Genomic DNA, 57,671 nt, shown 5'->3' on the forward strand with positions numbered 1-57,671 from the left:
TCTACTTCTCATCTGCTTTGGCAAATTTTGAACAAGAAATACCGATGGATGAAGTAAAATGGGTTTATAGTGGAAGTAGCTTAAAGTGTAGTTTAATTTTCAATAGCCTTTCCTATGGGAAGTTTTCTTTCCGGTCGGAGGAAATAGGTAAGACCAATTTAAAGGTTAATTTGGAAAGAAATAATCACCATTTTAGGTATGGTGAATTATATAGTGCTCCTGAACCTTGGGGTGAAAATAATAGTTTTAAGGGGATTGGCCATCATGTTCCTATTATGGATGGTAAGTTGATATTCAATCAAGATATAAACCTTCTTTTAGATAAGATAAAGCAAGGTAATTGGATCAAACTCAGCTTCAGCGGAAAACAAGTTTCCGAACCTCAATCTCTACTACTGCCAACTACCTATATTCAAAAGCCACTTGCACAGTTTCAGCGCTGCTTATCTCGCCTCCCTCATATGTCTTATGTGACCGCAAGAGATCTTACTTTCTCTTTTCCTGCAGGAGAGCACCACCTTGATAATACGCAGCAAAAGACCCTATATGCCTTTACTACCTATCTTGATGCAGACGATAGTATTTCCCGTATTCTTATCGATGGGTACAGCGACAATATTGGTTCCGACTTAAACAACTTAGCTCTATCTGAGCGAAGAGCAAATGCAATCGCTGATGTTCTTTTAAGCTACGGCATTTCGAAAAAAAAGATACAAATACGCTCACATGGTTCTCGTTATCCAGTGTCGAATAATGATACAGGCGAAGGACAGGCGAAGAATCGGCGTGTGACCGTCAGGTTGGTTCGAAGTGATGAAAAAATAGTACCTCAAAATACTCAAACAATTAACGACATGGAAGAGGCTTAAAAATGACAAGCACAAGTATTTTGTTAGTTGAGCCCAAGGATGAACTTGCCCAATCGATCATAAAAGTACTCGAGCCGTCTGGATACAGAGTGACTCATGTTCGTACAGGGCGCAGTGCATTACTTGAACCCAGCACTGCCATTACCTTGGTGAGTACCAATTTACCTGATATGTGTGTACGGGAGTTTGTTCACTGTCACAATAAAAAGGCCGGGGTTGGTGTCGCCATTGCAATTGTCGAGCAAAACCAAGGGTTACTTGCGGCAGAAACCATGAAAGCTGGTGCGACTGATTATTTATTACGACCGTTTGAAAGTTGCCAGCTACTCAGTTTACTTCGCCGTATTGAAGTGGTCGGTAAACCGATAGCAAACCTTGTTGCTGAATCTTGGCGCAGTAAGCAAGTTCTTCAACTAGCCCACAGAGCCGCATGCACGAAAGCTAGTGTTCTCATCACCGGAGAGTCTGGCACGGGAAAAGAAGTTCTGGCGAGATATGTTCACCAGCACTCACCTCGGGCAGATGGTCCTTTTGTCGCGGTCAATTGTGCCGCTATTCCAGAGTCTATGCTTGAGGCGGTACTTTTTGGACACGTTAAAGGTGCCTTCACTGGGGCTACTCAGTCGCAAAGCGGCAAGTTTGAAGAGGCTGAACAGGGCACTATTTTCCTTGATGAGATAGGTGAGATGTCACCATCCGTACAAGCTAAATTACTGCGTGTACTTCAAGAGCGCGAAGTAGAGCGGGTTGGTAGCCACAAAGCGGTTAAGCTTGATATTAGAGTTATTGCTGCAACCAACAAAGATTTGCGCGAGGAGGTAAAAAATGGTCAGTTTCGTGAAGATCTCTTCTATCGTTTAGATGTATTGCCTCTCCATTGGCCTCCGCTTAGAGAACGAAGCGAAGACATCTTGCCCATCAGCCAATTCTTTATCAATAAATATCAAGATGGTAGTCGATGCCACCTCTCTCATGATGCCAGAACTGCTTTATGCCAATACAACTGGCCAGGCAATATTCGTGAACTAGAAAACGTTATTCAACGTGCACTTGTAATGCGCCATGGTGATTACATTACTGCTCAGGACCTTATGTTACCGATGGAGTTACTTTCCTCTACACAGGAAACGGCACCTTCACAAAGCATGGGGCATGTCGAAATCAAAAAGCAGGCAGAGTTCCAGTACATCCTTGAACAACTGCGTCATTTTGGCGGAAACCGCACCAAGACAGCTAATGCGCTTGGTGTTACCACGCGCGCATTACGATATAAATTAGCCGCAATGCGTGAACAAGGCATTGATTTACAGTCGGCCATAGGCTCGGCTGCATAAAGGAGAAAAATTAATGGCAAGTCACCCTATCCATAATGCGATAAGCGCAGAGCAGTTAATGTTGTCTAAAATGGAAGCGATGCAATCCATTATACAACCTGAACCTGCTATCGAAGCGAATCCTCTCGATACGCATAATATTACATCGTCTCTGTCATTTTCCGATGCCATGGCCAATGTTCTTGATTCAGTGAATCAATATCAATCAGTTGCTAGTCAGAAAATGACCGCGGTTGAAACAGGCCAGAGTGACGACCTCGTTGGTGCCATGATAGCCAGTCAAAAAGCGAGTTTGTCCTTCGATTCCTTGATGCAAGTTCGTAACAAGGTTGTGACCTCATTTGAAGACATCATGAAGATGCCGGTGTAGCCCATGTCAGAATTAACCACACAAGTCGCCAGTGGCGCAGCACTTGATGTGCCGAGTGCTGATTCCTCCTCGCAAAGAGGGATTCAAGATTTCACCGACAAACTCAAGCAGCTTTGGTCTAACAGCCAACGAAATTTAGTCTTGTCTGCGGTATTAGCAGCAATTGTTGCCGCGATCATTGTGGTGGCGCTTTGGAGTTCAACACAAAGTTACCGCCCTCTATACAGCCAACAAGAGAGGTTTGATACAGGAGAGATCGTTTCTGTTCTTGAATCTGAAGGGATCAATTACCGATTGCAAGAACAAAATGGTCAAGTATTAGTGCCGGAAGGTGAGGTTGCTAGAATAAGGATGCTGTTAGCCGCTAAGGGTGTTAAAGCTAAGCTGCCAACAGGCCTAGACTCACTTAAAGAAGACAGTTCACTCGGAACTAGCCAGTTCATGGAAACCGCGCGCTACCGGCATGGTCTTGAAGGGGAGTTGATTCGCACTATTATTTCGCTCAATGCGGTATCCAATGCTAGGGTTCATCTGGCCATACCTCGCCAAACCTTATTTGTCAGACAAAATAGCGAAGCGCCTTCTGCCTCAGTGATGTTGGAACTTAAACCCGGAGAGGACTTAAAACCAGAACAAGTTGAAGCCATTATTAACTTGGTTGTGGGCAGTGTCACTGCAATGAAACCAGAGCAAGTATCCGTAATTGACCAGTATGGTCGGTTACTTAGTGCGGATGTTGGTTCTGCCGAAGCGGGAAAAGTGAACGCCAAGTATCTAGAGTATCAACGTAACGTTGAGAAGCAGATTATCCAACGCGCATCGGATATGCTGACTCCTATTGTTGGGCCGAGTAATTTCCGTGTTCAAGTTGCTGCTGATATGGACTTTAGTCAGATCGAAGAAACACAGGAAATTCTTGATGATAGTCCAATCGTGCGCAATGAGCACACCATCACAAACAACTCGATTGACCAGATCGCTTTAGGTGTTCCGGGAACTCTGAGTAACCAGCCCCCTGTAACCGGTGAAGCTCCAACCCATGATAGCCAAAACACCAACGCGCGATCAGAAATAAACCGCCAGTACGCAGTGGGCAGCAGTGTACGCCGTACCCAGTATCAACAAGGCAAGATAAATAAGTTGAGTGTTTCAGTGTTGCTCAATCAAGCCGTTGCTCCCAATGGGCAAGCTTGGACTGACGAAGAGAAAGCACAAATATCCACTATGGTGACTGATGCAATCGGTATCAGTGCGGATAGAGGTGACACGCTAAGTTTAATGAGCTTTGGTTTTACTCCTTTAGCCATTGAAGCTCCGCCAAATATTCCTTGGTGGCAAGATCCCACAGTACAGCAACCGATGCGATATGTGATTGGCGGTATGCTGGGTATGGCAATGATTTTCTTTGTCTTACGTCCTTTGATTCTTCATTTAACTGGTTCAGATCTTAGCTCACGAGAGCTTGAGTTTGCAGATCCGCAGCAAGACACCGTATTTGACGATATACAAACCCGAGAAGAAAGGGAAAGAGAAGAAGTGCTCAATCGAAAACTGTCTGAAAAAGGGATTTCCGTGTCATCTGGACTGGATATGGGACATGACATGTTACCGCCGGCGGGCTCACCGTTAGAAATTCAGCTCAAACATCTACAACTGATCGCGAATGAAGAACCTGAACGAGTCGCTGAAGTATTAAAACAATGGGTGAATGTAAATGAACACAGCAGAATTAAAGCAAAAGCCAATGCTTAGCTACGTTGAACAAACCGCTCTTGTCCTACTGGGAATGGGGGAAGATGCTGCCGCTAAGGTGTTGCGCCACTTCACTCGAGATGAAACTCAGCGCGTTACCAAAGCGATGGCCAAGTTAAGTGGCATCAAAAGTGATAGTGCTAATGGTGCTATCCAAAGCTTCTTCGATGACTTTCGTCAACACAGTGGCATTAGGGGAGCGTCGAAAGAGTATTTATCTAAAACCTTGCGCAAAGCCTTGGGCAACGATTTAGCGAAAGGACTACTCAATACGCTCTACGGTGATGAAATCAGTAACAATATGCAAAGATTGCAGTGGGTTGAGTCTGATGTGTTAGCAAGGTTTATCGCCAAAGAACACCCTCAAATGCAAGCCATCTTTCTTGCTTACTTGCCAGCAGAAAGCTCATCAGCTGTTTTGAAGTGCATGCCGCAAGATGAACATGATGAGTTGTTGTTTCGCATTGCCCAAATGCAAGACATTGACCACCAAGTGGCAAGTGACCTCAATGACTTGATTGAACGTTGTATTGAGCAAGTCTCAGTCAGTCAAAGCGCTCCATTGTCTGGGGTCAAACAAGTGGCCGATATTATAAATAGATTTGAGGGTGACAGAGGCTCACTGATGGAAATGCTCAAACTGCATGATGAAGACGTGGTCAGTGAAATTGAGCAGAACATGTTTGACTTTATGGTATTGGGCCGCCAACCGGAAGAAACAATGGATCGCCTCGTGCAGCAGGTGCCTATGGAGCTTTGGTCACTAGCGCTAAAAGGTGCCGAGATCCAGCTTCAGTTAGCCATTAAGAGTGTCATGCCACAGCGTATGGTCAAAGCGCTGGAAGACGATATGGAAGTCCGAGGAGCCGTACCACTAAGCCGCGTAGAGCGTGCAAGGTATGAGATTATGCAAATGGTGCGTGAATTGGATGAAGCCGATGAGATAGAACTGGTTCTGTATGATGAACCCAGAGTGGAGTAAGCCATGTCACTAACCAAATCTGAATTTTTTGATGTGCCGACGACCGACTACCGCATTCACCGTTTCCCACCGTTGGCTAAACCAGTAGAGGTCGATGATAGCTTTGTTCTTGACGACCAATGGCAAGATCCGCAAGCTGAGCTGCAGCAAAAGCTGCAAGAGGGTTTTCAAACGGGTTTAGAGCAAGGGCACGAAGAAGGACTTCGTCAGGGGTTAAGTCAAGGGCAACAGCAGGGCTTGCTTGAAGGGCAAAAGGAAGGGTTTCAGCAAGGTTTTATCTCTGGTGAACAATCAGGAAAGCAAGCATTTGTTGAGGCCACTAAACCTGTAAATGCCATCTACCAGTCACTTTCGCACTGGCAAGCGGAGCGAGAACAGCAGCAAAGGCATGTGATTTGTGAGTTGGTGCAAAAAGTTGCTCAGCAGGTGATTCGAGCCGAGCTAACCCTTATGCCACAGCAGATTTTGTCCTTAGTGGATGAAACGCTAGAGGCAATGCCAGGCAAAACAGAAAAGGTGACGGTTCATCTTAATCCACAAGATTTAGAGCGACTTGAAGATATCAATTCAGAACTTGCTAAAGAGTGGAAATTGGTGGCAAATCCCGATTTGCAACCAGGGGGATGTCATTTAGTGACTGAAGAGGCAGAAGCAGATGCAAGTTGTGATTCAAGGCTGCAAGCTTGTATGGATAATGTAAAGCAGCATTTGCTTGATGAAGTGACTCAAGTAAGCGATGAGGATGATGACTAACACACAAGCATTTGACTTACTCTTTGAACGCACGAATGAAGCGATTGCGTCACTTGACTCGATTCCTGTAGCGAGAGTGACGGGCAGACTGGTAAAGGTAACGGGCAACATGCTGCAAGCAGTAGGTTGCCGCTTCAAGCTTGAGCAGCGCTGCCTAGTGGAAACATCCGATGGCGATATGATAGAAGCTCAGGTAGTTGGTTTTGATCACACAATTGCTTTTTTAATGCCGATACGCCGTCTTGGTGGCTTATTTGCCGGAGCAAAAGTCATCCCTTTGGATGGCGACAGCACTGTCGAGTTAGGAGACCACTGGCTCGGTCGTGTGGTTAATGGCCTAGGCGAGGCACTGGATGATGGCCCGGAGCTTCGCGGTGGCGATCGGGTTTCGTTAGAGCCTAAGGTGATTAATCCGCTCAAACGCCGGCCTGTTGATTCTCCTTTAGATATAGGTGTTCAAGCGATCAATGGATTACTCACGGTAGGTAAAGGTCAAAGGATTGGCCTAATGGCGGGTAGTGGTGTTGGCAAAAGTATGCTGCTCGGGATGATGGCCAAAAATACCGAAGCCGATGTTGTCGTGGTTGGTTTAATTGGTGAGCGTGGGCGTGAAGTGCGAGAGTTTATTGAGACAAACTTAAGTATGGATGCTCGCCGTAAAGCTATTGTTGTTGCGGCTCCAGCAGATGACTCACCGCTAATGCGACTAAGAGCGACGTTACTGTGCCACCGAGTTGCCGAATATTATCGGGACAAGGGTAAGGATGTGCTGTTAATGATGGATTCTCTCACCCGCTATGCGATGGCGCAGCGAGAGATTGCTTTGTCATTGGGTGAGCCTCCGGCGACTCGAGGCTACCCACCCTCTGTTTTTAACGCTTTACCTCAGTTGCTTGAACGCTCTGGGAATGGAGAAAACCCAACGGGCAGTTTGACGGCTATTTATACCATTCTAGCTGCGGGGGATGATCAACAAGATCCTGTAGTTGATTCAGCGCGAGCGATCTTAGATGGCCATGTCGTCTTATCACGAAAACTGGCAGAGCAAGGACATTACCCTGCAATTGATATCGGGGCTTCCATCAGCCGATGCATGGCGTCGTGTGTTGCCAAGGAGCATTCAGCGTTAGCGAGTGAGTTTAGACAAGCTTATTCAGGCTATCTTGAAGTAAAAGACCTGATTCCACTGGGCGGCTATCAGCCAGGTCAGGACCTTAAGTTAGACAGCTATGTGGCTTTGCAGCCAAGACTCACTGCCTACCTTAAGCAAAACTATGACGCTTCGGCTGGTTTTACAGATAGCTTGGCAGAGTTGGCGCAGATTTTTCAATCATCTTAGGGCAAGGGAATGCAATCTAAACAAAGGGCAATAAGTAAATTTTGCGTATTAACGCAGCAGCAGCGCGATGTTATGTCAGTGCAACTTGAGACACTTCGCCAGCAAACCGACCAAGCATTTTTGCAGATAGAGCAGCTGCAAGATTTGAAGAAGCAAACTCGTTCCCAAGGGGGAACTCATGCCGTTTTTCATCGGGAAATGTTACTCAATCAATGTCGAGTGGAGGGGATGTTAAGCAAGATGATTGACCATCAGCAACACGAACTTCAACTCATGCATGCTCAATACCACTCATTAAAAGGTTTACTAGAGGCAAAACACTATAAAGTTAAAGGTCTTGAGGCCAAGTTAGAAGACTGGCAACGTGAGCAAAGAGTCGTTGAGCAGAAAAAAGAAGAGTTGATCCTTGAAGAAATGGTAAACAATCTTGCTGCCCGAAAAGTTCATAAGTTTTAGACTATACAAAGGCGGCACTTCCTCATTCGAGATTAAATAGTGTTGGAGTCTCTGGAATACACATTCAGATTTCTAAACAATCCACTTTTTCTATTGAGCAGTATTGATAGAGTGGCAAATCATTCGAAGATGATAAAACCCAGTGGCGGTATGTTGCGATAGAGGATGTTATGCAGCCTACTCATTTTACAGTCATGGTTCCAAGTCCCAAAGGAACGCGCTTTTTCTATTTTCCTCGGCAGATAGTGGTTGCTGTTAAGTATGGCCTTGTAATTTTTGGGATGCTTATTGCGGGCTTGATTGGTGCAATTTCGCTACTTGTAGACGATGTGTCTGAGTCAAACCAAGAGAAAACACGCTTGATTCATAAGACGCAATCTTTGGAAAATGCACTCAGTCGCTCTTATGCATCTCAAGATGAGCTTGAGATTAATTTGCAATTAAAGCAGCAAGACCTGAGCTATGTCGCCGACAAACTGAGCGAGATTGAATCTGCTTTAGCTCTATCAGATGACTCTTTCAACCTTAGAGACAGAGTAGACAGTGCCGCGCTGACCACCGCAGTTCGTCACCAAATGATGCAATTGGTTCCGAATGGGCGTCCAGTCAAAACAGGTTATCTTTCATCGCATTATGGATATCGTCTTCATCCCGTGTCCAAGAAAAAAGCCATGCATCACGGCATTGACTACGCGGTCAATATCGGTACGCCAATTTATGCGCCTGCGGATGGCGTAATCGAAGTGGTCAGAAAAAGTAATAAAGGGTCGGGTAACTTTCTGCGTGTCGCTCACTCTTTCGGTTTTACCTCTTCGTATTCGCATCTAAGTGCCTTTAAGGTCAAGCGTGGCGATTATGTAAAAAAGGGTCAATTGCTTGGTCTAACGGGAAATTCTGGTTTATCAACGGGCTATCACCTTCACTATGAGATTCGATTGGTTGGACGCTCTTTGGACCCTTTACCTTTCACCAAGTGGGAAATGAATAACTTTGATGCAATATTTGAATCAAATGAGGATGTACAATGGGATTACTTAGTAAACAGAATAGAGAATCAAATGGCAACGGCTCTCAGACTGTCATCGCAGAAGGCTCCTTTATCGAAGGACAACTCAAACTTACTTGTCACATCCAGATAGATGGTCAAGTCAAAGGCAATATTGAAACTGACCGGTGTGTCACTATCAGTGCAGCAGGTTCAGTAGAAGGCTCGATTCGTTGCGATTGCCTAATTGTTAACGGCCGCTTTGTGGGTAAAGTGTATTCTAAAAGTTTGCAAATACTCGAAAACGGGCACTTAGAAGGCGAAGTCTCTACAACTGAATTTACCATAGAAAAAGGAGGAGTATTTCTTGGCAGTTCAAGAAATATCAATGCCGAGGAGGTCGTGCCTTTAACCAGTGTGAAAAAACGTGATAAAACCTTGCCCGAGCAAAGCCAAAAAGGTGCTGAGCAGTACGCTTAGCCACGGTTGTTGCTCAAATCATAAAAAACCGTGTATTGCCTGCACGGTTTTTCTTTTTTGATAAGTTTATTTATATTAACCTGCGCTAAGCTTTAAGCAGTGTTATTTTATTGTCATAAACCAAGGTCTTGAGTTTAGAAAGCCTATTTGTCTCTTTGTGATAGGCGGCCTAGAGCCAAAATCTCAACGAGTTTTGGGTTGTGTTGTTTACTCAACGATAGTTTGAGACCATTTTGCACTTAGACAAGGATAGACGTGACTAGTCAGTACACATGTGATGATTTGATATTTGATGTAGAGAAGATGACGGTGAGTACCACGCACCATAGTCGCGCGCTTAACTACAACGAATGTCTGCTCCTGAAAACATTATTAGACAATGCCAATCAGGTATTGGGAAAAGAAGCGCTTAAGTCGGCAGGTTGGCCTGACACCATAGTGACGGACTCTTCCTTGCAAAAATCGATTCAGAAGATTCGCTTAGTGATTGCGATTTCCAACTCCGTTGAACTCAAAACTGTGGTCGGCGTTGGTTATATGCTCTCATGTGAATGTGTTGGTGAGTTTTATGATGCCAAGAGTACGCCCATTAGCCTAAGCAAAAACAAAGCCTTATCACCAAAGGGCTGGGCGCGAATAGTGCTTGGTATTAGCAGTGCCCTGTTGCTGACCGCAGCTTCGCTTGAATTTGCCCGCGTGACCAATACGCGCTCTATACCTTATTTAAACCCTGATTATGAGCAGCTTGATATCGGCGCGAAGCAAGTGTTGCGCCGCCAAGGGGCTGAGATTCCATCTGAGGTGTTAGAGGCGATTAAAGCGTCCAAATGCGATTGCCTATATTTCTTTAGCGTTAATAAGGATACTGGGCGCTACAATATTGCGGTGTATGATAAAGCGGCGCGTGACACTAAAACTTACCTAGTCGAGCCTGCAATGATGTCCAAGGTCGCTAAGGAGTGGACGAAATGAAAAGTCTTAAACTTTGGATTGGTATTTTTGTTGCCTCTTTGTTGGTTTATGTCAGCTCTTTGTACTTTAGCAGTCAACAATTGCTGATGGAAGGTCGTTATATTGCTCGTATTTTTGGCTATTCGGAAACCAATGGCTTTTGGCGAGAAAGGCTTGAGCTCAATCTCAAGCGAGAAAATATTGAATCGACTATCTCTGTGGAAGGGGATGGTTTAGAGGGGGTGGCCTTATTTGCCATCAATGGTGAAGTCACCCGATCTGATGAGGGGGTGTTTTCCATGTCTTATTCCACAAACCCAATTCAAACGTCAAAAGTGGTGGATGGTTATGAAGCGGTGAGCTACACATCACTCTTTTTGTCCGGTCACTCAACAAATGCGCTAGTGTATCAGGATAAAGACATTATGATGGTCGAAGGGCCAAGAAACGCGGTTATGTTAATTCGCAGCCAAGGCACCGTATTTAAATAAAAAACTCCCGGCTAAAGCCGGGAGCAATAAGGACAGTGATTAAGCTCAGATTTAGAAGTGGTACTGAACGTTAGCCATAAAGGTTACGTCGTCTTCGATTTTATCTTCATAGGACCATGTCTCATCACCACCTGTTGCTTCTCCATCGTGGGCTGTGTAGGCGATTTCAGCGCCTAGGCTCCATTTTTGGGTTAGTCTGTAGTCTAGACCAGTTTGCACACCATAGGTAAAGCCGTCAAATTCATCCCAACCATGTTTACTCTCGAAGAATTCGTAGCCCATATGCGCCCCCACAGTCCAGTTTAACTTGTTAGCGATAGGTAGCATATAATCATAGCTAACGGTTAGATCTGTACGGTCAACGGTACCGCTAGCATCATCAAACTCAAGACCGTCATAAGCAAGACTCATCTTTACTCTATGGTGGTCATTAATAATCGCACCACCACTTAACCCAGTAATTAAAGACGGATCGGTATCATAAGAATGTTCATACGGTTGTCCGTAGTCCGTTTCGGAATCCTTCATTTTACCACTAATATGAGTACCGGCATCAAAACCGACAAAGTAGTCATAGGTATTTTCTGCACTTGCACCAAATGTGGTTGCTGCTGCCAATGCACCTAAAGCGAAAAGTTTTACTGTTTTGTTTTGCATAATGGTTTTCCTAAGTATCTAAAGCTAACAAGTAGCTAACTCTGTTGTTATGCCGTTACCGATGCTGTTATCGATATCGATCTTGTTATCAATTTTCATTTCACGCTGCGGTGAAAGTGGTGACTAAGTTAGAGCCTTGAGCCTAAAAACAGAAAGGAATTACGCGGAATCGCGCAGAAAAAACATCAAGCACATTTATTTACCTTTTTTTGTTTTGTGCTATTTTATGTGTTTGATTTTGAGGGCTTTAATTTTTAGTGTGTATTTTGAAAGAGGTTGAATTTAGGTTTTTTGGTGTGCTGATGATTTGAATTTTGCGCAGAGCCAGTGGTCTTGTGGTGCTGAGCCATTAGATAGACGGTAAAGAAGTGCTTATCTAAGGTCATGCTGAATTACAAAATGAAGGGTACAGCTAAGATGTGTTCTAACCATCCGGTTTTCTCGCAAAGCCTTCCTTAAACTCACTTGCCGAAGCTTCAAGCGCATCGAGTAGATAAGAGTTGGATATGTGAAGGTAATGGTATAAATAATCTTTAGTCAGTGGCGGACTTACTACCTTGATTACCGGGAATTTGTCTTTTATGGCGTAGTACGACTGCATAGGGGCTAACCACACATCCACTCTCCCTGCCATTAGCATTAAGGCCGCTTGTTCATCACGGTAGACTAATTTTAGGTGATGATAATGTTTTATGTTTTCCACATAACGACTACCAAACATAGACACAACATTCTTATCTTTAAGTTCGTTTAAGCTTAAATAGGATTGTTCACCCACAGAGAACGCATAGACACCGAACTCTTCTAGAGGGACATCGACTTTAACAAGTACCTGACTATGATCTTCTCCAAGTTTGCTAATTCTTAAATCCAGTGCATCAAATTGCCCTGTTAAAACAGATTGTATTGCTCGTTCATCGGGCATATACGTGATTTGATATTTTATTCCAGCCCCTGAATAAATCGCATTAATCACCTCTTCTGCTGTCATACCATAGTGCGTTTTTTTATTTTGGTCTCGGTAACTTTCCCCAATGACAATGTGAACAATTTCTTCCTGAGCATAAGCTGGCCAAAGCCCCATGACTCCACAAAGTAAAGCCAATGAAAGTGGTATTCTCATCTCACCCTTCTACTAATCACTTCTTCGTTATTTACAGTGTGGCTTTTTGCCGGATTTTCGCAACACTCTCTTTTTAACATGGTGGTGAATCGTTACATGAGTGTTATCGCCAGCTTATTATTAAGCGTCAAAAGATTAGGCAAAGAGCTGAACATCATAATGGCTCTCTGAGGGGGCAAAAAATGCTGTGAGCTTTTTCAGGGTTTAAATTGTGCAGTGAAAAACAGTTGGGAGTGTGGCAATATTTGTTTGAAGTGGAATATTGATATCCAAACAAAAAACTCCCAGCACAAGCTGGGAGTGTAAAGACAGTGTTTAGGCTCAATTAATACAAATTAGAAGTGGTATTGAATGTTAGCCAATAGCTTGACGTCGTCTTTAAGCTGTGAAGAAGCTTCCAACTCACCATATTTGAATTCTTCCTCATGATGGGCTGTATACATGATTTCAGTACCTAGACTCCAGTTTTTAGTTAGTCTGTAATCTAGACCAGTTTGCACACCATAGATAAAGCCATCCATTACATCATGACCACTTTCGCTTTCAAAGAATTCGTAACCCATATGTGCGCCGAGAGTCCAGTTAAGCTTGTTAGCGATAGGTAACATATAGTCATAGCTGGCGGTTAGGTCCGTGCGGTTCACCACATGGTGGTAGCCATTAGAAAATTTTTTACCAAAGTCCAGTCCATCATAGGCAAGTCCTAGCTTTACTCTATGGTGATCATTAATAATGGCACCGCCACTTAGTCCCATAATTACGGAAGACTCTGTGTCAAAAGACTCATTATAACCGTCACTGTTTTTTTCTGTGTCTTTACCACTTAAATGCGTCCCCGCATCAAAACCGACAAAGTAGTCATAGGTATTTTCTGCGTGAGCACCAAATGTCGTTGCTGCTGCCAATGCACCCAAAGTGAAAAGTTTTACTGTTTTGTTTTGCATAATGGTTTTCCTAAGTATCTAAAGCTAACAAGTAGCGAATTTTGTTGTTATGTTGTTATCGATTTTTATTTCACGCTGTGGTGAGGTGGTAACCAGATTAGGGTTTATGCTCTAAAAACGGAAAGGAATTGCACGGAATCACGCAGAAAAAGTATCAAGAGTAAAATTCATTTTGTTTTTTGATTTTTTATCTGTAATCAATTGTTTTTTAAGGATTTATTTTGTTTCTTTATTTTTCGTAAAATTTAACTTTAGCTTTTTGGGGAGGGTTTTTGTTTGAATTCTGCGCAATGTTAGCTGGTTTTATAAGCTTAACGGCTGAGTTGGGAGGTAATAGATAAGTCGAATGAGCAGTTTGTTATGAGAGGAAAGGCACAAGAGCTATAGTTATTTGGAGGTAATGTTTTATGTTCTTACACACAGATAACCTATCTAGCATTATTAATTGCTTAAGTCATGAGACCTAACCGAAGGAGTATCTGATGACAGCTTTGTTTCGTCATTGATTAACTTGCCGTTATGGACATTAACCTCTTGGCGGTTTGAAAGTCAAAAAAACAACCTCTGTCGGGACCGATTGAGGCCGGATTCGCCCTCGCTATCCGCATTTTTTTCACACTTGTTGAGCGATTACCAGCAAAGCCTAATTTTTTGTCTATGCTTTAGTTAAGCGACTGAGTTTGCTATGAAGTCGTGATGGGCATCACCAAAATCTTAGGAAGAATGACAAGCGAGGGTGTATGGCAAAGAGCAGTTTTCAGGTTATCTACATCGATGATGATGAATTCATGCTGAAAGCCGCCAGTCGTTTGCTGAGGCGTTTGAAACCCGACTGGTCCATCACCTTGATCCAAGATCCGGCGACGTGGCGCGATCTGACTGACGCACAGGCCATATCCCCCGATTTGGTGTTGAGCGATCTCATCATGCCTGAGCTAAAGGGAGACGAGCTTCTCGCGCAAGTCAGCCAACATTTTCCCAACAGCATCCGAGCCTTGATCACCGGCGACACCACGGTCGAGATTGAAGCGTTAACCAATAACTGGACCCATTTTATATTACCTAAACCTTTCTCCGAAAAAGACTTTGAGCAAATTCTCACTTGTGCTGAGAGGCTCAGGACTTTACCGTTCTCCACCCGCTGTCGACAAAAGTTAGCCGGTATCGAGAACTTGCCAGTGCTGCCCAGCATCGTTCGACAACTGGAACGGTGTATGGACGACGAACAATGTGGCAGTGCTGAATTTGTCCATATCGTTGCCAATGAGCCTCCCTTGGTGGGCCAGGTGATCAAAGCCGCGAATTCCGTGTATTTGGGGTTCGAAAGTCGCACCAACTCGTTGAGCACCGCAGTGTGTCGTTTGGGCATGAAGGTGGTGTGCGGCATTGCGATGACCATGATGAGCCGCAATGCTTTTCGCCAACTTAGTGATGAAGAGCATGGGGCGGTCGTGACACACCATCAAACGCTCGCTAACCTTGCTGGGGCTTTTGCCCAGCGATTACATTGGCCTGTGGAAGAGCAAGACAACGTCTATCTAGTGTGTTTATTGTCTGCGATTGGGGAATTGATTCTCATGGAGATGGGCCACACGCAAGCGCTGGATAGCGACAATCCGCTTGATTTGCAAGTGGGCTATCGAGACACCGACGTGATCAGTGCCTACGTGCTGATCCTGTGGGGCTACCATTCGCCCGTGGCTGAAGCGATTCTGACACTCGGCCAGACGTTCGACGTAGCTGAACCTCATCAGTGGGAAATGGGTCAACTGATGCACTTTTGCCACGACTATGTGCAAGCGCAGAATGCCGGGATGTTGAATGAATGGATGGACTCCCTGCCTGAGCCATTGGCCGTGTTGCCGGCCCTGTTGCAATCACCGGAAGAGTAGGAGGAGCCTATGTCATCCATTTCAATCACCATTGTTGATGATTCTAAAATGTCACGGAAAGCTGTGATGCGTGCCTTGCCACCAGAGCTGCACGACAACGTTTATGAAGCCACCAATGGGGTAGAAGCCCTTGAAAAATTCCATGAGGGCAAAGCCGACGTCATGTTTTTGGATCTGACCATGCCCATCATGGACGGCTTTGAAGTTTTGTCTGAGCTAAAAAAACAGGCCGCTCGGAACTTCGTGTTTGTGATCAGCGCTGACATTCAGCCTACGTCTCAGCAAAAAGTCATGGAACTGGGCGCAGTGTCGTTTCTTAAAAAGCCACTAGACGCGTCGATGTTGAAAGAACTGCTGCATAAGGTGGGCATAATATGAATCCGACCTTAAGTGCCGACCATGAAGACTCGCTCAAAGAGTTGCTCAACATTTCGATGGGACAGGCGGCCTGTAAACTGGCCACTTTGCTCAATCATCCAGTGACTTTGACTATTCCCAGCATTGACATCGCTTCGCCGGGTCAGTTGATGGAAATGTTCGGTGATGTCAAAGCCAATTACTACACTAGACAACCGTTTTTCGGCCAAATGTCCGGCGAAGTCATTACCCAACTGACCAAACAAGGCGGCCACACCATTGCCAGTGATTTGTTGGCACTGGACGATGACCAAGTGATCGATAGCCAAACGCTCCACGATAGTTTGCTCGAGGTGTCAAACATCCTGTCTGGCGCTAGCTTGAGAGGGTTGTGTGAGCAAATTGAGCTGGGTACGCGGACTCAACCACCGGTCATGTATTCACCGGCGCGTCAACCCATTCCGAGCAATAAATGGCAACAAGCGATCATTTTGCATGTTTCTTTCTTGATCGAGTCTGCAAGTTTTGAAACCAAGACCATCATTTGTTTCGCCGAAGGTGGGTTTAATGTCATCGTAAACCGATTGGATGAGTGGTTATAGCAAGGGGGAGATATGAAAGCAAAACTGGCGCTCTCAGATTTACTCAACCAACTGTCGGTGGCGATGTGCATCGTTCGTAAAGACTACACCATCGTGATGGCCAACGCGTACTTCCAGTCACGGGCAGGCCTTGCCAAAGACGCGCTACTGGGGCAAAACGTTTTGTCGGTCTTCTCAGATGGCGCCGCGTTACTGAAACGCAAAATCGACACGGCGTTTGTCATTGAATCGCCAAGCTTTTCGTCTTGGGAACAAGCCCCCCACGTTCTGCCGTTCCAGTCTTCTCGCCAAGTATCTGGACAAGAAGAGGAAATGTTCCAAGATCTGGAATTTATCCCTATCCATGGCCAAGACGGTGCTCTGGACCACGTGTGCATCTGTGTTTACGATCTCACTGCTCAAGCCTGTCAACAAACCGAACTCAAGAGCCTGTCTCGCCGCCTGCATCGTGAACAAAAAGAACTCAAAGACGCCTTAGCCCACCTTAAAAATGCCCAAAGCCAACTGCTGCAGTCGGAGAAAATGGCATCGATTGGTCAACTGTCGGCGGGCATCGCCCATGAAATCAATAACCCTCTTGGCTTTATTACCTCCAACATTCAGACGTTGGACGACTACTTTCGCAAGATCTCTGACGTCGTGAGTACACTGGAGAAAGCGATCGACGGGTCGGGTGACGCACCGCTGGTCGAGCAAAAACGGCAGTTGATGGAACAGTCTCAACTGACGTATGTGCTGGAAGACGTCACCGATCTGATCGCCGAGTCGCTAGAGGGCTCTTCCCGAGTGATGGCGATTGTTAAGAACCTGAAAGAATTCTCCCACGCCGACGACTCTGAATGGCTTTATAGTGATCTCAGACAAGGATTAGACTCCACTCTGCGCATCATCAATAACGAAATCAAATACACCGCCACCGTCGAGCGCGAATACGCTGACGACGTGCCAAGTGTCTACTGCCAACCTATGCAACTTAACCAGGTGTTTCTCAATCTGTTGGTTAACGCCAGTCACGCCATTCAAGAGAAAGGGGTGATCCGAGTGCGGGTGCAACCACTCGCGAACGACCTGGTGCAAATTCAGATCGAAGACAACGGCGCTGGTATCCCTAAAGAAAACCTGTCGGCGATCTTCGAACCGTTTTTTACGACCAAACCCGTCGGCGATGGCACAGGACTGGGCCTCTCTGTGTCGTATGGGATCGTCAATGCACACGGGGGAACCATCGAAGTGGATAGCGAAGTGGGTGAGGGGACCATCTTTACGCTGACTCTACCTGTGCACAAAACCACGGCGGACGCCGCCGATCCGATCAGTTAACACAGTCGACAAGAAGGGTTGTCATGGATTTTGCTGAGATTCTCATAGTGGATGATGAAATGAGCATCCGAAATGCGCTACGACGAGAGTTGCGCTTTAAAGTCGCCGCCGTACACACTGCGGAAAACGCGGCACAGGCGCTCGAGGTCCTCGACGCCCACCACATCGATTTGATCATCACCGATTACCGTATGCCGGGGGTGACCGGCACCGAACTGCTGCTGGAAGTTAAGCAACGACACCCAGAAGTCCCCGCGATCATGTTGTCAGGCCAAGCTGATCTGAGTGGGGTGACGGCGGCCATCAACGCTGGCGTACTCAATCAGTACGTGGATAAACCTTGGGACGCCAATAAACTGGCCTCAGCCATCACCACCACGTTGCATGACCATGATCCCGTTCGAGATCGGCGAACTCAAATGGCGACTCGCCGAGAGCTTGACCGACGTTTGGCGTTGCTGCCTGAGCACACGGAGAATGGCCGGCCTTGGCTGTTGGTTATTGTCGACATTGCCGAGTTGGACGCCTACAACAACACGCATGGTAAAGCCTCTGGCAACACCCTGATCCAGCAGATGGCCATCGCTATCCAGCGCAGTACGGATCAGATCTGGTATCGAGCTGATGACAAGTTTGTCACGCTCACCGAATACTCGGCCGAAGGCCATCGAACGATTGACACCCTTAGTCAGCGCATTAAGGCGATCTGTTCAGCGCACCCACAAGCGGTTGACATGCGCTGTTACGTTAGCGAGGCCAAACAATGGGATAGTTGGAATGAGCAACAGATGTCGTCGAGTAAAGCCAACGCTTTACCCATCAATGCTCACGTCTACTGGCTGGTGCAAGAGGGCAATCGGGCTATCGCAGAGGAGTACACCGAATTAAGCACCCTAATCCAAGATTTGGATCAGGGCAAATTCGAGGCGTTTTTCCAACCCCAATTGGCACTCGAGACTGGTGATATTACTCACTGTGAAGCCTTGGTTCGACGCCGACTGCCCGACAATTCCTATCAAAGCCCAGCGGATTTTTTGCATTTGATCCATAAGTATGACCTCGACGACATGCTGACCGCCGTCATGCTGCGTCATGCCGTGGCCATGTTGAAACGCATAGGCGCACCGGGGACGTTGACGGTGAGTGTTAATGTCACGGCCAAGCAACTGATCACAGGGTATGCCCAGCGCTTACTGCATGAGCTTGAGCCCCACCCTGCGGTGGTCCTTAGCGATATCGAACTCGAAGTAGTGGAAAGTGATCAGATCTTCGACTACCCGCGGGCCCTCACGCAGTTTCATCAGTTACATGATCTGGGAATCACGATTGCTATGGACGATTTTGGTACCGGGTACTCAGGTTTTGAATCCCTGTGCGAACTGCCGTTCGATGCGGTAAAAATTGACGGCCGCTTCGTTCGTGCTCTGGGCAACAATTTATCCGATGAGGTCATTTTGTCCTCGATCACTAACAGTGCCAAATCACTCAAAATGGAGGTGGTCGCAGAATGGGTCGAGAAGCGCCGTCAGGCCAAGTACCTTAAGCGCAAAGGCTGCACTCGCATTCAAGGGTATCTGGTCAGTCCGCCACTACCCCTAGACGAATTTTTGTATTTTTTAGACAACCGTGTGACAGGAGCCGAATTATGAATGATGCTGACGTCAGTTCCCCCTCAGAAAAGTTGCACCTTTTGCTCTTGGACGACGAACCCGACATTCTCAAGTCCTTGACGCGTGTGTTGCGTTTTGATTATCAAGTGGTGTCGTTCAACAACGGTCATGAAGCCTTGGCGCATCTGGAAGAGCATGACGTGTCGATCATCATCTCTGACATGCGCATGCCTGAGATGGACGGCGCGGAATTTCTCACTAAAGCCCGCGCGATCCGTCCTAACTCCATTCGGTTTCTCTTAACGGGGTACAGCGACATTGAGTCGACCATTCGAGCGGTCAATGAAGGGGGGATCCACACCTACATTGCCAAACCTTGGGACAACGAAGGCTTGAAACTGATGCTGTCTAAAGCCTCTGAGCTGTTCGAATTGCGCCGCCAAAAACAGGCGCTGACTGATGAACTGCAACAAAAGAACGCTCAACTGAGTGACTGGAATGACGCCCTAGAAGACAAAGTCAAACAGCGCACTGCCGCATTGCAAGATTCTAATAAGAAGATGAGCGTGCTGCTGACCAGTCGGACCCGAACGTTTAAAGACATCCTCGCCGCTCTGTCCGCCATTATTCAACACGCCACTGGCCAGCCACACCACCAAAGTGAGCGGGTCGCCGAATACACTAAGTTGGTCGCGGCACATATGGCACTGCCGGAAACCCAGGTGACCCATTGTTACTTGAGTGCCCTGCTGCATGAAATTGGCTTGATAGGTGATAACCCCGCGCCCGAAGTACTGACGACCCAAGGAGAGGGGGCGCAGATCCGCCTAGCTCCTCTGGCAAACGCGGAAGTCGGCGCCACTATCATTGGTCAAATTAAGCGCTTTAGACCGTTGGTAGATATCATTCGTCATCAGGACGAAAACTTTGACGGGACTGGCCACCCTGATCATCTTGCCGGGGATGCCATCCCCGTCGGTGCCCGAATTTTACGCGTGATCAAAAATTACGACTTTTTTGTTTCTAATCTGCACAACTCCGCCCGTCTCAAGCCGAGCAGTGCGAGGGCCTTTATAGAGCAACAAGCGGGCACGCTGTACGATCCTGAGGTGGTTCGCCATTTCTTGGAAGTGCTCAAGACCGAAGTGGAAGACGCCGACGTCGACTTATGTGTCGGCCTTGATGAACTTAAAATTGGCGCCGTGCTTAAGCAGGACGTGTATCACCCGAACGGCCAGATGATGCTGTCTGCGGGACAAGAGATCAACGAGGCGTTACTCGATAAACTGAAACAAATTGAAGCGTCCGTCGAAGTGCCTATTGCCGTGTACGTCTGATCCGATAGAAAGAGGGGTAAATATGACAAGACCTACCTACGGTTTTTCCCCAGATACCATTGCCGGGTTAGTGGGAGAGGAGGGCATTGAAGAATTGCTCACCGAATATCAGGGGTTGACCAATCAATATTTAGCAATGCCCGCTCCGGCTCTAGGGGAAGTGGTCAACGCCAGATTTTATCGCACGGTGCATTCACTGAAGGCGGCCAGCCAGTTTGTCGGTGCTGAGCGAGTGGCCGAAGAGGCGCTCGCCCTAGAAACGGCGTGTAAGGATGGCGCGGTGTGCAACGGGGCCATCACCACCATGGCGGCCGACCTTCAACTGCAATTAAAAGATATTAATACGCAAATCACGCACTATCTGCAGTTTCGTTGATCGCCTGATCTGAGAGCGAAAGGGGGAAGGCCAGCGTGACAACCACACCGCCGACATCGCGGTTTTGGACGCGCATCACTCCATCATGATGACGCACGATATTATATGCAAAGGTCAATCCCAGCCCCATTCCTTGGCCAACTGGCAAGGTGGTAAAGAAGGGGTCGTACACCCGCTTGAGATCCGCCGCTTCAATACCCACCCCGTTATCAACCACGTGGATCACCCAACGTTGGCCGTCTTGTTGGGCGGCGACGGAGATCTGGCCTTCCTCTGGGTTAGGCTTGCGCTCGCACGCTTGAATGGCGTTCCTCAGCAGTTCAGTAAATAACTGTCGAAAGTCGTCTGGATGCACGCGCCATGGGGGTAAGTCAGTGAGCGACGTGCTCACAGTAATGCTCAACGTCTCCGGCGGCGCCAGCGTTTCCAGGCAGTGAGTCACTAACTGTTTGAGCAAAATGGGCTCTCGACTGCCTTTTTCTTGGTGAAGCTGGGTGGCGTAACGTTGCAACGCCGTGACGATCGCCCGGACCCGGTCCACGCTCACCAGCGCATCGTTCAGGCTGTCACGAAAGTCTTCCTCTAGACACTCTACGTACTGTGCTTGTTTCCATTGCTCTAGGTCTTGATTGGCTTGAGCATCGCTGCCATCGCGCAACGCTTCACTGCGCTCAATCCATGTTTGGTAAGTACCTAGGTAGGTCTGGCACATTTGAAGGTTACTGCTCACAGCCCCCATGGGGTTGTTGATTTCATGCGCCACGCCAGCAGCCATGGTACCAATCGAAGCCAGTTTCTCCGACTCGACCAGCTTCTCTTGGGTATTTTTGAGTTGCTCATTCGTGGCCGTCAACTGATGATTGGCCTCGGTCAGCGCTTGCGTGCGCCTTTGTACTCGGCTCTCTAATGTCGCGTTGGCTTCCGCCAACTCGTTTTGATAGCGTTCAGCTTTGTCTTCGGACACTTTGATCTGGGCGACCATGTTACTGAAGGCACGCGACACCGTGGCTAGCTCGTCTCGGCCGTCAGTGCGAACGTCTACATCCCGTGCACCAGCCGCGATGTCGTCTGCGGCCCGTCGCAGTTCGCTCAATCGTTGAGTCAGATACGCTCCGAGCACATAGGAGAATAGCGCCACTAAGGTCATTTCGCCGACCACGATAAGCGTGCTCCATTTCTTGGCCGAATCGATGGCAGCATTAAGAGTCGACATGTCAAAGCCAAGCCACACCACGCCAAATTCGATTCCAGCTTCGGCGATCGGGCTCGAGACATCAAAAATACCATCCGTCACTTGATGCGAGCCCTTATCCAAGCGTGAAGGATCGTGATCACTGGGTACCGAACCGACACTTGACAGTACTTGCCCACCCTCACCGAATACCGTTACATAGACTATGTCTTCGTTGTGCAACAACTCTTGGGTAAAGGACTCGACGGTCGCCAAATCGTAAGAGAGCACCGCATTTTTGACCGTGGAGGCGAACAAGTCAGAGGTGGAAAAAGCGCGTTGATCCAAACCGTCAAAGTTGGTCGTGCGCAAGTAATTGAGCGTCAACGTCAATAGAATAGCCAACAGCACAGCTTCAATCAGGGCCACCCCGAGGATGGTTTTCAGTCTCAGTGACATGGTTCAAACCTAAGGTGTTAGATACTTGTCGAGCAAGGTGATATTTAGGGCACGGACATCGTCCCAGTCGCTGTCCCGCGCCGGCTCGATCCCTTTGAATTTGATCCGCCCTAACAGCGCTTGTCCTTCGCTGTCGTCATTCAGTGCCAACATCACCTCGGCGATCTTCGCGCTTACGTCTGGCGGCAAAGCGGGATGGGTCGCAAATGCATGCGGTGTGTAGCCGGGGGTGCGCCACAACACTTTGAGCTGACTGCGTACCGCCGGATCGGTGTTGTTAAGGGTACGCTCTATTCCCCCCCCTGCTGGGAAGAAATCTTTGGCGACGTTGATGTATACCGAATCGTGCGAAGAGACATATTGCGGCGTGAAGGTGATCCCCATAGCTTGCAACGACGACCGGGGGACGACACTCGCGGCAAAGGCTGCGGGCGAAGGAAAGACCAAGGTTTCACCGTCCAAATCCTTCAAGTCTTGGATGGGACTGTCACTCTTGATGATGACGATGCCACGGATCTGCTTGTCTTTTTGTTTGGCAAACGCTTCGTACCCCGGTTTTTGATGAAACACCGTATAGTGATAAGGGTTCATGTAGGCGATGTCGTACTCGCCTTTGAACACACGTTGCTCAAACTCTGGTATGTCTTTGGCGGTGCGAAAGACGATTTTGTAGCCAGTCTCTTCAGACAGGTGCTGCAAGATAGGTGCCCAGTTTTTGGCGAGAGTGATTGCCGATTGTTGTGGAACTATGCCGAACGTCAGGACGTTTTCCTGAGCCTGCAGTGGCAGCCCGACGATTAACGCAACCAATGCCAGTTTTTTCATGTTGTTACCCCTTCCTATAGCCAACTTACTTAAAGCGTAGACAAAAGGTGGAAAAATTCGAATCCGGTTAGGTTTGGTCAAAGCGGGAGTTTGAGAATGTTTCACGGTTTTGAACACGCACATTAGTAACAACATAGACGATTTTTCCCCGATTTTTTAATCATTTGGTGCTATACCTAAAAGAAGCAGCGTGAGCTTCAAGGCGCTGGCGTTTGACCTGTCATCAGCCATTAGAGAAGGAGATCGGTATGCAAGGAGCCGTCTTTACAGCATTTTCCGATATGATCATCGAAAAAATGGGCATGGAGATGCTCGATGATCTGATCGACTCGACCGAACCAGAATCCGGCGGTGTCTACACGGCAGGTGGTAACTACGCCGACAGTGAGCTGATCAACATGGTTGGTGTGTTAGCCGAGAAAACCAACCTGCCCGCAGGGGAACTGGTGCGTGCATTTGGCCACTACTTATTCAAGAAACTCTATGATAGTTGCCCCGCCGACATCTCGCAAATCACTGATCTCAAAACCTTCCTGCTCGCGATCGACAGCGTCATTCACAAAGAAGTCAAACGGCTCTACCCACAAGCCTACCTGCCCACATTCGCATACGAGGAACAAGACGATGGGTCGTTGGTGATTTATTATAATTCTGACAGAGCGCTGTGTGAACTAGCGGAAGGACTGATTGTTGGCGCTTCTGAACATTTCAACCAACCCATCCACTTAGCGCATCCAGAGTGCCTGCATCGGGACGATCAGCACTGCAAGATCATCGTTTCATTTGATTAATGGAGCATAACCATGAGCGGTGGGGTAAATTATCAGCGCGCCTACGAGCGTGAGCGGTTAGCGCGAACCGAAGCCGAGTGTTTGCTGGCGGACAAAACGCGAGATTTGTACGATAACGTGATCGTGCTGGAAAAGACACTGGAAGAATTAAAAGTGAGTCAAAAACAGCTCATTCAGGCCGCTAAAATGGCATCCATCGGCCAACTAGCCGCCGGGGTGGCTCATGAAATCAATAACCCCGTCGGGTTCTCGATGAGCAACGTCCAAACCCTGAGTGAATACCTGTCACACATTTTTCAACTCGACCAGTGGATGATGACCCAAGCGGAACTTCCAGACGGTCTGAAACATCAATACGAGCAGCAGCGTCAAGCGTTAGCAATCGACGAACTCAAAGACGACACGCAGGCGCTGATCGACGAAACGCTTGGCGGACTTGACCGAGTTCGCAACATCGTATCGAGCCTCAAGCAAGTGACCCACGCAGGTGGCAATACGAGGGAGCAGTGCGACATCAATTGCTGTGTCGACGATTCGCTGAAAGTGGTGTGGAATGAAATCAAATACAAGATGGAGGTGACCAAGCACTTGCTGCCCGAGCTTCCCTCGGTGCAGGCTGATGGGCAAAGTATTCAGCAGATCCTCATTAATATGTTCATTAATGCCGCCCACGCGTGTGAGGATAAAGGGACACTCACCGTCAGCACTCAGACGCAGGTCTACAAAGGCGTGCAAGGTATCCTGATCAAAGTCAAAGATGATGGATCAGGGATGTCCGACGAGGTCAAAGAGAAAATCTTCGACCCATTTTACACCACTAAGAAAGTGGGCGAAGGCACCGGGTTGGGCTTGTCCGTAACCCACAACTTGGTCGAAAAACACGGTGGTCACATCAGTGTTAACAGCAAGTTGGGGGTGGGGACCTGCTTTGGTATTTTTTTACCGATAACCCAAGCGTGAGTTTAACAATAAGAAGATCATTTAGACAATCGAGTTCTGACAGAGGTTTATCAGGATGTCGAGTCCCAGCCAGCTATGTCCAGACTGTTCATTGTAATGAGCCATCACTGCCATGATCGCCTCGACTATCAAACAAAGAGTCCTCAGTTGTGTTAAGTTACTCACCCCTCTCGAAAAATGGAGACTTATAGAGACGTTTGAGTTTTTGATAATTCATAAAGTAAGGCAGCTGCTTGTTTGTTATTTAGCACAGTTGGGTCGAATGTATCAATCATAAGCGCAGCTAATTGGGTCTGAAGAGCTTCGCTACTGCCAGCGTACCCGATGTTCCACTCACCAAACGCCCTTTTTTCGACAGATTGCACGCTCATAATTGTTACGTCGTGGTGCCTTTCGTCATTACCTATGATTAAAAATAATTCGCTGACGGTGGTCGGCTCGCCTTCTAATATTTGCAGAAAATATTCGTTATCGAAGCACAGCATACCGGTAATACCACGTTGATGGTTATTCTTGCGAGCAACGTCCAATATGCCCTTGAGATCCATCATGGTCATTTCACGCGATACTTTGCTGTAATAGAGTAAACGAATCATAGCTGTCCTTATGCATTAAATTGCACTATTTTTATTGTAGTCTCCATTCTGCTTCAAGGACAAGTCGGTGAATGAACTATTGCTTGTGTCACAGAACGCTGAAACTCCGAGCTATTTCAGCGAGATAGAGTTTGAACAAACCGAGAACGTGAAGCAGGCCAAGGCATGGCTAAGATCACACAAGGTTGGAGTGGTGATTCTTGATGTTGGAGACAACACACAGCGTTATATTCAAGAACTGGAGTCGTTTTTACGCAGTAACCTGAAGAACTACTTTGTTGCGTTGTGGGCAGTATCAGCGGCCGCAGAAACTGCTAAAGAAGCAGACCGCACACTGTCACCTGATATGTACCGACATGATGACGCACTACGTGATATTCAATGTGAGCTGAGAAAACAACGGGCGGTCTTTAAGCGTCTACAACAACATGAGAGATATCTTAATCTGCTCACCAAAATAAATAAGTTCAACCGTGGTAATGCCTCCCCAAACCAAGTCATGGCCGAATTTGTCAACGAGCTCGATGCTTTTTGTGGGGCCCGTCAAACGTATCTCTTACGTGACACTAAGAAACTAGAACCCGAGTTACTCGTATATCAGGCTACGCCGGATTCTAAGCTCAAAATGGTTAAAGTCGACGCGGAATGTACTTCTCTTTGGCGTCCTTATTTAAGTATGACTAAGCCAGATATCAAATTTTCTGAGCTAGAAAAACAGCCTCATGCATTAGTTTTTCCTGTATGGATTCTAGAAAAGCACTCTTGCACTATTATCTGTTTGGTGGATAAGGCTCAGGCGGAGCGTTTTACGTTCTCCAAAATAAAGATATTAGAGGAAGCTGCTGTTCAGTTGAAAATTATTCTTGAGAATTTGGAATCTCAGCGTCGTATGAGACACAACTATCAACGATTGAGATCTTCCTTATCGGAACTCAGCATGGCTAAAGAACAGTTGGTGCACTCTGAAAAAATGGCCAGCTTAGGCCGCTTAACTGCGGGTATAGCTCATGAAATTAATAACCCGTTAGGTGTCGCCTTAGGAAATTTTACACCTTTAAGCGATTATACTGAAGCTATATTGAACTTACTGACTATGCATGATGACTTCATTAACCAGCTTAAGGCCTCAGGTAAAGCTGATGTGCCTGAAAATATTGAAGACTTTAAGAAACAAAAAGACGTCTCATTTATATTTGAGGATTTGTCTTCGGTGATCCAAGACTCTCAAGCCAGCTTATTGAGGGTAAAAAGTATAGTTTCAGATTTAAGCAGTTTGTCTCGAGGCGTGAATTCAGAGCGAGAGCCCTGTAGTCTCAAAGTGCTTTGTGATGAGGTGATTAAAATCCATTGCTATGAAAGAGAGCGACAGCCTTTGGTAGAGAATTTTATTGACTCTGATGTGGTTATAGAAACGAGTCCAACGATGCTCAATTTGGCATTGAGCAATTTACATTTGAACGCTCTGGATGCTTTGCGAGGACGAGCACAGGATGCAAAAATAATATACCGGTGTGAAGTAGAGCCCGCTCAGATACGCTTAACGCTTGAAGACAACGGGTGTGGAATCGGACCTGAAGACTTACACATGGTGTTTGAGCCTTTTTATACTACAAAACCCGTAGGCGATGGCAGAGGTATGGGGTTAACAGTAGCGTTGAATGCGATCAATGGACTTGGTGGGGAGTTGGTTTTAAATAGCGACACAAGCACAGGAACTCAAGCGGTCATTGTTTTTCCTAACAAGGAATGATCGCGTTATCTGTAGGCGAACGGAGTGCACTAGCTTTTAAAAAAGTACACTGAATTAAAGGCAAAAAGTACACCGTAAATTGGAATATACGGATAATTTACCTATTTGTGTACCTAAACTTCTAAGCTAGTACGAGTCAGGAAAAGACGTTAAGAGAATGCAATCCCTTGAAGTAGCTAGGTTTAGATACAAAAAAGACGTCCTAGGACGTCTTTTTTGTTGAATTTGGCTCCCCCTGCGGGACTCGAACCTGCGACATACGGATTAACAGTCCGCCGTTCTACCAACTGAACTAAGGGGGAATTGCTCTAAAGCGCCGTGAATATTAGCGATCCGGCTGATTGGTGTCAACAAGAAAATCGGATTAACTAAAGATTTTTTTTAGTAAAAAGTACTTTACTTTTTACTAGGCCTTTTGGCTCAATGGATCAATTCAGTTATCCACCAAAATTGTGGATAACCATGTTGATTATTATGAAGAAATCAAAATCCACTTTTAGAGTAGGTGTTTTAGTCTAAACATAAGTACAACATAATGGTCTATGAACCCTTACCCAGTGGGATGATTGGTAAGATTAATGATGTTTTTTTCGTAAACAAGTTAAAATTTATCCGAATGGGTAATTTTTAAACATTGAAAGTAATGTGGATAACATGTGACTCTTTTTTAGGGTGTTCTGTGGGCAAGCATTGCAGGACACAACTATCTATATATAAAATGAGTTTTCTCGTATTTTTGGGTGACAAGTCGCGATGAGATCAGTTAGAAAAACTTTTCTAAACTATTGTATCTGTACATATATACAGACAAAATAGACGGGACATATCTTCAGAGTGGATAGAGGTGTAGATGAGTAAAGTTTTTGAGTTGATCTCGGATTACCAACCCTCGGGTGATCAGCCTACGGCGATCGCGCAGTTGTATGAAGGGCTAGATTCGGGCCTTGCACACCAAACCCTTTTGGGAGTAACAGGATCAGGGAAAACTTTTACCTTGGCCAATGTGATTGCTAAGGCTCAACGCCCCGCAATCTTGCTCGCGCCGAACAAAACGTTAGCTGCGCAGTTGTATGGTGAGATGAAGGCATTCTTTCCAAATAATGCTGTTGAGTACTTTGTCTCATACTACGACTACTATCAGCCCGAAGCTTATGTACCCACAACGGACACGTTTATTGAGAAAGATGCATCTGTCAATGCCCATATTGAGCAAATGCGTTTATCGGCAACTAAAGCGCTACTCGAGCGCAAAGATGCGATTATTGTTGCGTCTGTCTCAGCCATATATGGTCTTGGAGATCCCCAATCTTATTTGCAGATGATGTTGCATTTGCGTCGTGGCGACATCATGGATCAACGCGATATTTTACGCCGTTTGGCAGAGTTGCAATACAGTCGAAACGATGTCGCATTTGAGCGCGGACAATTTCGGGTGCGTGGGGAAGTCATCGATGTATTTCCCGCAGAATCAGATCAAGACGCAGTACGTATCGAGATGTTTGATGATGAGATTGATTGTATTAGCGTTTTTGACCCTTTAACTGGCGCTGTAAAACAACGGGATCTTCCGCGTTTTACTATCTATCCAAAAACTCACTATGTGACGCCTAGGGACAAAATTCTTGATGCGATTGAAAATATAAAAGTTGAGCTGGAACAGAGAAAGAAATACTTACTCGACAATAATAAGTTGCTTGAGGAGCAGCGTATCTCTCAGCGTACGCTATTTGATGTTGAGATGATGATGGAGTTGGGTTTTTGCTCTGGAATCGAAAACTACTCCCGATACCTGAGTGGACGAAAAGAGGGGGAACCGCCGCCGACTTTATTTGATTATCTGCCACACGATGGACTTCTGGTTATCGATGAATCTCACGTGACGGTTCCGCAGATAGGCGCCATGTTCAAAGGAGATAGGTCGCGTAAAGAAACTTTGGTGGAGTTTGGCTTCCGGCTGCCTTCTGCTCTAGATAACCGTCCTCTTAAATTTGAAGAATTTGAGTCCTTGGCCCCGCAAACCATATTTGTCTCAGCAACACCAGGCAACTATGAGTTAGAGAAATCAGATGGTGAAATTGCCGACCAAGTTGTTCGACCCACAGGGTTGTTAGATCCTGAACTGGAAGTGAGGCCAGTGGCTACCCAAGTTGATGACTTACTTTCTGAGATCCGGATCCGAGCTGCGAAAGATGAAAGGGTGTTAGTGACCACATTGACCAAACGAATGGCAGAAGATTTGACCGAGTACTTAACTGAACACGATGTAAAGGTTCGCTATCTGCATTCGGACATAGATACCGTTGAGAGGGTAGAGATCATCAGAGATTTGCGCTTAGGTGAGTTTGATGTGTTGGTGGGTATTAACCTGCTCAGAGAGGGACTCGATATGCCAGAAGTGTCTTTAGTAGCGATTTTGGATGCAGATAAAGAAGGCTTTTTACGCTCTGAGCGTTCCCTTATTCAGACCATAGGAAGAGCGGCACGTAATATTCATGGTAAAGCGATTCTCTATGCTGATAGTGTTACTAAGTCTATGCGTAAGGCCATTGATGAGACGAATCGTCGCAGGGAGAAACAACAAGCCTATAACGAAGAAATGGGTGTAGAGCCTCAGGCACTTAAACGTAATGTTAAAGATATTATGGAACTCGGTGATATCACCAAGAGCAAAAAACAGCGTGCAGCTAAGCCTGTTCCCTTGTCTAAAGTTGCGGAATCTCCGCAGTCGTATGAGGCTATGACTCCACAGGAAATTGAAAAAGAGATTGCAAAGCTAGAGTCACAAATGTATCAACATGCTCAGGATTTGGAATTTGAATTCGCGGCGCAAAAACGGGATGAAATAGAAGTACTCCGCCAGCAGTTCATTGCCAATAGCTAATGTATCAAAAGCGTGAGGAGCTGCTATATTGTTTGAGGTTTTATCGACTTAGAAAGGGTTTTTTAGATTATCTTTCACAAGGCAATAAATCTCGAGGCAAAAAAAAAGCCAGTAGAAAGTGTCTATTGGCTATTCTTGTGAATACTTTGTTCACTAACAACGTCAGTTGGCTAGGTGACCCATAGGGTCAATGGCATTAAAGCATTAACCATGCCAACTTCTAACCCTCTATATTTTAAGGTTTTATATTTTTTTTACGTATTAAATTTGCATAATGCAAAGCGCAATGCAATTATTTATACAATTTGCAAAGAAGAATCTGGCTAGGTTATGCACCAAAATACTGACACACAAAAGTCTAAATATTTGTTGATGGTGGAGGATACTGCTTCAGTCGCGGCACTGTATCGCTCTTACCTCGCGCCTCTTGGCATCGATATTAATATTGTTGGTACGGGTCGAGACGCGATTGAGAGTATTAGTTTCCGTACACCTGATCTCATCCTACTCGACTTGAGGCTCCCTGATATGACAGGGATGAATGTCCTACATGCGGTTAAACAGAAAAATGCCGATATTCCGGTTATTTTTATGACTGCTCATGGCTCAATCGATACTGCCGTGGAGGCCATGCGTCACGGCGCTCAGGACTTTTTGATCAAGCCTTGTGAAGCGGACAGGCTGCGTGTCACCGTCAACAATGCTATTCGTAAAGCGAGCAAACTAAGGAATGCCTCTGATAACCCCGGAAATCAAAACTATCAAGGCTTTATTGGGAGTAGTCAGACCATGCAGGCGGTGTATCGAACGATAGATTCCGCGGCCTCAAGTAAAGCCAGTATTTTTATTACTGGTGAGAGTGGAACGGGTAAAGAAGTATGTGCCGAAGCCATTCATGCGGCAAGCAAACGTGGGGATAAGCCCTTTATTGCAATTAACTGTGCTGCAATCCCGAAAGATTTAATCGAAAGTGAGTTATTTGGTCATGTCAAAGGTGCCTTCACTGGGGCTGCTACTGACAGGCAGGGCGCTGCGGAACTTGCTGATGGTGGAACACTGTTTCTCGATGAGCTATGTGAGATGGATCTTGATTTACAAACTAAACTCCTACGCTTTATTCAAACTGGAACCTTTCAAAAAGTAGGCTCTTCAAAAATGAAGAGTGTCGATGTGCGCTTTGTTTGTGCAACCAACCGTGATCCATGGAAAGAAGTTCAAGAAGGGCGCTTTAGAGAGGATTTGTATTATCGACTGTACGTCATCCCGCTGCATCTACCTCCATTGAGGGATCGTGGTGATGACGTGATAGAAATTGCATATTCTTTGCTCGGTTTTATGTCTAAGGAGGAAGGTAAAGACTTTGTTAGGCTGACGCCTGAAGTTGTCAATCGTTTCGCACAATACGAATGGCCGGGTAATGTTCGTCAGTTGCAAAACGTATTACGAAATGTGGTCGTGCTCAATAACGGTGAACATATTTCGATAGATATGTTACCACCTCCACTCAATGTACCGACCGACAACCACATTAGGGTTGACTGGCAAGAAAAAGGTGAGCTCACAGTCAACGATATATTCCCTCTTTGGATGACAGAGAAAAAGGCGATAGAACAAGCGATTGACGCATGTGACGGAAATATTCCGAAAGCAGCTGGTTATCTGGACGTCAGTCCATCAACGATTTATCGTAAACTTCAGAACTGGAACGCAGCAAAGGAAACGCAATAGTCGAATGGAACTACTCAATAAACATAAACTTGATCAATTATCGAGTGAAATCGGTGTCAGCAATGTCCCTATATTACTTGATATATTTCTCAATGAAATGGTTCAGTATATCGAAGCTTTAAAGGACGAGGACCGAGATCAAGAAGCCTATCTAAAAGAGATTTGCCATGCATTGAAAAGCAGTGCTGCAAGCTTTGGGGCCGAATCTTTATGTGCACTTGCCATAGAAATTGATGCCAAGGCGAAACTTGGTGAAATGATTGACGTAGCAGAAACGCAGGAGGCAATGATAACGCTACTGACACAAACGCAGCAGCGTTACCAAACATTACTCGCTAAGTAATGACTCTATAACGGATTGAAGCTTACCTCTATCGTGTCGCCATTCTCTATTTGGTGACGCGAGAGAGGTTGTTAGACACTGCCAATCAGTGAGTTCTGGGTGTTCCTCTTCGCCAACAACGATATCAATTTTACGCCCGCGACAAGACCTTTCACACCACTCGAGCTTCTCTTTCAAGCTAATTTTTCCTGCAGGACCATGCTCGGCAGACAGATTCTCAATAAAAACAAGCTTCGCGTTTGAGTTATTTTCTATTGCTCTACCGACTTCCGGTAAAAGTAAGGGAGCCATGATACTGGTTAAAAAGCTTCCCGGCCCAAGAATAATCGCATCCGCTTGCTCGATAGCGAGTACACCTTCACTGGTCGCAGGAACTTGAGGAGAGAGTTCTAGGCGAACCAGTTTATCCGGCATTTCATCAACACTCGTTTCTCCCGTTACCCAATGACCATTTTCAGCCAGAGCTTTGAGATCACAAGGGTGCTCCGTCATGGGAATAATATTGATATCCACCTTGAGCATATTTCGGATCAGATTAATCGCGTCTAGAGGACGAACAGAAAGATTATCTAGGGCTGTGAGCATTAAGTTACCTAGATTGTGGCCATCTAGCTCGCCTGAACCTTTGAAACGATATTCAAACATCATGGAGCTAATCGAAGGAGAAGTAATAAGCTGATTGATACAGTTGCGAGTATCTCCCCAAGCGATACCTCCTTGACAGTGGCGAATTCGGCCCGTTGAGCCTCCATTATCTGTTGTGGCGACGATACCGGTCGCGTTTTCACCAAAGTCTTTAAGAGCAGAGAGCATACGCCCTAAGCCGTGGCCGCCTCCAATTGCAACCACCTTCTTTTGTTTATACAAAGTCATTCAATGTGTTCTTATTTTTTCATATTCATCTACAATTTAGAGTAATTGATTAGCCCAAAGTACTCAATGCCATGGTTTTTCCTGCTCCGCTGTGTTTTTCTCTTTTTGAGGTAGCAAGATAGGCCAATATTGAGTATTTTACTGCTAGCTACTGTTTTTGTCGCTAACGAAAAGCAGTTGCCATAACTCCGAGCTTATCAGGCTAAGTTCTTCACGAATATGCGTGCGAAGCCAGTGACGTGGTGTCACCAGGGCATAACCAGAAATGGATAGGCCTCCCGTATTTGGAAAGGTGTTCAATGGCGCAACAATTTGAAGATAAGTTTCAGCGCAAATTTTACTATTTGCGCCTTTCGGTCACTGATGTTTGTAACTTCAAATGTCAGTACTGCCTTCCTGATGGCTACAAACCTTCAGGCAAAAGTAATTCTTTTTTAACGCTCCCCGAAATCCAGCGTGTAGTCGGTGCTTTTGCTAACTGTGGTACTTCCAAAGTGAGGATCACTGGAGGAGAGCCCAGTTTACGTAAAGACTTTGCTGAAATTGTTCATGCTGTGGCTCAAACAAACGGAATAACCAAAGTTGCAATGACGACTAATGGTTACCGAATGAAAAAGCAGATCCACAGTTGGAAAGATGCTGGGCTAACCCATATTAATGTTAGCGTGGATAGCTTAGATCCTCGAATGTTCCACCAGATCACTGGTGAGAATAAGTATTTTGAAGTCATGTCAGGGATAGATCGAGCGTTTGAAGTTGGTTTTGAGCAAGTGAAAGTGAATGTGGTCTTACTTAAAGATTTGAACTCACGAGCGCTGCCGCAGTTTTTGTGTTGGATCAAAGACAGGCCTATTCAATTACGCTTTATTGAGCTGATGCAAACTGGCGAGATGGATCCGCTATTTCAAAATCAGCATGTGTCAGGTGTGTCGATACGCAATCAGCTAATGGCTGATGGATGGTTGCTCAAACAAAGACAATCCCACGATGGTCCAGCTCAAGTCTACTATCATCCTGATTATCTGGGGGAAGTCGGTTTGATCATGCCGTATGAACGAGATTTCTGTGTGAGTTGCAATCGTTTGAGAGTATCAGCAAAAGGGAAACTTCATTTATGCTTGTTTGGAGAACACGGTATTGAACTGCGCGATTTATTGCATCAAGACTCTCAACAGCAAGCCTTAATCGATCGTATTCAAGGCCAATTACAAACTAAAGCGGTGAGTCACTTTCTTCATGACGGTAATCCAGGTATGACGCCTCATCTTGCGTCTATCGGTGGCTAACATCAGACTTTGTAAGTTTTGATTTCATTTAATTAAAGGCCAAGTTAAGGCTGTAAGATAAAAATTTAACTAATATAGGTGAACAAATGGGGCATGCAGAAAAAAGCTTTCAACCCGCTAATATAGCGGTGTTAACGGTATCGGATACTCGTACCGAAGACAATGACACATCGGGATCTTATCTTGTCGAAAGTGCCACTCAAGCAGGGCACACTATCATAGATAAAAAGATTGTAATTGACGATAAATACAAAATTCGAGCCATTGTTTCACAGTGGATTGCAGACCGTAAAGTACAAGTTGTCATGGTCACCGGGGGAACTGGGTTTACGTCACGAGACAGTACTCCAGAAGCTTTGATCCCACTGTTTGATAAACAGGTTGAAGGTTTCGGTGAGTTATTTCGTCATGTGTCTTATCAGGAAATCGGTACATCGACGATTCAGTCACGCGCTGTGGGTGGGTTTGCTAATCATACGGTTATTTTTGCATTGCCAGGCTCAACGGGAGCTTGTCGTACAGGATGGACCAAGATCATTGAGCCTCAATTAGATGCCACACATCGCCCATGTAACTTTATGCCGCATATCGAAGGGTAGTAGCCTTATGAGTCAATTAACTCACATTAATGCTTCAGGTGAAGCCAATATGGTGGATGTGTCAGAGAAGGTATCAACAGTGAGAGAGGCTCGTGCAGAGGCTCTGGTGCAAATGCTACCAGAAACGATAGAGCTTATCACTTCTGGTCAGCATCACAAAGGTGATGTAATGGCTACTGCTCGCATTGCTGGAATTCAAGCAGCTAAACGAACCTGGGATTTGATCCCGCTTTGCCATCCATTGCTGTTGTCTAAGGTCGAGGTACACATTGAAGTTGTGCCATCAGCAAGTAAATTGCGCATTGAGTCCGTGTGTAAATTAGCTGGCAAAACAGGAGTTGAAATGGAAGCTTTGACAGCAGCTTCTGTTGCAGCACTGACTATCTATGACATGTGCAAAGCGGTACAAAAAGACATTGTCATTGAACAGGTTCGTTTACTGGAAAAAACGGGTGGTAAATCTGGTCACTTTAAGGCAAGCGTATGATTAAAGTTTTATTTTTTGCTCAAACTCGAGAATTAGTGGGTGTTGAAAGCTTAGATGTGGAAGCTTGCTTTGATACAGTGGAAGCGTTGCGCGCTAGTCTTGCTACGCGTGAGGGGAAGTGGGATTTGGCTTTGGATGCCAGCAAACTCCTCGCGGCTGTGAACCAATCGATTGTGTCTTTGAGTCATCCCCTCGCTGATGGGGATGAGGTGGCTTTTTTCCCGCCAGTGACGGGAGGATAAATCCAGTGAATAGCATCTCTGTACAAACTGAAGACTTCTCAGTAGGTTGTGAATATGAAAAGCTAGCCGACAACAGTGCCGTAGGTGCTGTTGTGACATTTGTGGGTAAGGTTAGAGATATGAACCTTGGTGACAGTGTGACAGGTTTGTCTTTGGAGCACTATCCAGGAATGACGGAAAAAGCCTTGATGGAAATTTGCAACCAAGCGACTCAAAGGTGGTCGCTATCTGGTGTTCGAGTGATTCACCGTGTGGGCGATCTTGATGTTGGTGACCAAATCGTATTTGTGGGTGTATCAAGCGCTCACCGAGGTGCAGCTTTTGAAGCCTGTGAATTTATAATGGACTATCTTAAAACCAAGGCTCCTTTCTGGAAAAAGGAACGTATAGATGGAGCGACTCGGTGGATTGAATCGCGCAATTCTGACCAGCTTGCTGCGCAGCGTTGGAAATCAAACCTCGAGAGCCCGCCTTTCACATAGTTTTGTCTCTGGGTCTATATGAACAAACAGATGATTAAACGGGCTGCAGTGATCGCTATAGTAGTGGGTACGCTGCTTAATCTCATTAACCAATATGATGCATTTGTGGGAGATAGTGGGTTGAATTGGGTCAAAGCCCTGTTAACTTACAGTGTCCCTTTTTGTGTTTCTTTGTTTAGTAGCTGGCTGGCAGCTCGTGATGCAAAGGCAAATTGTTCTTAGTTTAGCTTCTTTAGTGTGTTTTTGGAGTTGATAACAGAAACAATACTTGTCGGCTAATTTGGTGCCATTCTGCTTCCATATCTCTTACCTTCATCTTTCTGCGTTTAAAAATTGCATAACAAGACTTTATATTATGTTAAGTGTTTTTAATGCTTTATTTACCACTAAATTCCCGTAAATATTTTTTTGACAAGTAAAATTAACTGATTCAATTCAAGAAGCTGTAAATAGCTACTCCTAATGATAGATCCTATTTATCTTATGTTGTTCTGATTAACTAAAGAAAGGGTTTTTATAGATACTGATATCAAAAATATTGATTTTTTGTTTATGAAAACCTTGGAAAATTTATGAAATACGGCTCTGCTTAACACTTGAAACAGTTTATTAACATATCAAAGTGCATTTTTATTCATTATGTGGTTGTATGAACAGCATGTCATTTCACGGCACTTGACTATTGCATTGATATAAGAAGTTTTTATTTTTGACTAGTGAGTGTTTTGTAATCTGAAGCGAGAGGGTTGTATTACCATGAGAGCAAGCGCAGTTTTTATCCCAAGAAATGAGAGCATCAATTCTTCTAATGCATCGAAGTCACAAAATGAATGCTCAGAGGTGGCAAATAATATTAGAAAAGTGACTCAATTAAGGGGGCTTTCTCTCTCTAGTAACAATCTCCATAACACAACTGATTTACAAAAGAGCAAACCGAGTAACATAATTCAATTAGCACGCTCAAATAGTACGCCAGCCGCTATCTCCTCACCACCTCCCGAGGTGAAGTTGAGCAGCTTAGATAAAGATAAAGGCGGAACGCCAGAGCGTCGAGTCATCGCTGATGATGTCAAAATGATTCATTCAAAGCTCAAAGAAGTATTGGACGAAAATAACAAGCACGATCGTAAAGCTATCAATGTTTTGGAAACGGGATTAGAGCCTGTACTAAAAGAGTATGAGGGTCCAAACGGTCATTTATCTTATCAAGATACCAAGCAAATCCACGTCGCATTTAAGAAGTTGAGTAAGCAATTACCTAAAGGTGAGCTAAAGGAACTATGTACGATTCTTGCTCAGCATACTAAGTGTGATTGGATGCAAATGAAGCATGAAAAACTGCAAGCTAAGCAGTTAGGTGAGTATCTTGCGCTAGGAAAACCGGGTGCTGGGAAAGCCACAACATACAGTGCTGGTGTTAATGCAGGCGCAAGCTTGTTGGCAGTGCCAGGTACAGAAGCTAAGGTGGGGCCTTTTGCGGATATTTCACTAGGCATATCAACAGAGACACGTTTCAATGCTGATGATGAAGGTCTGGTCTTTGAGGAAATTAGCCAAAGCTTAAGTTCTGGGCTGAAAGCTGGAGTGCAGGCGAGCTTGTCGGATAATGTTGGATTGAAGGCGCAAGCCAAGGCTGGAGTTCAGGGGAGCCTTACTTATTTTAAAGAGTGGAACAATTCAAAAGACTATATTGCTCAAAATGGCCCTGATGCCAAAAGAACAAAAGCACTGAAGAAACAAAAACAACTTGCGGCCAATAGTCAGCATCGGCTTAATCAACTACTAAAATCTGCTTTAAAGTTCAATGCAAGTGTTAATGCTCCAGCCCCAAAGAGGACGAAACCACTGACCGGTTTCTATACCACTACAGTGGGCGATGTTGGGCTATCAGTTAATGCTGGCACTACGTTCAATGTTGGTAGTCTGGACATGAACTTTGGTGGTGGGTTTGGCGCCAATCGCTCGAAAAGTACCACGGATATCTATGAGTTTGTCCCCAACCAGCTCGTCGATGTCGTTCTCAAAAACCAAGATAGGATGAAGGAGCTTCCAAAGAACTTCACACATAAAGCTGAGCAAATATTGGCAAGGAGTAAGGACCCGAAGATGGCAATTGTAGGGTTGAAGCAGCTAAAAAGTGATGTGGATGAATATTACAAAGTGGTACAACAATACGACTATTTTAAATCATCCGGCACCGGTAAAAAATCAGAGTTAAAAGCGCTAAGAAGCCAAAAGCATGAAATTGAAAATAGTTGGGGAGCAATTGGTCGTCATCAGTTTTTGCAGTTTGCTTCAGCATCTCATGCACTTTTTGCCAGTACCATCATGCCAAACAAGCATCTTGTCTCCGGCATTAACCGAGAAAGAGAGCAAGAGTTATCGAACTTAATTGGTCAAACGGGCGTGCTGGTACAAAATCCATCAATTGACTACTCAAAGTCACGCTTAGACAAAATTGCAACTTTTGAGCAAGAAATTTATTTGCAGGTTGCAGATACTCGCTCGAGCTTCTCAATTAATGCCGGCCCGATTTCAGGCAGGTTGGATATCGTTGAGCGCCAGCGTATCCACCCCAGTAGAGTTCGTGAGGGTCGCTATATTGATGTGGTATTTACAGGTTCAGTAGCCAGCTCACTCCAAGGTATGGTTAATGGTGCCACATTACAGCAAGCGTTTGCTGATCAGGGTATAGAGTTGCCTGGAGATCTAGATATCGCTCCTGATCTCGGAGGTGGGATTTCATTTTCACACACCACCCGCTTTTTTAAGCCGGACTATAGCCAAGCTGAAGACTATAAAGGTGAGAAGGGCTGGCGCAAGCAGTTTTCTCGTAACACCAAAACGTTATCAGCGAATATTAATGTCGGCGGATCTGGCACGGTAGCGGTAGGGGCTCATGCAGGGGCTAATGTTGGGGTCAACAAAAGTAAAACGACTGTGGTAGGCGAAAGAATTGCTAGTGATGACTTGACCTTTACTATGGTGCGATTCAATCGTTTATATCGTGATGCTAAATTAAACACCGACAATGCAGAGTGGAAGCAGTTTGTCACAGACAACAAAGCTCAGTATAAGAAGATGTTTGCAAAGCTTGGTTCAAGTGAGCATCCAATGAAAGAGGAAGTGAAATTTTTCTTCAAAGAGTTAATTGATAGGGCACCACAAACAGAGAAGAGAAACCTAGAACAGCAACAGGATGAATTCTTCGCTACCATGAGAGCGTTTAAGCAAGACGAAGATAATGAGGATAAGTTTAAGCAAGCACAAGCTTGTCTAGAAAATTATTTAGAGCAACAGACGGCGCCTTGGTGGGAAGCACACACTGGCCGTTGGAAGGATTTGGAGTTTAAATCGAAGGCTGATTCTGGCTTGGATTTAAAATCGAAGCTTTTAAAAGGATTAGGTGTACACCTGAGAGCGAATAAGTTTCAAAGCCAGTAAAGTAAGCTTACATTTTCATAAAGTCAGTAGAGCTTTTTGCGTGATAGACCTGAGCTATTGGAAAAATTGTTGATTTCAATTTAGTAAAATCAAGAAATTAGACAACAATTACACTATAGAAAATGAGATTTGCACGCTAAGGAGACGCAAATGGAATCATTGAAAGTGAAAGATTATATGACGTTACAGGCAGTTAAATTTAAGCCTGAAATGTCATTAAGTGCGGCTTTAGAAAAGATGTTGAAATCGAGTTATCTTGGTGGCCCAGTCATTGATGATAAAGCTCAGGTTATCGGTTTTCTCTCAGGTCATGATTTACTCGATAAGTTAGTCAAAGTAAGCTACTACTGCCAAGACACTCATATTGTTTCCGATTGTATGCACTCACAAGTGCTTTCTGTTGGGCCAGAGACATCGATAATTGAACTAGCGGACATGATGAAATCTGGTAAGCCTAAGGTATACCCAGTTATCGATAGTGGAAAGTTGGTTGGAATCATTACTCGTCGTGATGTATTGCGTGCAGTTGCTAAGAATCTAGACGATTGCTTTAAACATCCGGTATAGTAATAAAAGTAAATAGCAAAAATAGGCGCTGTTGGGCGCCTCTTTTTTTGTTGAGCAAAAGTGGGAGTTGAGACTTAACGTGGAGAACCAGAGCGCGAAGTTTGTTGAAGGCTCGACCATGCGCCATATATTGGTGATGTCAGGGGCAGGGTCTGTTGGCCTCATGGCATTATTTGTGGTTGATTTACTTGATATGCTCTTCATTAGTATGTTGGGCCAGGTTGAGTTAGCCGCTGCGGTAGGATTCGCTGGTACATTAGTCTTTTTCTCTACATCTATTTCGATTGGTACTTCAATAGCTATGGGGGCTTTGGTATCCAAAGCAATTGGTGCCAAGCAGCGCGACCATGCTAGAAGGCTTAGTAGTAGCATTATGCTTACCGCTTTTACTATCAGCTGTGTTGTGAGCACTTTGATGTTCGTATTTATTCCCGAACTTCTCGCTGCCATTGGTGCTAAGGGGTATGTGGCGGAGCGTGCGCAAGCTTACCTACAAATATTGCTACCAAGTGGGCCGTTAATTGCCATTGCTATGTCTGCGGGTGCAGGACTTAGAGCCGCAGGAGATGCCAAGCGGTCTATGTGGGCAACACTTGCGGGAGGTATCATCAATGCAGTGTTGGACCCGATTTTTATTTTTGGCTTTGGTTGGAATGTTGAAGGTGCGGCCGTCGCAACCGTTTTTGCTCGGTTTACCGTATTCTTCTTCTCGCTGTACCCTCTTATTCGTGATCATGATTTGGTTGCTTTACCCTCGTTGTCAGCGTGGAAAAATAGCCTCAAAGCGATATTAACCATATCTATTCCTGCGATTATTACCAATATTGCGACACCTATTGGCAATGCGATCGTGACCACATCAATTGCAAAGTATGGAGAAGATTTTGTTGCTGGCTATGCAGTAATAGGACGCCTTATTCCCGTTTGCTTTGCAGTAATCTTTGCGTTATCCGGCGCGGTTGGTCCAATTATTGGGCAAAACTTTGGTGCCGAGCGGTTGGATCGCGTTCGTGATACGTTAACCAACTCTTTAATTGTTACTACCGCTTATACATCAGTGGTTTGTATCCTTCTCTATTTCGTTCAGTCATTAGTGATCACAGGATTTAGTTTACAAGGTGATGCAGCCATTATTGTTTCTGCTTTTTGTACTTATGTCGCCTTTAGCTTTGTGTTTAATGGCGCTCAGTTTGTGGCCAACACTTCGTTCAACAACCTTGGTAAACCTTTATACTCAACAGCATTAAATCTAGGGAAAGCGACGTTAGGTACTTTACCTTTTGTATACCTTGGGTCTATTTGGTTTGGTGCGCTTGGTGTTCTGTATGGACAAGCAATTGGGTCGGTAGTCTTTGGTATTCTCGCGCTTATTGTATTGCATAAACACATCAGTGATTTGACCCAAGGCGATAGATTTGAATTGGAGGAAGAAGACCCATCGATCACAAGTATTAACTCTCAACCTTTCTGTACTCACGATGCAGTATTGATTGATGAAGTGGCTAGCCAGAAAGAGAGTCTATTAACCGAAGAAAAAAATAGTTGACCTTGGAGTAGACTCCAAGGTTTATGATTACAGTGTACATTAAGTGGAGAGAATATTATGTGCACTAAACATCATTCATGCCGCTCAGCTAAAGTGGCCTTCAATCCTAGTCATGAAGCCTCTTGCTCGAATCCTAAAATAGCTCACATACAAATGGAAGGGATCAGTGAGGTTGATTCTGGATGTTGCAGTTCAGATAACTGTTCTAGTGGAACTCAGTCTTCCGATGAGGAAAGCGACCCGATAGGGATTAAGAAAAAAGGTCACACTCACAGTTGGAAAATTACGGGCATGGACTGTCCGTCATGCGCAAAAAAAATTGAAACAGCGGTTAATAAAGTCGCTGGTGTCATGGAGGCTAAAGTTTTATTTGCCACAGAAAAACTTGTGGTCAAGCTAGATAGCAAAAGTACTGCCGATAACGTTGAACAAGCTATTCAGGGCGCAGGCTTTCGTTATAACAGTGACTTGTCTTCAACAAAGCCGCAGCCTAACTCAGGTTGGAAAGCCTTAGTTAAACAAAACTCTTCGATTATCGCGATTGCATTATCTATGGCTATCGCTGCGCTTCTTAAACCAATATCTCCTGTATTCAGTGAATGGATGTTCACTTTAACCTGTTTGGCAGGCTTATATCCAATTAGCAAGAAAGCACTCCAGTTGGCTAAATCAGGGACTCCATTTGCGATAGAAACGTTAATGAGTGTTGCGGCTATCGGCGCTCTCTACTTAGGTGAAGCAGCGGAAGCGGCCATGGTACTTTTGCTGTTCATGATTGGTGAGCGTTTAGAAGCATTTGCCGCTTCACGAGCGCGAAGTGGTGTTCAGTCATTGATGGAGCTAGTGCCTGAAACCGCGACAAAAATAATCAATGATGAGCGTGTTGAAGTGTCTGCTAGTGAACTACAACCTGGCGACATTATTGAAGTTTCACCAGGGGCTAGACTTCCAGCTGATGGAAAACTGATGGGGCAAGCCGCCAGTTTTGATGAAAGTGCGTTAACCGGTGAATCAATACCTGTTGAACGTATTGAAAATGATTCAGTGATGGCAGGCGCAGTAGTGGTTGATAAAGTGGTGCGCTTTGAGATCACCTCTAAGCAAGGGGAAAATGCTATTGATCGAATTTTGCATCTTATTGAGGAAGCAGAATCGCGTAAAGCGCCACTAGAGCGCTTTCTCGATAAGTTTAGCCGTTGGTATACGCCCTTAATGATGTTGGTATCTTTAGTTGTTATTCTTGTACCGCCGCTATTTTTTGCTCAGCCTTGGGAAACCTGGGTTTATCGAGGGCTCGCTTTACTGCTTATCGCTTGTCCGTGTGCTCTGGTGATCTCCACACCTGCAGCCATTACATCTGGGCTTGCAGCTGGCGCTAAACGAGGTGCTTTAATCAAAGGCGGCGCAGCACTTGAGCAGCTGGGTAAAATAGAAACCGTTGCCTTTGATAAAACGGGCACTCTGACAATGGGAAAACCAGAAGTCACAGATATCATTACCATGGGTCATGTTGAAGGAGCAGAGCTTCTGCGCAATATTGCTGCCATTGAAGTTGGCTCTACCCACCCACTTGCTGTGTCACTGGTGAATAAAGCCAAATCGTCTGGCATCGAGATCCCTGAGGCAGATGACAAACAAGCGCTAATAGGTCTTGGTGTGCGTGGTTTGGTTAATGGAGTTGAATATCAGGCAATCGCACCAAGCAAAATCGGTTTTGTATTGTCGAGTGATGTTGCCGAGGATGTGCGTAAGCTGGAACAGCAGGGCAAAACAGTGGTGGTGGCGATTAAAGGGGATAATACAGTTATTGGCCTCATTGCTTGGCAAGATACCTTGAGAGAAGACTCGTCGGATGCCGTTCGGGCGCTTAAGAATCTTGGCGTTAATGCAATTATGCTGACCGGAGACAATGCTCGCAGTGCAAAGGCCATTAGCTCATTGATAGATATCGACTACAAAGCCGGATTGCTACCACAAGATAAAGTGACGTATGTTGAGAGTTTGTCATCAACAGCAAATGTAGCCATGGTTGGTGATGGCATCAACGATGCACCTGCGATGAAAGCATCCAGTATTGGTATTGCTATGGGTGGAGGAACAGATGTGGCACTTGAGACTGCGGACGCCGCCCTAACTCATAACCGCTTGGTCGAGTTGGCTAGCATGATCGAGTTGTCTCGAGCAACACTCAACAATATACGTCAGAACATTGCTCTTGCACTGGGGCTCAAGGGTATCTTTCTTGTTACCAGCTTGCTTGGTATTACCGGACTTTGGGTGGCTGTTCTCGCTGATAGTGGCGCAACTGCGATCGTGACCCTTAATGCACTCAGGCTACTTAAGTTTAAGCCACAAACATAGGTGTTTAGTCACACAACCAAGCCTGAGAGTTATTCTCAGGCTTTTTTATGTAATTTAGGCACTAATAGACAATAAAGTGTGATGCAAAACGATTTTATTTGCAAAGAAGATATTTGGTTATCAATTATTTGTGATTTAAATCACCATTAAAGTTGGCTCAGTTGGATACATTATGCCCTGTACCCAACCAAATAAATAAAACGAAAAGATAGGCAACGCCACCTATTTCGTTATGAAAGGAGCTATTTTATGTCTCAAGCTGTATTCCATCTAGGAGTCACTCAAGACGATCTTGCTGATGCCAAGCTAGCAATTATTCCAGGTGATCCTGCTCGCGTTCAAAAAATTGCTGAACAAATGGATAATCCTGTGTTTTTGGCCAGTCATCGTGAGTACACACTTTACCGTGCCGAGCTTGATGGCAAACCCGTTATTGTTTGCTCTACTGGTATTGGTGGTCCTTCAACCTCTATCGCGGTTGAAGAGTTGGCTCAGCTTGGTATCAATACTTTCTTACGTGTTGGTACTACTGGTGCTATCCAACCACATGTGAAGGTGGGAGACATGATAGTATCCACAGCTTCAGTTCGCTTAGATGGTGCCAGCTTGCACTTTGCTCCAATGGAATTTCCAGCAGTGGCTGACTTTGAGGTTGCGACGGCAATGAAAGCTGCGGTTGAAGAGTCTGGTGCTAAAGTTCATATGGGCGTGACCGCCTCTAGTGATACTTTTTATCCTGGGCAAGAGCGCTATGATACCTTCTCTGGCCGCGTAGTGAGGCGTTTTCAAGGCTCAATGAAAGAATGGCAAGATATGGGTGTTCTGAATTTTGAGATGGAATCAGCGACGTTACTGACAATGTGTGCAAGCTCTGGCCTGAAAGCAGGCTGTGTAGCAGGAGTCATTATCAACCGTTCTCAAAAAGAAACCCCCGATCACTCAACCCTGAAAGAAACGGAAGCTCGTTCAATTAAAGTGGTTGTTGAGGCCGCGCGTAAGATGCTTTGATACAAGATTAATATCGATAAGGATCTTCTATAGAGGGGCTAGAGAAGATCTTTATTATTATAGGTTTATTTTCATAGCAGAATCCTGCTCAATTTATTTTTTTCCGCGGAGCTAAATATTTTATTGGTCGACAGTGCAGCAGAAAGCCTCTTTGCGGTCGTGTCCAGCGTTGGATACAATGGTACGTTTTTTGACTAGTATGATTGCCGTAAGTAATGCCATTAATGAAAGAATGGTAATTAAAGTGTCTTCTTTGGGCTGAACCTGTGAACACAATAAACTCACCAGGCTCCAGAAACCAATACATATACAACCTTGTAGCGCAGCCGCATAACCTGAGTAATAATCAGCGAATATTCTCAAAGAGCTAGCCATGGCATTAATAAAAAATAGCCCACAAAAAATGGCCATGAGACATAAATAGATAGCGATATCTATTCCTGATTGAGGTAGTATCCATTGTTTGGTCAAAAAAGCTATAGCCAGTATCGTATTAGCCCAAATTGAAAAAGATATAATACCTTCCTCGGAGTAGAATTTTAGTAATAATAGATTGCTAATTGCAGCAAAGGCATAACAGCAACCCATAGTGAGAGTAAATAACCCATATTCATATGTGGAATATTTAAAATCATTTTGAAAGATATATGGAGACAGAAGGTGTGCTATTACCATTTCCCCCCAAAATAAAGTCATTAGTACTGTCAGTGTAGTGAATTTAGTATTAGTAAGTATACGCCTAAAAATTAATATTCGCCTTTTTTTGTTAATCTTATTATTCTGAACTTTTTGTTTTTTTAGTTTTATTGTAAATAACAAAATAATTAATTGGTAGAAAAATAAAATGACGAAAATATGTTTCCATGAATAGTAAGACGAAATTGTAGCTCCTATATAAGGAGCAATAATTGGTGTTATAGAGTAGAAGAATTCGAAACATAGAAACCCATAAGTAAGCTGTTTTCCTTTATAATTATCCATTAATATAGGTGTTGCTAAGATTGAAGTGCTTAAGCCAACTCCTTGTAAAGTACGCCCTATTAAAAAATTTATTGGGTTTTGAATAAAAATTATCAGGGCAGTGCCTATTAAGCTTACGCACAAGCCCGTAATGATTATATTTCTTCGGCCTAGTTGTTCAGATAAAACGCCTGCTAATAGTAAAAATATCGCATTAGCCCCAAGATATAGGATAAGTGATGAATTAGCTGCAAGATAACTCATATTCAAAGCTTCTTGTATTTCAGGGAGAGCAACTAAATAAATATCGACAAACACTTGGTAAGCAATACCAACTAAAACAGCAACTAACAAAGGGGTTATACGTGACATAGTAATTACTTTACCTTCATCTCTCTGTAGCGTTCCTGTAAAAAGCTATGTGCAGTATGATGTTCGGAAAGTTTGCACTCTTCTTTTGGGTGAACACAAAATGCAAGAGAAATTCGCTCTTCATGTGAATTAGAGGGTTGTATTACTCTGTGATAAAAAGAAGGGTAGAAATCTTTGGTACGCATTGCAAGCATATCACCAGAATTTATTACGATACTATTGGGCATATATGGAACTGGTGTCCACTTACCATCTCTGGTTTTAGCTTCTAAGCCTGCACTAGATACATTAGGTAGTAGAGTAATTAGATTAATATCCGCGTGTGATTCAGCTCTTTGTGCACCAGATTTTGCATCGTCGGAAAAGCTATCTAACGGTGGATAGTAATTCATTCTAAATAACGTTTGTGGTGAGTCTTTTGCCATACTGTCTAGTGGTTCTTCTAGTTCAGTCTTGATTTCTTGGGGAAGATATTCATGCAACCACCCCAGCAGTTTTGCAGACAAATCGAGTAGACGCAGTCTGATGTTATCACTTATTTCTTTTTGTTCAGGAGGACATATTTTTCCATCATAATAGTGATATATCTCTTTAAGATCTTTTTTAGTGAAACCTTTGGCAGTTTCAGAAACGGTTCGAGGAATAAAGCCAGCTACTGTATCTTTATTGTATAAGAAGGATTTTTTACTGTCGTCAGCTTGGTAAAAAAAATTTAACCAATTTGAATATAGACTTTCTATATCTGATTGTTCAATACCAGTTTCTGTTAATACGACAAAGCCAGACTGATGAAGAGCTTGAGCGAATTCCTTAGCTGTATCTGAACTATTATTACTCATATTTATTACTTTCATGCCATTCTCTTTCCTTGTGATGAATCATGGGACGAAAAGCCTACCATAAATATGAATATTATCTATGTTTCATATTGTTTATTTTCGTTTTTAGTGATCGTGATTAATTATTTCTATTATAAATATAACTATATTGGAAAGTTTGTAGATTTTTTGATAAATAATTAGAGATGAAGGAGATATATTTAGAATCACTATCTACAAAAAGCCCTGCTATTTAGAGCAGGGCTTTAAAGTAATACTATTAAGCGCTATTACATGACACGCATACCAGGTTGAGCGCCTTCATGAGGTTCTAGAATCCAGAGATCGCTTCCGCCTGGTCCAGCAGCCAAAATCATACCTTCTGACATACCAAACTTCATCTTACGAGGCTTAAGGTTTGCAACCATAACGGTCAACTTCCCTTCAAGTTCTTCTGGCTTATATGCCGACTTAATGCCGGAGAAAACCTGACGAGTTTCGCCACCGATATCAAGCTGAAACTTCAGTAGTTTGTTAGCTTTTGGTACTTCCTCGCAGGAGATAATACGAGCGATACGCATATCAACAGCGGCAAAAGCATCGAAATCTATTTCTTCTGCAACCGGATCTTTATCCAATTCGGTTTGGCTAGCTTGATTCTTAGCGGCTTCAGCTTTTTCCTTGGCTGCCATTTCAGCAGCGGCATCTTGTTTTGATGCTTCAATCATAGCCTCAACCTTTTTCGGGTCGATACGATTAAACAGAGCCTTGAATTTGGTAATTTCATGACCTGTTAATGGCTTGGCTATTCCTTCCCACGTCAGCTCTTCATTTAGGAAAGCTTGTGTACGTGCGGCTAGAGCAGGCATCACAGGCTTGAGGTAAGTCATGAGCACGCGGAACAAGTTAATACCGACAGAACAAATATCTTGTAGCAGTTGGTCTTTGCCTTCCTCTTTTGCCACAACCCAAGGTGCTTTTTCGTCAACATATTGGTTGGCTTTGTCAGCCAGTGCGGTTACTTCACGTATTGCACGGCCAAATTCACGCGTTTCGTAAAGCTCGGCTATGCGATCGGCCGCGGCAACAAATTCTTGGTACAATTCTGGCTCTGCAAACTCATCAGAAAGCTTACCCTCGAAGCGTTTTGTGATAAATCCAGCATTGCGCGAGGCAAGGTTAACAATTTTATTTACTACATCTGCGTTAACACGTTGAGTGAAATCTTCAAGGTTAAGGTCTAAGTCATCGATACGGCTGTTTAGTTTGGCCGCATAGTAGTAACGTAGGCACTCAGGATCGAGGTGATCAAGATAAGTGCTGGCTTTAACAAATGTGCCTTTCGATTTAGACATTTTGGCACCGTTAACAGTGACGTAGCCGTGAACAAACACATTATTTGGTTTACGGAAACCACTGCCTTCGAGCATGGCAGGCCAAAATAGAGAGTGGAAATAAACGATGTCTTTACCAATGAAGTGGTAAAGCTCGGTTGTGCTGTCTTTTTTCCAGTATTCGTCAAAGTCTAAATCACTGCGCTTATCGCACAGGTTCTTAAATGAACCCATGTATCCGATAGGTGCATCGAGCCAAACATAAAAGAATTTGTCTTTTTCGCCTGGAATTTCAAAACCAAAATAAGGGGCATCGCGAGAGATATCCCATTGTTGCAGGCCTGATTCAAACCATTCTTGCATCTTATTGGCTGTTTCAGCTTGCAGTGAACCTGAGCGCGTCCATTCTTGGAGCATGCTTTCAAACTGTGGCAAATCAAAGAAGAAATGCTCAGAGTCTTTCATCACTGGCGTTGCGCCGGAGACCGCTGATTTAGGGTCAATCAGTTCAGTCGTGCTATAGGTTGCACCGCAGCTGTCACAGTTATCGCCGTACTGATCGTCAGATTTACACTTAGGGCAAGTGCCTTTTACAAAACGATCAGGCAGGAACATTTCTTTTTCTGGATCAAATAGCTGAGAAATCGTACGGCTAGAGATAAAACCGTTTTTCTTCAGTTCCAAATAGATGTGTGACGCAAGCTGCTTGTTTTCTTCAGAATGAGTACTGTGGTAGTTATCAAAGCTAATATCGAAACCAGCGAAGTCTTTTTGGTGCTCTTCACTAACGGCAGCGATCATCTCTTCTGGTGTGATTCCCATCTGTTGTGCTTTGAGCATAATTGGCGTGCCGTGGGCATCGTCAGCACAGATGAAGTTTACCGTGTTACCACGTAGGCGTTGGTAGCGAACCCAGATATCAGCCTGAATGTGTTCAAGCATATGACCTAGGTGGATCGAACCATTAGCATACGGAAGGGCACAAGTTACCAGCAGTTTCCTTGGATCAAGGTTTCTTTGATCGTTTGCCATACTTAATATTCGCTTTTCTGATAGATATAAAAAATTGACCCTAATACTACCTTATCCACATTGCGACTCCAAGGTATCATCTGCTCGAATACCTTAGTTTTTTCAGGGTTCAGTCCATTAAAGAGCAATGCTAGGATTAGAATCATAAGGAGGACCTATGCGTCAATTGTCGAACAAAGAAGAACTTTGCCATTGGCTTAATCAGTTTGAGCACCCAAGTCTTACTCAAGAATGGGCTAGTGTGCCGGGTATGGTTTCGGTCTCAGCGACCAAGCTCACGGTATCTATACCTTTTGCGGCATCGTCTCTAGTTGAAAGCTTATCGAGCTGGGTAGAGTCGCAACATTGCAATGGACAAATTGCCCCAGTTGAGTATGAAATAATTGTGCAGCCAAAGGCTTTGCAAACTCATGTCAGTCATGAGATAAGCGGCGTTAAAAATATTATTGCCGTCACTTCAGCAAAAGGCGGGGTCGGCAAGTCAACCACAGCCGTCAACCTTGCGCTTGCGATCGCCCAATCCGGTGTAAAAGTTGGTTTGTTGGATGCGGATATTTATGGTCCTTCCGTGCCTCTTATGATTGGCCAACAAGGTGCCTCTCCCCAAGTTAAAGACGATAAATGGATGCAGCCTATATTGGCGCACGGTATTTATACCCACTCTATTGGATATTTAGTGTCAAAAGATGAAGCGGCAATTTGGCGCGGCCCAATGGCTTCGAAAGCTCTCGCTCAACTGCTTAATGAAACCGAGTGGCCAGAGCTCGACTATCTTGTGATTGATATGCCGCCTGGTACAGGTGATATTCAATTAACCCTTGCTCAGCAGGTGCCAGTGACAGGTGCGGTGATTATCACCACGCCACAAGATCTTGCGCTTGCGGATGCGCGCAAAGGTGCAGCCATGTTTGAAAAAGTGCAGGTACCTGTGATTGGACTGGTTGAGAACATGAGCTATCACATTTGCAGCCATTGCGGTGGTAAAGAGGCCATTTTTGGTGTCGGAGGAGCGCAGAAAATGGCTAGCGAGTTTGGTCTCGATTTGCTTGCCCAGATCCCTTTGCATATTTCGCTAAGAGAAGATACGGATAATGGCTGTCCAAGCGTTGTCGCCAGACCAGACTCAGAACAAGCGGCGGACTATATTCAGTTAGCAGAATCCGTGTGTGCAAGAATGTATTGGCACGGAAAAGAAAAGCCACAGTCAATTCAGTTTACAATGCTTGATTAATGTTTCGTTGCGTTGGTGTTAATACTTGTTGTGGCTTTTAGGATATTACTCAATTTGAGGTATACGCGGTAATCGTTTGCGTTACCGTTATTGCTTCTAATTAGCGTTTTGGATGAAATCCTCACTAGCATGTCAAAGGCGAACTCCCTATAATCAGGCGGTTTATATATTACACACTAGTACTTTATGGGCATATTTTGTCCAGTTTGGGTATTAGAACACGACACCAATTCAATTCATCGGGTGCAAGAATAATGTCTGATAATAATCAATGCGTCATCGTCGGTATTGCTGGCGCATCGGCTTCTGGAAAAAGTTTAATCGCTAGTACTATCTATAATGAACTTCGTGAGAAAGTAGGCGATCATCAAATTGGTGTAATTACGGAAGATTGCTATTACAACGATCAGGGTCACCTGAGCATGGAAGAGCGTGTTAAAACCAACTACGACCACCCGAACGCATTAGACCATGACTTACTGTGTGAGCATTTAAAAACGCTGACCCAAGGTGATGCAGTTGAAGTGCCAGAATACAGCTATGCTGAGCATACTCGTACTGAAAATACGACCTTGATGACACCAAAAAAAGTCATCATCCTTGAGGGGATCCTGCTTCTGACAGACCCTCGTTTACGTGAACTTATGCACGCGACTGTGTTTATGGATACACCGCTAGATATTTGTTTGCTGCGCCGCGTGAGACGTGACGTAGAAGAACGTGGCCGTACCATGGAGTCTGTTTTAAAACAGTACCAGGAAACAGTGCGACCTATGTTCATGCAGTTTATCGAGCCATCTAAGCAACACGCAGATATTATTGTGCCTCGTGGTGGTAAAAATCGCATCGCGATTGATGTTTTAAAAGCGCATATTGCAAAACTTTTGAAAGCTTAAGCCTTATTCCTATTCAAGCGCTTTATTTTTTTCGTAAGAAGTGGCACCTTAGGTGCCACTTTCTTTTTATCTGTAATAAGCCTTATCACCCAAGTTCGCTTTTGGATGTATTGGCCAATCTACGACAACCCTGAACAGCAAGGATAATTCTGATGAAGAAACTGTTCCTATTAATTGCCATTCCAATCATCGTGCTGCTTGGTGCGATTGTAGCGCTGGTACTTTTCGTCAACCCGAATCAGTTTAAGCCACTTATCGTTGAGCAAACTCAAAAACACACTGGCTTGGAGTTGGTAATAGAAGGTGACATCAGTTGGAAGTTTTTTCCATCGCTTGGCTTTGAGCTAGGTAAGACAGAACTGAGAAACCCACAAGGGTTTTCTAAACCGAACTTATTTAAAGTTGATACGGTTGGTATTGATGTGTCAGTGTCACCGCTTTTAAACCAGCAACTTGAAATTGGTAATATTACCCTTGATGGTGCGGAGTTCTATCTTGAGACACTTAAAGATGGCACCAAGAACATTGATGCGTTAACCAAAGCGCAGACAGAACAAGCAGAGTCAGAACAAGCAGAGTCAGAACAACCAGCTGCTACTGATACGCCAGTAGAGTCTTCGTCCACTGACACGACAGAGAAACCAGCCTCCGGTTGGAGCCTTAACCTTGCCGGTGTGACCATATCCAAAGCTGCGATTGAAATTCAGGATAAACAGGCAGGCACATACACCAAGTTGTATGATGTGTCTCTTAACTTGTCCGAGTTTGCTATTGATACCTGGACCCGCACTGATTTTGCGGTTAAAGGTGAGAACAATCAGCAGAAGTTTAATGCACAGGGGAGCGCTGAATTTAAGTTAGCAAAAGGTTTTGCCGAGTATTCGTTGCGCAGCATAGAACTTAACGCGGGTTTTAGTGATCCAGCGAATCAGTTTGACTCGATTAAACTAGGTTTGGAGACATTTGATTTTGATAAAGCCAATGCTTTGACTTATCACCTAGTAGGACGTGCTGCCGATCTCGACATTGATATGCAAGGCAGCGGCAGTTTGACCGTCGATAAAGCGATCTCAAAAGTGGTGATGGACAAGTTGACCCTTGATGCAACATTTAAAGGTGAGACTCTGCCGCAATCTCCGATGAAAGTCGATATGGTCTCTGATTTATCCTTTGACTTGACTAGAAGCCATTTAAGTTTTGTTTTAGAGAAGCTAACCGCTAACGCCTTGGCATTTGATGGTAAAGCCAATGTGACCTTAGGTGATATTCCTAAAGTGCGTTTTTCACTCCATAGCCCTAATATCGATTTGGATGAATTTCTTGGTCTTGATACAGCAAAAACTGACAAAGCATCGACGGAAAAACCAAAGGCAGCACCAAGCCAAAACAGTGCGCAAAAGGCGTCAACTCAACCAGAAGTTGAACCAGATTTATCCGTACTTAAGTCTCTAGATATCAAAGGCGATATCACCATTGATAAATTTAAGGCGAGTAACGCCAAGATGGAAAAGGTCAAAACCAGTTTCTATGTCAATCGTGGTATTGCTGAACTGACGTCTTTTTCTTCGAACTTGTACCAAGGTTCGATCAATGCTTCTGCAAAACTGGATGCAAGAAAAAGCCCAGCGACTTATACGGTTAAAAAGCGCATTAAAGGTGTTAAGGTTCAGCCTTTGCTTTCCGATGTGGCTAACAATGATAAGTTAGAAGGTACAGGTAACATCGATGTTGATGTGAAAGGCCGCAGCCTGACTCCAACAGGGATTCAAAAGAATTTAGTTGGTACTGTGGTCATTAACTTTACCGATGGTGCGGTGAATGGCATCAACGTCGCTCAGTTAATTCGTGAAAATTACGCTAAGTTTAAAGGTCAAAAAGCCGAGCCTTCTAAAGAAGCACAGAAAACCGACTTTAGTGCGATGAAAGCAACCTTAAAGCTTAATAAAGGCGTTGTTTCGACCAATGATTTATCAATGCAATCGCCACTGCTGCGTATTCGAGGAAATGGCAGTGCGAACTACATCGAGCAAACCGTTAACTTTACGGTCAGTACTTCGATTGTCGGCTCACTGGAAGGTCAAGGTGGTAAGAATATTGATGAGCTAAGAGATGTGACCATTCCAATTAACATCTCTGGTTCTTGGGCAAAACCTAAATTTAAGCTGGTCTTTGACGATGTATTGAAACAGAAAGTCGAAAAAGAAGTTGATCGTGGTTTGAAAAAGCTAGATGAGAAACTCGGCGATAAGATAAAAGATCAAAAGACCAAGGATGCGGTTAACAGCCTGATTAAAGGGTTGTTTAACTAAGCTGCATTAGTCACGAACAAGCTTAGAGTAAAGCGCCCAGTTGGGCGCTTTTATTTTAAGGCGGTTACCAATCAACCCCTTTTAGCGCTTTGACTCCGGAGTCAAACGCATGTTTCACATTCTTAACCTCAGACACAGTATCAGCCATTTCAATCAGAGTACGGTGTGCTCCGCGCCCAGTAATAATTACCGATTGCATCGACGGTCTGTTGTTTAGAGCGTCAACTACTTCCTCTAATTCGATATAGCCGTAGCTAACCATATAAGTTAGTTCATCAAGCAAAATCACGTCTATCGAAGCATCGCTGAGCATACGTTTACACTCCCCCCAAACTGTCTGCGCCGCTTGAGTATCGAGCTCTTTATCTTGTGTTTCCCAAGTAAAACCGGTTGCCATCACTTGAAATTCGACGCCAAGCTTTTCCAGAAGATTTCGCTCGCCGTTATCCCAAGTGCCTTTGATAAATTGTGCGACTGAACAAGTTAAGCCGTGGCCAACGGCGCGGGCTATGGTTCCAAACCCTGAGGTCGATTTACCTTTGCCATTACCAGTAATAATAAGTAATAGACCTTTTTCATCTTGAGCTGCTGCAACTCTCGCATCGACTTGTTGCTTCACTTTTTGTTGTCTTGCCTGATGGCGTTCTTGTTTCTGGCTATCAGATGTCACGGGAAGTCCTTTTTAATTTTAAAAACTGAGTCTATGATATCGCATCCACAGTGGTGCAAAAAACCATGGCTTTGTAAGGAAAAGGAAAATATGGCCAAGAAGATACTCGTTGTTTGTATGGGCAATATCTGTCGTTCACCAACAGGCGAGGCAATTTTACGAGCGAAAGCTGAGCGTATGGGGCTTGATATCGAGGTTGATTCAGCAGGAACAATTGGTTATCACCAAGGTAATCCGCCCGATCCCCGCTCCAAGTCGGTTGGTGAGCGCCGAGGCTATTCATTTAAAGGGATCGTATCACGCCAAATTGTCGATGAGGATTTTGCTTACTTTGATTTGATTTTGGCCGCTGACAAGGACAATCTTGCCGATTTACACGCGCAATGCCCAGTTGAGTATCGAAACAAATTGCAGCTGTTTCTTAGCTATGGTGAGAGCGAACACGAAGAAATCCCTGACCCGTATTATGGCGGGGACAATGGTTTTGAACTGGTTGTCGATTTGATTGAACAAGCCTCAGAAAAGCTGCTCAAAACCTTAGCTAACCAGTAAAGTGTTCAGTAAAGTGTTTGACGAATACCGAACTAGGCGGCCATAACTCGGCCGCTAAAGTAATCGTTAGAGACAATATACTCGGTATTTCTAATTAACTCATCACGTATCTTCGCCCAGTGGATATTTTGCTGTTCATAGCAAGGCACCACTCCTCCAACACGTATATTGAATGGATTAAGCTCTTTTGCCCAGCTTTGGGTGAAACCTGCAACCATAGAGGTTGCATTTTCAAACCCAGACATATCACTGTAATCCGCGTGAGCAATCACGTTGACAATCACACCATTTTTTTTGTCTTGGCGCATTCTTTCAGCGGTTGCCTGACCGAAGGTAAATAAAGTGGTGGCCATCAAAGATAGATGTTGAGTGAAAATATCGCTGGCTTTTTCATCAAAGAATTTTGGCATGGTTTGGCTAGTGAGTGCATTGATCAATACATCAGGGGATTGATGAACGGATTGATCAATAAAGTTAAACAATGAGTTAATGCTATCTAAAGAATGATCATTCATTGCATGCTGATAAATATTCGATGAAATTTTTTTGCATCGCTCAAAAGTTTCATTTAATTGGGATTTATTGGTATCACAAAGAATGACAATTCCATCAAGAGATGCAAAGTGCATAGCTAGGGTGCTGCCGAGTTGAGTTCCTGCGGAAGTTATTAATATTACAGCACTTTTTATGTCCATACACTGTGCCTCCATTGGCGGCCTTGAAAGTTTGTCCACATATCATGGTAGATTAATTGTGTGCTTGGTGTGAATAAGGTCAAATAACTTGTGTATATCTTGGGGTTAAATTAAATAACTTGCGCTCATTCACATTTATGAGAAACTTGTTGATTAATAAGTGAGTGATATGAAAGTAATTGTGATCTGAATAGATCTTTAAACTTGTGTTTGAATTTGGAAGCTTCTTTGGGCTGTGACCAACTGATTGTAAAGATCGATTGGCATGATAGATTTGCTGCCAGTCTCACCCAATTGGCGACGTTGGTGCCCTGATAGGTTGTGGTAGACTTCTTCGGGAAGATTGAATGTGTCTTCCGGTAGATAAGCCAGAGCATCAGGTTTGAGGTAGTGACTCAGTTTGGCGCTTGGCAGGCCAGAGGTGTGAAATAGCTCTGCCTGAGTGGCCGCTACTGGATAAGATTCTTGGTTGGAGCGAAGTTCTTGTGGCTGTGATAATTCAAAGCGGCGTCTTAAGGCCTCTTCTGTTGTGTCTATTTCTTCCACTATTTCAAGAGGGGTGTTATCTCTAACATCATCAGAAAACATCGATAGAATCAAGGCAAAGTCAGCACGACGCCCTTCGTGAACGGCATGGTTAATCCCATCACCGAACTGAAGCTCGTTAATTATTCCCGCTTTGTCTAATGTATGAATCTGAGTTTGCATCTTACCTCGCTTGATGCTTATGTAACGGCGACACCCAGACAAACTTTAGTGAAATGGTTGAACAGAAAAGAAAAAAGCCAGCAGATGCTGGCTTTTGATACGCAATAAGCGTTAGAGACTGGTAGCAGAATTATTTTGCTAGATTCTGTGCAACAAAATCCCAGTTAACTAGCGCCCAGAAGCCGTTCATGTAATCAGGGCGAACATTGCGGTAATCGATATAGTAAGCGTGTTCCCACAAGTCAACAGTAAGCAGTGGAGTCGTACCTGCTTCTGTTAGAGGCGTTGCTGCGTTAGATGTGTTAACGATATCTAGAGAACCGTCCGCTTTTTTAACCAGCCAAGTCCAAGAAGAACCAAAGTTGTTGATTGCTGAGTCAGTGAACTTAGCTTTAAAGTCTGCGAAAGAACCAAACGCAGCATTGATTGCTTCTGCAACCGCACCTGTAGGCTCACCACCTGCATTTGGCGCAAGACAGTGCCAGTAGAAAGTGTGGTTCCAGATTTGAGCCGCGTTGTTGAATACGCCACCTGAAGAAGTCTTGATGATCTCTTCTAGTGATTTACCTTCAAACTCAGTACCTGGAATAAGACCATTTAGCTTAACAACGTAAGTGTTGTGGTGTTTGCCGTGGTGGAAATCTAGAGTTTCAGCTGAGATATGTGGTTCTAGTGCATCTTTTGCGTAAGGAAGAGCTGGTAGTTCAAATGCCAT

54 protein-coding genes, 1 tRNA gene and 1 riboswitch (1 of these 56 only partly in view) are annotated in these 57,671 nt (G+C 44.7%); of the genes, 40 read left to right on the plus strand and 15 right to left on the minus strand.

Features of this window, described 5'->3' with window-relative positions; genetic code table 11:
- From FIV01_RS04650 to FIV01_RS04705, 12 genes are all read left to right on the plus strand, one after another.
- Positions 1 to 869: the 3' portion of a MotY family protein gene (locus tag FIV01_RS04650; protein ID WP_152429947.1), read on the plus strand. Its footprint begins 43 nt before the window's first position; 869 of the gene's 912 nt are visible here — the last part of the coding sequence; its start codon lies off the left edge, out of view; its stop codon occupies positions 867 to 869.
- A gap of 2 nt (positions 870 to 871) precedes the next feature.
- Positions 872 to 2,203 (plus strand): sigma-54 dependent transcriptional regulator, encoded by a 1,332-nt coding sequence (locus FIV01_RS04655; protein WP_152429948.1) that lies wholly within the window; start codon positions 872 to 874, stop codon positions 2,201 to 2,203.
- A gap of 13 nt (positions 2,204 to 2,216) precedes the next feature.
- Positions 2,217 to 2,573 (plus strand): flagellar hook-basal body complex protein FliE, encoded by a 357-nt coding sequence (gene fliE / locus FIV01_RS04660; protein ID WP_152429949.1) that lies wholly within the window; start codon positions 2,217 to 2,219, stop codon positions 2,571 to 2,573.
- Positions 2,574 to 2,576: 3 nt separating this feature from the next.
- Positions 2,577 to 4,325, plus strand: coding sequence for a flagellar basal-body MS-ring/collar protein FliF (fliF, locus tag FIV01_RS04665; protein ID WP_152429950.1), 1,749 nt, complete (start codon positions 2,577 to 2,579; stop codon positions 4,323 to 4,325).
- Entirely contained in the window at positions 4,288 to 5,307 is a 1,020-nt protein-coding gene (locus FIV01_RS04670) for a flagellar motor switch protein FliG (protein ID WP_152429951.1), read from the plus strand. Before fliF ends, FIV01_RS04670 begins: the two co-directional genes overlap by 38 nt.
- 3 nt (positions 5,308 to 5,310) lie before the next feature.
- Positions 5,311 to 6,060 (plus strand): flagellar assembly protein FliH, encoded by a 750-nt coding sequence (gene fliH, locus FIV01_RS04675; protein ID WP_152429952.1) that lies wholly within the window; start codon positions 5,311 to 5,313, stop codon positions 6,058 to 6,060.
- A complete protein-coding gene (locus FIV01_RS04680) occupies positions 6,053 to 7,399 on the plus strand; it encodes a FliI/YscN family ATPase (RefSeq protein WP_152431654.1) in 1,347 nt (448 codons plus the stop codon). Before fliH ends, FIV01_RS04680 begins: the two co-directional genes overlap by 8 nt.
- Positions 7,400 to 7,408: 9 nt before the next feature.
- Positions 7,409 to 7,855 carry a flagellar export protein FliJ gene (locus tag FIV01_RS04685; protein ID WP_152429953.1) on the plus strand — a complete coding sequence of 149 codons (447 nt, stop codon included), beginning with the start codon at positions 7,409 to 7,411 and terminating at the stop codon, positions 7,853 to 7,855.
- A gap of 170 nt (positions 7,856 to 8,025) precedes the next feature.
- Positions 8,026 to 8,994, plus strand: a complete 969-nt coding sequence (locus tag FIV01_RS04690; RefSeq protein ID WP_152429954.1) for a M23 family metallopeptidase — start codon at positions 8,026 to 8,028, stop codon at positions 8,992 to 8,994.
- Positions 8,880 to 9,320, plus strand: a complete 441-nt coding sequence (locus FIV01_RS04695) for a bactofilin family protein (RefSeq protein WP_152429955.1) — start codon at positions 8,880 to 8,882, stop codon at positions 9,318 to 9,320. The genes FIV01_RS04690 and FIV01_RS04695 overlap by 115 nt, the downstream gene beginning before the upstream one ends.
- Positions 9,321 to 9,575: 255 nt before the next feature.
- Entirely contained in the window at positions 9,576 to 10,292 is a 717-nt protein-coding gene (locus tag FIV01_RS04700; protein WP_152429956.1) for a winged helix-turn-helix domain-containing protein, read from the plus strand.
- Positions 10,289 to 10,762 carry a hypothetical protein gene (locus FIV01_RS04705; protein ID WP_152429957.1) on the plus strand — a complete coding sequence of 158 codons (474 nt, stop codon included), beginning with the start codon at positions 10,289 to 10,291 and terminating at the stop codon, positions 10,760 to 10,762. Before FIV01_RS04700 ends, FIV01_RS04705 begins: the two co-directional genes overlap by 4 nt.
- A gap of 51 nt (positions 10,763 to 10,813) precedes the next feature.
- On the opposite strand, the gene FIV01_RS04710 is transcribed toward FIV01_RS04705, so the two are convergent.
- The 3 genes from FIV01_RS04710 to FIV01_RS04720 form a co-directional block, all read right to left on the minus strand.
- Entirely contained in the window at positions 10,814 to 11,419 is a 606-nt protein-coding gene (locus tag FIV01_RS04710) for an outer membrane beta-barrel protein (protein ID WP_152429958.1), read from the minus strand.
- Between the two features lie 424 nt (positions 11,420 to 11,843).
- Complete coding sequence (locus tag FIV01_RS04715) at positions 11,844 to 12,542, minus strand: substrate-binding periplasmic protein (RefSeq protein ID WP_152429959.1); 699 nt, start codon at positions 12,540 to 12,542, stop codon at positions 11,844 to 11,846.
- A 335-nt stretch (positions 12,543 to 12,877) separates the two neighbouring features.
- Complete coding sequence (locus FIV01_RS04720) at positions 12,878 to 13,486, minus strand: outer membrane beta-barrel protein (RefSeq protein ID WP_152429960.1); 609 nt, start codon at positions 13,484 to 13,486, stop codon at positions 12,878 to 12,880.
- 740 nt (positions 13,487 to 14,226) lie between these two features.
- Here FIV01_RS04720 and FIV01_RS04725 point away from each other — a divergent pair.
- Genes FIV01_RS04725 through FIV01_RS04755 form a run of 7 tightly spaced genes read left to right on the plus strand, consistent with a single transcriptional unit; the run spans position 14,227 to position 20,980 of the window.
- On the plus strand, positions 14,227 to 15,378 hold the full coding sequence (locus FIV01_RS04725) for an HDOD domain-containing protein (protein ID WP_152429961.1): 1,152 nt from the start codon (positions 14,227 to 14,229) through the stop codon (positions 15,376 to 15,378).
- Positions 15,379 to 15,387: 9 nt separating this feature from the next.
- Positions 15,388 to 15,756, plus strand: a complete 369-nt coding sequence (locus tag FIV01_RS04730; protein ID WP_152429962.1) for a response regulator — start codon at positions 15,388 to 15,390, stop codon at positions 15,754 to 15,756.
- Positions 15,753 to 16,337: a chemotaxis protein CheC gene (locus tag FIV01_RS04735; protein WP_152429963.1), complete on the plus strand. Its 585-nt coding sequence runs from the start codon at positions 15,753 to 15,755 to the stop codon at positions 16,335 to 16,337. The genes FIV01_RS04730 and FIV01_RS04735 overlap by 4 nt, the downstream gene beginning before the upstream one ends.
- A 12-nt stretch (positions 16,338 to 16,349) precedes the next feature.
- Entirely contained in the window at positions 16,350 to 17,657 is a 1,308-nt protein-coding gene (locus FIV01_RS04740; protein WP_152429964.1) for a sensor histidine kinase, read from the plus strand.
- Between the two features lie 23 nt (positions 17,658 to 17,680).
- The gene (locus FIV01_RS04745; RefSeq protein WP_152429965.1) at positions 17,681 to 19,306 is read left to right on the plus strand and encodes an EAL domain-containing protein; all 1,626 of its coding nucleotides are present in this window, start codon (positions 17,681 to 17,683) and stop codon (positions 19,304 to 19,306) included.
- Positions 19,303 to 20,604 (plus strand): response regulator c-di-GMP phosphodiesterase, NosR family, encoded by a 1,302-nt coding sequence (nosR, locus tag FIV01_RS04750; RefSeq protein WP_152429966.1) that lies wholly within the window; start codon positions 19,303 to 19,305, stop codon positions 20,602 to 20,604. Before FIV01_RS04745 ends, nosR begins: the two co-directional genes overlap by 4 nt.
- Positions 20,605 to 20,626: 22 nt before the next feature.
- Positions 20,627 to 20,980, plus strand: a complete 354-nt coding sequence (locus tag FIV01_RS04755; protein ID WP_152429967.1) for an Hpt domain-containing protein — start codon at positions 20,627 to 20,629, stop codon at positions 20,978 to 20,980.
- Here FIV01_RS04755 and FIV01_RS04760 read toward each other — a convergent pair.
- Together FIV01_RS04760 and FIV01_RS04765 are read right to left on the minus strand one after the other, a co-directional pair.
- The gene (locus FIV01_RS04760; RefSeq protein ID WP_152429968.1) at positions 20,955 to 22,610 is read right to left on the minus strand and encodes a sensor histidine kinase; all 1,656 of its coding nucleotides are present in this window, start codon (positions 22,608 to 22,610) and stop codon (positions 20,955 to 20,957) included. The genes FIV01_RS04755 and FIV01_RS04760 overlap by 26 nt on opposite strands.
- Before the next feature lie 9 nt (positions 22,611 to 22,619).
- Entirely contained in the window at positions 22,620 to 23,435 is an 816-nt protein-coding gene (locus tag FIV01_RS04765; protein WP_152429969.1) for a phosphate/phosphite/phosphonate ABC transporter substrate-binding protein, read from the minus strand.
- Between the two features lie 248 nt (positions 23,436 to 23,683).
- On the opposite strand from FIV01_RS04765, the gene FIV01_RS04770 reads away from it, so the two are divergent.
- Together FIV01_RS04770 and FIV01_RS04775 are read left to right on the plus strand one after the other, a co-directional pair.
- Positions 23,684 to 24,226 (plus strand): heme NO-binding domain-containing protein, encoded by a 543-nt coding sequence (locus tag FIV01_RS04770; protein ID WP_152429970.1) that lies wholly within the window; start codon positions 23,684 to 23,686, stop codon positions 24,224 to 24,226.
- A gap of 12 nt (positions 24,227 to 24,238) precedes the next feature.
- A complete protein-coding gene (locus FIV01_RS04775) occupies positions 24,239 to 25,186 on the plus strand; it encodes a sensor histidine kinase (RefSeq protein WP_152429971.1) in 948 nt (315 codons plus the stop codon).
- A 185-nt stretch (positions 25,187 to 25,371) separates the two neighbouring features.
- On the opposite strand, the gene FIV01_RS04780 is transcribed toward FIV01_RS04775, so the two are convergent.
- Entirely contained in the window at positions 25,372 to 25,782 is a 411-nt protein-coding gene (locus tag FIV01_RS04780) for a BLUF domain-containing protein (RefSeq protein WP_152429972.1), read from the minus strand.
- 67 nt (positions 25,783 to 25,849) lie between these two features.
- Between FIV01_RS04780 and FIV01_RS04785 the strand changes: the two genes are divergently transcribed.
- Positions 25,850 to 27,532 carry a sensor histidine kinase gene (locus FIV01_RS04785; protein ID WP_152429973.1) on the plus strand — a complete coding sequence of 561 codons (1,683 nt, stop codon included), beginning with the start codon at positions 25,850 to 25,852 and terminating at the stop codon, positions 27,530 to 27,532.
- 226 nt (positions 27,533 to 27,758) lie between these two features.
- Here the strand turns inward: FIV01_RS04785 and FIV01_RS04790 are convergent.
- Positions 27,759 to 27,834, minus strand: a tRNA-Asn gene (locus FIV01_RS04790).
- A 548-nt stretch (positions 27,835 to 28,382) separates the two neighbouring features.
- Here FIV01_RS04790 and uvrB point away from each other — a divergent pair.
- The 3 genes from uvrB to luxU all read left to right on the plus strand — a co-directional run bounded on the left by uvrB (position 28,383) and on the right by luxU (position 32,484).
- Positions 28,383 to 30,413, plus strand: coding sequence for an excinuclease ABC subunit UvrB (uvrB, locus tag FIV01_RS04795; protein ID WP_152429974.1), 2,031 nt, complete (start codon positions 28,383 to 28,385; stop codon positions 30,411 to 30,413).
- Positions 30,414 to 30,743: 330 nt separating this feature from the next.
- On the plus strand, positions 30,744 to 32,141 hold the full coding sequence (gene luxO / locus FIV01_RS04800; RefSeq protein ID WP_152429975.1) for a quorum-sensing sigma-54 dependent transcriptional regulator LuxO: 1,398 nt from the start codon (positions 30,744 to 30,746) through the stop codon (positions 32,139 to 32,141).
- A gap of 4 nt (positions 32,142 to 32,145) precedes the next feature.
- Positions 32,146 to 32,484 (plus strand): quorum-sensing phosphorelay protein LuxU, encoded by a 339-nt coding sequence (gene luxU / locus FIV01_RS04805; RefSeq protein ID WP_152429976.1) that lies wholly within the window; start codon positions 32,146 to 32,148, stop codon positions 32,482 to 32,484.
- Here luxU and yvcK read toward each other — a convergent pair.
- Complete coding sequence (yvcK, locus tag FIV01_RS04810) at positions 32,470 to 33,357, minus strand: uridine diphosphate-N-acetylglucosamine-binding protein YvcK (RefSeq protein ID WP_152429977.1); 888 nt, start codon at positions 33,355 to 33,357, stop codon at positions 32,470 to 32,472. The two genes, luxU and yvcK, sit on opposite strands and share 15 nt — an antisense overlap.
- 174 nt (positions 33,358 to 33,531) lie before the next feature.
- A riboswitch (molybdenum cofactor riboswitch) is annotated at positions 33,532 to 33,668 on the plus strand.
- On the opposite strand from yvcK, the gene moaA reads away from it, so the two are divergent.
- From moaA to udp, 11 genes are all read left to right on the plus strand, one after another.
- Positions 33,657 to 34,643, plus strand: a complete 987-nt coding sequence (gene moaA / locus FIV01_RS04815; protein WP_152429978.1) for a GTP 3',8-cyclase MoaA — start codon at positions 33,657 to 33,659, stop codon at positions 34,641 to 34,643. Its footprint overlaps the riboswitch before it by 12 nt.
- A gap of 86 nt (positions 34,644 to 34,729) precedes the next feature.
- Entirely contained in the window at positions 34,730 to 35,242 is a 513-nt protein-coding gene (gene moaB / locus FIV01_RS04820; RefSeq protein ID WP_152429979.1) for a molybdenum cofactor biosynthesis protein B, read from the plus strand.
- A gap of 7 nt (positions 35,243 to 35,249) precedes the next feature.
- Complete coding sequence (gene moaC / locus FIV01_RS04825; RefSeq protein WP_152429980.1) at positions 35,250 to 35,729, plus strand: cyclic pyranopterin monophosphate synthase MoaC; 480 nt, start codon at positions 35,250 to 35,252, stop codon at positions 35,727 to 35,729.
- Positions 35,726 to 35,971, plus strand: coding sequence for a molybdopterin synthase sulfur carrier subunit (gene moaD / locus FIV01_RS04830; protein ID WP_152429981.1), 246 nt, complete (start codon positions 35,726 to 35,728; stop codon positions 35,969 to 35,971). The genes moaC and moaD overlap by 4 nt, the downstream gene beginning before the upstream one ends.
- Positions 35,972 to 35,976: 5 nt before the next feature.
- Positions 35,977 to 36,453 (plus strand): molybdopterin synthase catalytic subunit MoaE, encoded by a 477-nt coding sequence (moaE, locus tag FIV01_RS04835; protein ID WP_152429982.1) that lies wholly within the window; start codon positions 35,977 to 35,979, stop codon positions 36,451 to 36,453.
- 30 nt (positions 36,454 to 36,483) lie between these two features.
- Positions 36,484 to 36,675 carry a nitrate/nitrite transporter NrtS gene (nrtS, locus tag FIV01_RS04840; RefSeq protein WP_415846728.1) on the plus strand — a complete coding sequence of 64 codons (192 nt, stop codon included), beginning with the start codon at positions 36,484 to 36,486 and terminating at the stop codon, positions 36,673 to 36,675.
- A gap of 534 nt (positions 36,676 to 37,209) precedes the next feature.
- The gene (locus FIV01_RS04845; protein ID WP_152429984.1) at positions 37,210 to 39,897 is read left to right on the plus strand and encodes a hypothetical protein; all 2,688 of its coding nucleotides are present in this window, start codon (positions 37,210 to 37,212) and stop codon (positions 39,895 to 39,897) included.
- Positions 39,898 to 40,047: 150 nt separating this feature from the next.
- A complete protein-coding gene (locus tag FIV01_RS04850) occupies positions 40,048 to 40,464 on the plus strand; it encodes a CBS domain-containing protein (RefSeq protein WP_152429985.1) in 417 nt (138 codons plus the stop codon).
- Between the two features lie 79 nt (positions 40,465 to 40,543).
- Positions 40,544 to 42,010 carry an MATE family efflux transporter gene (locus FIV01_RS04855; protein WP_152429986.1) on the plus strand — a complete coding sequence of 489 codons (1,467 nt, stop codon included), beginning with the start codon at positions 40,544 to 40,546 and terminating at the stop codon, positions 42,008 to 42,010.
- Positions 42,011 to 42,067: 57 nt separating this feature from the next.
- Entirely contained in the window at positions 42,068 to 44,371 is a 2,304-nt protein-coding gene (locus FIV01_RS04860; RefSeq protein ID WP_152429987.1) for a zinc/cadmium/mercury/lead-transporting ATPase, read from the plus strand.
- 249 nt (positions 44,372 to 44,620) lie between these two features.
- Positions 44,621 to 45,379: a uridine phosphorylase gene (gene udp / locus FIV01_RS04865; RefSeq protein WP_152429988.1), complete on the plus strand. Its 759-nt coding sequence runs from the start codon at positions 44,621 to 44,623 to the stop codon at positions 45,377 to 45,379.
- Between the two features lie 120 nt (positions 45,380 to 45,499).
- Here the strand turns inward: udp and FIV01_RS04870 are convergent, their stop codons facing one another.
- From FIV01_RS04870 to metG, 3 genes are all read right to left on the minus strand, one after another.
- The gene (locus FIV01_RS04870; protein ID WP_152429989.1) at positions 45,500 to 46,711 is read right to left on the minus strand and encodes an MFS transporter; all 1,212 of its coding nucleotides are present in this window, start codon (positions 46,709 to 46,711) and stop codon (positions 45,500 to 45,502) included.
- Between the two features lie 5 nt (positions 46,712 to 46,716).
- Positions 46,717 to 47,565, minus strand: coding sequence for a 2OG-Fe(II) oxygenase family protein (locus FIV01_RS04875; RefSeq protein WP_152429990.1), 849 nt, complete (start codon positions 47,563 to 47,565; stop codon positions 46,717 to 46,719).
- Between the two features lie 254 nt (positions 47,566 to 47,819).
- The gene (metG, locus tag FIV01_RS04880; RefSeq protein WP_152429991.1) at positions 47,820 to 49,895 is read right to left on the minus strand and encodes a methionine--tRNA ligase; all 2,076 of its coding nucleotides are present in this window, start codon (positions 49,893 to 49,895) and stop codon (positions 47,820 to 47,822) included.
- A 157-nt stretch (positions 49,896 to 50,052) separates the two neighbouring features.
- On the opposite strand from metG, the gene apbC reads away from it, so the two are divergent.
- From apbC to FIV01_RS04895, 3 genes are all read left to right on the plus strand, one after another.
- Positions 50,053 to 51,126: an iron-sulfur cluster carrier protein ApbC gene (apbC, locus tag FIV01_RS04885; protein WP_152429992.1), complete on the plus strand. Its 1,074-nt coding sequence runs from the start codon at positions 50,053 to 50,055 to the stop codon at positions 51,124 to 51,126.
- A 254-nt stretch (positions 51,127 to 51,380) separates the two neighbouring features.
- A complete protein-coding gene (gene udk / locus FIV01_RS04890; protein WP_152429993.1) occupies positions 51,381 to 52,022 on the plus strand; it encodes a uridine kinase in 642 nt (213 codons plus the stop codon).
- Positions 52,023 to 52,174: 152 nt separating this feature from the next.
- Positions 52,175 to 54,331 carry an AsmA family protein gene (locus tag FIV01_RS04895; protein ID WP_152429994.1) on the plus strand — a complete coding sequence of 719 codons (2,157 nt, stop codon included), beginning with the start codon at positions 52,175 to 52,177 and terminating at the stop codon, positions 54,329 to 54,331.
- 64 nt (positions 54,332 to 54,395) lie between these two features.
- Here the strand turns inward: FIV01_RS04895 and cobO are convergent, their stop codons facing one another.
- The gene (gene cobO / locus FIV01_RS04900) at positions 54,396 to 55,001 is read right to left on the minus strand and encodes a cob(I)yrinic acid a,c-diamide adenosyltransferase (protein ID WP_152429995.1); all 606 of its coding nucleotides are present in this window, start codon (positions 54,999 to 55,001) and stop codon (positions 54,396 to 54,398) included.
- 90 nt (positions 55,002 to 55,091) lie between these two features.
- Here cobO and FIV01_RS04905 point away from each other — a divergent pair, with 90 nt between their 5' ends.
- Entirely contained in the window at positions 55,092 to 55,553 is a 462-nt protein-coding gene (locus tag FIV01_RS04905) for a low molecular weight protein-tyrosine-phosphatase (protein ID WP_246210424.1), read from the plus strand.
- Between the two features lie 32 nt (positions 55,554 to 55,585).
- Here FIV01_RS04905 and FIV01_RS04910 read toward each other — a convergent pair whose 3' ends face one another.
- The 3 genes from FIV01_RS04910 to sodB all read right to left on the minus strand — a co-directional run bounded on the left by FIV01_RS04910 (position 55,586) and on the right by sodB (position 57,671).
- Complete coding sequence (locus FIV01_RS04910) at positions 55,586 to 56,248, minus strand: SDR family oxidoreductase (RefSeq protein WP_152429996.1); 663 nt, start codon at positions 56,246 to 56,248, stop codon at positions 55,586 to 55,588.
- 198 nt (positions 56,249 to 56,446) lie between these two features.
- Positions 56,447 to 56,956: a VC2046/SO_2500 family protein gene (locus FIV01_RS04915; protein ID WP_152429997.1), complete on the minus strand. Its 510-nt coding sequence runs from the start codon at positions 56,954 to 56,956 to the stop codon at positions 56,447 to 56,449.
- 130 nt (positions 56,957 to 57,086) lie between these two features.
- Positions 57,087 to 57,671, minus strand: coding sequence for a superoxide dismutase [Fe] (sodB, locus tag FIV01_RS04920; protein WP_152429998.1), 585 nt, complete (start codon positions 57,669 to 57,671; stop codon positions 57,087 to 57,089).

This window comes from Vibrio aquimaris (genome assembly GCF_009363415.1).
GTDB classification, from domain to species: Bacteria; Pseudomonadota; Gammaproteobacteria; order Enterobacterales; family Vibrionaceae; genus Vibrio; species Vibrio aquimaris.

What these genes read in the sequence shown, in the direction of transcription:
- FIV01_RS04655 (WP_152429948.1), top strand. Translation starts at nt 872, where the DNA reads ATGACAAGCACAAGTATTTTGTTAGTTGAGCCCAAGGATGAACTTGCC.
- fliE (WP_152429949.1), top strand. Translation starts at nt 2,217, where the DNA reads ATGGCAAGTCACCCTATCCATAATGCGATAAGCGCAGAGCAGTTAATG.
- fliF (WP_152429950.1), top strand. Translation starts at nt 2,577, where the DNA reads ATGTCAGAATTAACCACACAAGTCGCCAGTGGCGCAGCACTTGATGTG.
- FIV01_RS04670 (WP_152429951.1), top strand. Translation starts at nt 4,288, where the DNA reads ATGAACACAGCAGAATTAAAGCAAAAGCCAATGCTTAGCTACGTTGAA.
- fliH (WP_152429952.1), top strand. Translation starts at nt 5,311, where the DNA reads ATGTCACTAACCAAATCTGAATTTTTTGATGTGCCGACGACCGACTAC.
- FIV01_RS04680 (WP_152431654.1), top strand. Translation starts at nt 6,053, where the DNA reads ATGACTAACACACAAGCATTTGACTTACTCTTTGAACGCACGAATGAA.
- FIV01_RS04685 (WP_152429953.1), top strand. Translation starts at nt 7,409, where the DNA reads ATGCAATCTAAACAAAGGGCAATAAGTAAATTTTGCGTATTAACGCAG.
- FIV01_RS04690 (WP_152429954.1), top strand. Translation starts at nt 8,026, where the DNA reads ATGCAGCCTACTCATTTTACAGTCATGGTTCCAAGTCCCAAAGGAACG.
- FIV01_RS04695 (WP_152429955.1), top strand. Translation starts at nt 8,880, where the DNA reads ATGGGATTACTTAGTAAACAGAATAGAGAATCAAATGGCAACGGCTCT.
- FIV01_RS04705 (WP_152429957.1), top strand. Translation starts at nt 10,289, where the DNA reads ATGAAAAGTCTTAAACTTTGGATTGGTATTTTTGTTGCCTCTTTGTTG.
- FIV01_RS04710 (WP_152429958.1), bottom strand. Translation starts at nt 11,419, where the DNA reads ATGCAAAACAAAACAGTAAAACTTTTCGCTTTAGGTGCATTGGCAGCA.
- FIV01_RS04715 (WP_152429959.1), bottom strand. Translation starts at nt 12,542, where the DNA reads ATGAGAATACCACTTTCATTGGCTTTACTTTGTGGAGTCATGGGGCTT.
- FIV01_RS04720 (WP_152429960.1), bottom strand. Translation starts at nt 13,486, where the DNA reads ATGCAAAACAAAACAGTAAAACTTTTCACTTTGGGTGCATTGGCAGCA.
- FIV01_RS04725 (WP_152429961.1), top strand. Translation starts at nt 14,227, where the DNA reads ATGGCAAAGAGCAGTTTTCAGGTTATCTACATCGATGATGATGAATTC.
- FIV01_RS04730 (WP_152429962.1), top strand. Translation starts at nt 15,388, where the DNA reads ATGTCATCCATTTCAATCACCATTGTTGATGATTCTAAAATGTCACGG.
- FIV01_RS04735 (WP_152429963.1), top strand. Translation starts at nt 15,753, where the DNA reads ATGAATCCGACCTTAAGTGCCGACCATGAAGACTCGCTCAAAGAGTTG.
- FIV01_RS04740 (WP_152429964.1), top strand. Translation starts at nt 16,350, where the DNA reads ATGAAAGCAAAACTGGCGCTCTCAGATTTACTCAACCAACTGTCGGTG.
- FIV01_RS04745 (WP_152429965.1), top strand. Translation starts at nt 17,681, where the DNA reads ATGGATTTTGCTGAGATTCTCATAGTGGATGATGAAATGAGCATCCGA.
- nosR (WP_152429966.1), top strand. Translation starts at nt 19,303, where the DNA reads ATGAATGATGCTGACGTCAGTTCCCCCTCAGAAAAGTTGCACCTTTTG.
- FIV01_RS04755 (WP_152429967.1), top strand. Translation starts at nt 20,627, where the DNA reads ATGACAAGACCTACCTACGGTTTTTCCCCAGATACCATTGCCGGGTTA.
- FIV01_RS04760 (WP_152429968.1), bottom strand. Translation starts at nt 22,610, where the DNA reads ATGTCACTGAGACTGAAAACCATCCTCGGGGTGGCCCTGATTGAAGCT.
- FIV01_RS04765 (WP_152429969.1), bottom strand. Translation starts at nt 23,435, where the DNA reads ATGAAAAAACTGGCATTGGTTGCGTTAATCGTCGGGCTGCCACTGCAG.
- FIV01_RS04770 (WP_152429970.1), top strand. Translation starts at nt 23,684, where the DNA reads ATGCAAGGAGCCGTCTTTACAGCATTTTCCGATATGATCATCGAAAAA.
- FIV01_RS04775 (WP_152429971.1), top strand. Translation starts at nt 24,239, where the DNA reads ATGAGCGGTGGGGTAAATTATCAGCGCGCCTACGAGCGTGAGCGGTTA.
- FIV01_RS04780 (WP_152429972.1), bottom strand. Translation starts at nt 25,782, where the DNA reads ATGATTCGTTTACTCTATTACAGCAAAGTATCGCGTGAAATGACCATG.
- uvrB (WP_152429974.1), top strand. Translation starts at nt 28,383, where the DNA reads ATGAGTAAAGTTTTTGAGTTGATCTCGGATTACCAACCCTCGGGTGAT.
- luxO (WP_152429975.1), top strand. Translation starts at nt 30,744, where the DNA reads ATGCACCAAAATACTGACACACAAAAGTCTAAATATTTGTTGATGGTG.
- luxU (WP_152429976.1), top strand. Translation starts at nt 32,146, where the DNA reads ATGGAACTACTCAATAAACATAAACTTGATCAATTATCGAGTGAAATC.
- yvcK (WP_152429977.1), bottom strand. Translation starts at nt 33,357, where the DNA reads ATGACTTTGTATAAACAAAAGAAGGTGGTTGCAATTGGAGGCGGCCAC.
- moaA (WP_152429978.1), top strand. Translation starts at nt 33,657, where the DNA reads ATGGCGCAACAATTTGAAGATAAGTTTCAGCGCAAATTTTACTATTTG.
- moaB (WP_152429979.1), top strand. Translation starts at nt 34,730, where the DNA reads ATGGGGCATGCAGAAAAAAGCTTTCAACCCGCTAATATAGCGGTGTTA.
- moaC (WP_152429980.1), top strand. Translation starts at nt 35,250, where the DNA reads ATGAGTCAATTAACTCACATTAATGCTTCAGGTGAAGCCAATATGGTG.
- moaD (WP_152429981.1), top strand. Translation starts at nt 35,726, where the DNA reads ATGATTAAAGTTTTATTTTTTGCTCAAACTCGAGAATTAGTGGGTGTT.
- nrtS (WP_415846728.1), top strand. Translation starts at nt 36,484, where the DNA reads ATGATTAAACGGGCTGCAGTGATCGCTATAGTAGTGGGTACGCTGCTT.
- FIV01_RS04845 (WP_152429984.1), top strand. Translation starts at nt 37,210, where the DNA reads ATGAGAGCAAGCGCAGTTTTTATCCCAAGAAATGAGAGCATCAATTCT.
- FIV01_RS04850 (WP_152429985.1), top strand. Translation starts at nt 40,048, where the DNA reads ATGGAATCATTGAAAGTGAAAGATTATATGACGTTACAGGCAGTTAAA.
- FIV01_RS04860 (WP_152429987.1), top strand. Translation starts at nt 42,068, where the DNA reads ATGTGCACTAAACATCATTCATGCCGCTCAGCTAAAGTGGCCTTCAAT.
- udp (WP_152429988.1), top strand. Translation starts at nt 44,621, where the DNA reads ATGTCTCAAGCTGTATTCCATCTAGGAGTCACTCAAGACGATCTTGCT.
- FIV01_RS04870 (WP_152429989.1), bottom strand. Translation starts at nt 46,711, where the DNA reads ATGTCACGTATAACCCCTTTGTTAGTTGCTGTTTTAGTTGGTATTGCT.
- FIV01_RS04875 (WP_152429990.1), bottom strand. Translation starts at nt 47,565, where the DNA reads ATGAAAGTAATAAATATGAGTAATAATAGTTCAGATACAGCTAAGGAA.
- metG (WP_152429991.1), bottom strand. Translation starts at nt 49,895, where the DNA reads ATGGCAAACGATCAAAGAAACCTTGATCCAAGGAAACTGCTGGTAACT.
- apbC (WP_152429992.1), top strand. Translation starts at nt 50,053, where the DNA reads ATGCGTCAATTGTCGAACAAAGAAGAACTTTGCCATTGGCTTAATCAG.
- udk (WP_152429993.1), top strand. Translation starts at nt 51,381, where the DNA reads ATGTCTGATAATAATCAATGCGTCATCGTCGGTATTGCTGGCGCATCG.
- FIV01_RS04895 (WP_152429994.1), top strand. Translation starts at nt 52,175, where the DNA reads ATGAAGAAACTGTTCCTATTAATTGCCATTCCAATCATCGTGCTGCTT.
- FIV01_RS04905 (WP_246210424.1), top strand. Translation starts at nt 55,092, where the DNA reads ATGGCCAAGAAGATACTCGTTGTTTGTATGGGCAATATCTGTCGTTCA.
- FIV01_RS04910 (WP_152429996.1), bottom strand. Translation starts at nt 56,248, where the DNA reads ATGGACATAAAAAGTGCTGTAATATTAATAACTTCCGCAGGAACTCAA.
- FIV01_RS04915 (WP_152429997.1), bottom strand. Translation starts at nt 56,956, where the DNA reads ATGCAAACTCAGATTCATACATTAGACAAAGCGGGAATAATTAACGAG.
- sodB (WP_152429998.1), bottom strand. Translation starts at nt 57,671, where the DNA reads ATGGCATTTGAACTACCAGCTCTTCCTTACGCAAAAGATGCACTAGAA.